This window comes from Actinomadura sp. WMMA1423 (genome assembly GCF_006547145.1).
GTDB lineage: Bacteria > Actinomycetota > Actinomycetes > Streptosporangiales > Streptosporangiaceae > Spirillospora.
The window spans coordinates 942,384-1,000,054 of the sequence record NZ_CP041244.1 but is presented as its reverse complement, the minus strand read 5'-3'; the positions used below and the strand labels follow the sequence as shown (position 1 = coordinate 1,000,054).

Sequence of the window (57,671 nt, the reverse complement as noted above, 5' to 3'; positions counted from 1 at the left end):
GCGCCGGGAGCTCGGCATGACGGGGCGGCAGACGGTCCTGTTCGTCGACGAGGTGCACCGCTTCAACAAGGCCCAGCAGGACGCCCTGCTCCCCGCGGTGGAGAACCGCTGGGTGTCCTTCATCGGCGCCACCACCGAGAACCCGTTCTTCTCCGTCATCAGCCCGCTGCTGTCGCGCTCCCTGCTGCTCACCCTGGAGCCGCTCGGTGAGGACGACCTGCGCGAGGTGATCCACCGCGCCCTCGCCGACGAGCGGGGCCTGAACGGCGCGGTCGCCCTCGATCCCGCCGCCGAGGACCACCTCGTCCGGCTGGCCGGCGGCGACGCCCGCCGCACCCTCACCTACCTGGAGGCCGCCGCCCTCGTCGCCGAGGACGGCGCCGTGATCGACGTCGACGTGCTGGAGAAGGCCGTCGACCGGGCCGCCGTCCGCTACGACCGCGAGGGCGACCAGCACTACGACGTCATCAGCGCGTTCATCAAGAGCATCCGCGGCAGCGACGTCGACGCGGCGCTGCACTACCTGGCCCGCATGATCGAGGCGGGCGAGGACGCCCGGTTCATCGCCCGGCGGCTGATCGTGCACGCCAGCGAGGACGTCGGCATGGCCGACCCGACCGCGCTGCAGACCGCGGTCGCCGCCGCGCAGGCGGTGGAGTTCGTCGGCCTGCCCGAGGCCCGCATCAACCTGGCCCAGGCGGTGATCCACCTCTCCCTGGCGCCGAAGTCCAACGCGGTGATCACGGCGGTGGACGGGGCGCTCGGCGACGTGCGCAAGGGGCTCGCCGGACCCGTCCCCGGGCACCTGCGCGACGCGCACTACAAGGGAGCCGCGAAGATCGGGCACGGGCAGGGCTACAAGTACGCCCACGACCACCCCGGCGGCGTGGTCCGGCAGCAGTACGCGCCCGACGCCGTGGACGGGCGGGAGTACTATCGCCCGACCAGGCACGGCGCGGAGGCGAGGTTCACCGAGGTGCTCGCACGGATCCGCTCCGTGCTGCGCGGTACCGCCGACCGGCGATGACCGGTCCTCCCCGGCCGGTGCTCCCGCCATGCGGCCTGGTGGACCGGTAAGGTCTGTCAGGCCATGCCCGGCCCCGTGCCGACCCCACGCGAACGGAAAGCCCTGATGCTCACTGGTGGACAGCTAGCAGCCCTCATCGTGGCCGTGTTCTGGGCGGTGCTGGTCTCGTTCATCGCGCTCACCCTGCTGAAGCTCTCCCGGCTGCTCGGCGAGGCCAGCGAGCTCGTCCACGACATCGGCGACCAGGCCGGCCCGCTGATGGACGACATGGCCCGGACGGTGAAGCGCGCGAACGAGCAGCTCGGCCGCACCGACGTCATCACCCGGCAGGTCGCCGGCGTCACCCAGAACGTCTCGGCCGTCACCACCGTGATGACCTCGGTGGTCGGCGGCCCGCTGGTGAAGGCGGCCGCCTTCTCCTACGGCGTCCGCAAGGCCCTCGGCGGCCGCGACGGCGAGGGGCGCGCCGAGTCCGGCCGCCCGGAACTGCAGGCCCGCTCCTCGGGCAGGGGACGCAGATGAGGCGGCTGTTCTGGCTCTCGGTCGGCGCGGGGGCCGGCGTCTACGCCACGCACCGCGTCAAGCGGCGCGTGGAGCGGTTCGCGCGCGCCCTGTCGCCCGAGAGCGTCGCGGCGCGCGCGGTGTCGACCGGGCAGGGCGCCGGCGAGCGGTTGAGGCTTTTCGCCTCCGACGTCCGTACCGAGATGCGGGCCCGCGAGGAGGAGCTGCGCGAGGCCGTCCGCATGGACCAGGCTCCGCCGGACGGCGGGGGACCGCCGTCCCGCCGCGTGCTCAAGGCGAGATACACGATCATCGAGAACGACAAGGATGGCCACTGATATGGAGTCGGCAGAGGTCGCACGCCGCTTCCTCGGATTCTTCGAGGAGCGCGGGCACACGGTGGTGCCCTCGGCCAGCCTGGTCGCCGAGGACCCGACCCTGCTGCTGGTCAACGCCGGCATGGTCCCGTTCAAGCCGTACTTCCTCGGCCAGCGCACCCCGCCCTCCCAGCGGATGACGAGCGCCCAGAAATGCGTGCGCACCCCCGACATCGAGGAGGTCGGGAAGACCACCCGGCACGCCACCTTCTTCCAGATGCTGGGCAACTTCTCCATCGGCGACTACTTCAAGGAGCAGGCGATCCCGTTCGCCTGGGAGCTGCTGACCCGGCCGCGGGCCGACGGCGGCTTCGGGTTCCCCGAGGACAAGCTGTGGGTCACCGTCTTCCACGACGACGACGAGGCCCTGAACATCTGGCACGACAAGGTCGGCGTCCCCCTCGAGCGCATCCAGCGGCGCGGCATGGAGGACAACTTCTGGTCGATGGGCGTCCCCGGCCCGTGCGGCCCCTGCTCGGAGATCTACTACGACCGCGGCCCCGAGTACGGCCGCGAGGGCGGCCCGGTCGCCGACGAGGACCGCTACCTCGAGGTCTGGAACCTCGTCTTCATGCAGTTCGAGCGGGGCCCCGGCGAGAGCAAGACCGACTTCCCGATCCTCGGCGACCTGCCCGCCAAGAACATCGACACCGGCATGGGCCTGGAGCGCATGGCGGCGATCCTGCAGGGCGTCGACAACATCTACGAGACCGACACCCTCTGGCGGGTCCTCGACCGCGCCGCCGGGCTGACCGGCACCGCCTACGGCCGCGACCACCGCGCCGACGTGTCGCTGCGCGTCGTCGCCGACCACGTCCGCAGCGGGACGATGATGGTCGCCGACGGCATCCGCCCCGGCAACGAGGGCCGCGGCTACGTGCTGCGCCGCATCCTGCGCCGCTCCATCCGCAACCTGCGCCTGCTCGGCGGGCAGGACGCCGGGCTCATGCACGAGCTGACCGCGGTCGCGATCGGGGCGATGGGCGAGCAGTACCCCGAGCTGGTGCGCACCGCCGCGAACATCCACACCGTCATCGACGCCGAGGAGGACTCCTTCCTCCAGACGCTGCGCACCGGGACCGCGATCTTCGACACCGCCGTCGGCGAGACCAAGCGCTCGGGCGGCGCGACCTTGGCGGGCGAGCAGGCGTTCAAGCTGCACGACACCTACGGCTTCCCGATCGACCTCACCCTGGAGATGGCCTCCGAGCAGGGCCTCCAGGTCGACGAGGAGGGCTTCCGCCGGCTCATGAGGGAGCAGCGGGAACGCGCCAAGAAGGACGCCCGCGAGAAGAAGACCGGCAACCTCGACGTCTCCGTCCTGGACGAGCTGCTCACCGGCGCCGGCGGCAGGGTCGACTTCACCGGCTACGGCAGCCTCGCCGGCGACGCCCGCCTCGTCGGGCTGCTGGTGGGCGGCGCCAACGCGCCCGCCGCCGGGGAGGGCACCGAGGTCGAGGTCGTCCTCGACCGCACCCCGTTCTACGCCGAGGGCGGCGGCCAGCTCGCCGACCACGGCCTGATCCGGCTCGGCAACGGCGCCGTCATCGAGGTGACCGACGTCCAGGCGCCCCTCGCCGGGCTCATCGTGCACCGCGGCCGGGTCCGCAGCGGCGAGGCGCAGGCCGGCGACACCGCCTACGCCGAGGTCGACGTGGAGCGGCGACGGGCGATCTCCCGCTCGCACACCGCGACCCACATGGTGCACGCCGGGTTCCGCCGCGCGCTCGGCGAGTCCGCCGCGCAGGCGGGTTCGGAGAACTCGCCCGGCCGGTTCCGGTTCGACTTCACCGCCTCCGGCGCCGTCCCCGTGAGCGTGCTGCGCGACGTCGAGGACGAGGTCAACGAGGTCCTGGTCGGCGACCTGGACGTGCGCGCCTTCCACACCTCGATCGACGAGGCCCGCGCGATGGGCGCGCTCGCGCTGTTCGGCGAGAAGTACGGCGACGAGGTCCGCGTCGTGGAGGTCGGCGACTACTCCCGCGAGCTGTGCGGCGGTACCCACGTCGCCCGCAGCGGGCAGCTCGGCCTGGTCAAGGTGCTGGGAGAGTCGTCCATCGGCGCCGGCGTCCGCCGCGTCGAGGCGCTCGTCGGCATCGACGCGTTCCGGTTCCTGGCCCGCGAGAGCGTCCTGGTGGCGCAGCTCGCCGAGCAGATGAAGACCCGCAAGGAGGAGCTGCCCGAACGCGTCTCCGGCGTGGTCTCCCGCCTGCGGGACGCGGAGAAGGAGCTGGAGAAGCTGCGCTCGCAGCAGGTCCTCGCGATCGCCGGTTCCCTCGCCGAGAGCGCCAGGGACGTGGGCGGCACCGCGTTCGTGGGGCACCGCGCCCCCGACGGCACCGGCGCCGACGACCTGCGGAAGCTGGCCGTCGACATCCGCGGCCGGCTCACGGCGCGTCCCGCGGTCGTGATGGTCGTCGGCGTGCCGAAGGACCGTCCCGTCGTGGTCGTCGCCGTCACCCAGGGCGCGCGCGACCGCGGCCTCAAGGCCGGCGCGCTCGTCGGCCTGGCCGCCAAGGCGCTCGGCGGAGGCGGCGGCGGCAAGGACGACCTCGCCCAGGGAGGCGGGGCCAACCCCGCCGCCGTCGGCGACGCCCTCGCCGCCGTCGAGCAGGCGGTAGGGGCCGCGTGAGCCCGGGGACGACGGGGCAGGAGATGCGAGCCTCGCCGCCCAGCGGAGGCGAGGCCATGAGGCCCGTGAGGGAGCCGGTGCCAGGTCGGGCCCCGAGCCGCCTGACGGAGGCGAGGCCATGAGGCAGGGCGTTCGGCTCGGGGTCGATGTCGGGAGCGTGCGGGTGGGCGTCGCCCGTTGCGATCCCGGCGGGATCCTCGCGTCTCCTCTGGAGACGGTGAAGAGCGGCAAGGGAGACGTCGACCGGCTCGTCGACCTGGTCGCCGAGCACGAGGCGATCGAGGTGGTCGTGGGGCTGCCCACCTCGCTGTCGGGGCGGGAGGGGCCGGCGGCCCAGTCGGCGCGCAGGTTCGCGGCGCGGCTCGCCGACCGCCTGCCCCCGCGGACGGTCCGGCTGCACGACGAGCGGCTCACCACCGTCACCGCCGAGAGCGGCCTGCGGGCCGGGGGAGTGCACGGCCAGGCCCGCCGCAAGGTGGTCGACCAGGCCGCCGCGGCGGTGCTGCTCCAGGCGGCGCTCGACGCGGAACGGTTGACCGGGCGCCCCCCAGGGGAGATCGTCGGGGAGAGCTCATGAACGACTTGGACCTCTTCTCCGACCCGTACGGCGACGGCCCCCGGGCCGAGGAGCCGCGGGGCAGGCGCGACCAGCGGCGCCGGCGCAAGCGCCAGAAGCGCCGCAGACGCAGCGGGCGCGCCGCGGCGCTGTTCGCGATGGCGTTCCTCGTGGCGGTGTTCGGCACCGGCGGCGTCCTCGGGTACGCGTGGCTCGACGACAAGCAGCATCCGCCGGACTACGGGGGCGCCGGCTCGGGCAAGGTCACCGTCCAGATCAGCGACGGCGCGACGGGCTCGGTGATCGGCGCGACGCTGGAGCGGCACAGGGTCGTCAAGAGCTCCCGGGCGTTCGTGAAGGTCTACAACAAGGAGACCCGCGCCTCCAGCATCCAGCCGGGCTTCTACCAGATGCGGCTGCGGATGTCGTCCGCGGCGGCGATGGCGCTGCTGCTGGACCCGAAGTCGCGGGCCGGGAACCAGATCACGATCCCCGAGGGCCGGCGGGCCATCGAGGTCTTCGAGCTGCTCGCGAAGAAGACCGGCATCTCCGTCAAGGAGTTCCAGGCGGTCGCGAGGCGGCCGAAGAAGCTCGGGCTGCCCTCCTACGCGCGGGGCAAGGTCGAGGGGTACCTGTACCCGGGCCGATACGACCTCGACCCGAACGGCTCCGCGGAGCAGATCCTCAAGGAGATGGTGGCGCGGTTCAACCGGGAGGCCGAGTCCGTCGACCTCGTCGGCAAGGCCCGCGAGGCGAAGATGAACCCGGCGACCGTCATCACGCTGGCCAGCCTGGTGCAGGCGGAGGGCGGCAAGCCCAGCGACCTGCCGAAGATCTCCCGGGTGATCTACAACCGGGTGGCGCGCGGGATGCCGCTCCAGTTCGACACGACCGTCCTCTACGCGCTCAACAGGCGCACCCTGACGGTGACCAACGACGACCTCAAGGTCGACTCGCCCTACAACACCTACCTGCACAGGGGCCTGCCGCCCGGTCCGATCGCCAATCCGGGGCCGGACGCGATCGAGGCGGCGGTCTCGCCGGAGGACGGGACGTGGCTGTACTTCATCGCCACCGACCCGACGAGCAAGGTCACCAAGTTCGCCACGACGGAGCCGGAGCGGCAGGCGATCGAGAAGGAGTTCCGGGCCTGGCAGAAGGCGCACCCGGGCCAATGACGGGCACGACGGGGCACCGCGCCGCGGTGCTGGGGTCGCCGATCGCGCATTCGCTGTCGCCGGTGCTGCACCGGGCGGCGTACGCGGCGATGGGGCTGGACGACTGGTCCTACGAGGCGGTCGAGTGCGGCGAGGACGCCCTGGCCCCGCTGCTGGACGGGCTCGGGCCCGAATGGGCGGGCCTGTCGCTGACCATGCCGCTCAAGCGCGTCGCGCTCGGCCTCGTGGACACGGTGTCGGACCTCGCGGTGAAGGTCGGCGGCGCGAACACGATCGTCCTGCGGGACGGGCGGCGGCACGGCGACAACACCGACGTGTACGGCATCGAGACCGCGCTCGCCGAGGCGGGGCTGAAGGCCCCTTCCACGGCGCTGGTCCTGGGCGGCGGCGCGACGGCCGCGTCCGCGCTGGCCGCGCTCGCCGGGCTCGGCACGAGCGAGGCCGTCCTCGCGGTGCGCACCCCGGAGCGCGCCGCCGGCGCGGCCGAGGTGGGGGAGCGGTTCGGGGTCGCCGTCCGGGTCGTGACACTCGACGCGGCGCCGGCGCATCTTCCGTCGGACCTCGTGGTGTCGACGCTCCCCGGACGGGCCGCCGACATGTTCGCCGGGCCGGTCGCCGAGTCCGGCGCGGCGCTGTTCGACGTCGTCTACGCGCCGTGGCCCACGGCGCTCGCGGCGGCCGTCGAGAGGGCCGGCGGCACGGTCGTCGGCGGTTTCGGGATGCTCCTGCACCAGGCCGCCAGGCAGGTGGCCCTGATGACCGGCCGCGACGACGTGCCGGTGGAGGCGATGCGCGCCGCGGGCGAGGAGGAGCTCGCCCGCCGCGCCTGACCCGCCCTACGGCGGGGCGCGCTGCGCGCGGCGCCGCTTCACCGACTCGTCGACGCTGGTGAGGACGATCGGCAGGATGACGCTCAGCCAGAAGTCCTTCCACCCCCACAGGCCCGCGGCGACGCCGAGCGCGCTGCCGGAGCACACCAGGCTCAGCAGGAACGCCGCCCAGTGCCGCTGGGCCAGCGCGACCGGGTCGACCAGGCGGCGGTGCGGGAGCAGGTCGGCCAGCGCGCGCTCCCGGGCGTGGGCGCGCTGCACGACCATCGCGTCCGGCAGCCAGTGCAGGACGTCAGCGCTCCCGGCGAGCGGGGTCCGCGAGAGCGCGACCAGCGTCTCCAGCCGCCACCACAGCGTCCACAGCGACGTGCGCCCGCTGCCCGGGTAGCCGTTCCAGCGCGGGTCGGCGACCTCCCCGCGCACCAGCGTCCGGAACGCGCGCGCGACGGTCGCGCCGTGCGGGCCGCGCGGGTCGCGCAGCAGCGCGGCGAGCGCGATCGGCAGCCCGTAGTGCCAGAGGGCGAGCCGCCACACCGGCTCCGGCCCGCGGTCGGGCCCGGCGCACGGCGAGACGCCGTAGGTCTCGATCCACGTGTGGTCGTCGTCCGGGTCGAGGTGCTCCACCAGCCAGTCGTAGGCGTCCAGGAGCCGCTCGGTCCGCAGGTCCGGGCGCGCCTCGGACAGCGTCACCAGCGCGAAGGCGGTGTGCGTGACCGTGGGCAGGGACGTCTGCGTCGGCCCCCAGGCGGGACGGTGCGCGGTGCGGTCCGCCGTCAGCCACTCGACGCCGCGGTCGACGGCCGGGTCGTAGGGGTTGAGCTGGCTGAGGGCGCGGAGCGCGAGGCACGTCAGCCACACCCGGGACGGGCAGCCGCGCAGCGAGCCCCACCCGCCGTCGGGGTTCTGGTTGTGCAGCAGCCACCGGTAGGCGCGCCCCAGGTCGGGGGCGTCGTCGCGCAGGTCGCAGCGGGCGCGGGCGAGGAAGCGCGCGATCCAGCCGGTCGCCTCGACCACCGGCATGCCGAGGCTGGTCTTGGTGGCCCAGCCGCCGTCGCGCAGCGGGTCGTCGGAGCGGGTCTGCCGCGCGGCGAGGAGCGCCAGGCCGTCGTCGAAGTACTCGAACGCGCGCCCCGCCTCGGCGAACGCCATCAGCCCGAGCGCGGTGGCGGTGGTGCCGGGTTCCGGGCGCGCGAGCTCGTGGTACCAGCCGCCGCCCGCGCCGAGCGCGGGCGCGTAGGTGTCGCGCAGGACGTCCAGCGACTCGTTCAGACGGGCTTCGAGGACCGCCATGTCGATGGCGGGGACGGCCCCGCCGCGCGCGGCGGCCGAGCGGGCGGCGCGGGATGCGCGCGGTGCCGGGGAGGGGAGCGGGGACATCTGGTTCACGGTTCGGCCTTCTGCTCTTGTTGTTCCCGGCGGGCCGGGATTTGTACCTCGCGGTTCCGTGTCTGTGCCCGCGCCGCGGCGGGCGGCGCCGCGCGGCACCGGGCACGCTGGAGGGAGACCGCTCCCCGCGTTCCGCGATGCTGGAGGTGGCTTGGCCGAGCCGACCGTCCGGGACGAGCCCGGGCACGACTGCGTCCTCTGCCCACCGCTGCGGTTCCGCTTCAACGCCATGGCCGGGCTGCCCGGCGAGTCGGGCGTCATCGGCGGCGACCGCGACTTCTTCCTGGTCCCCGACGTCGCGCCGCTCGCCGAGGGGCACCTCCTGCTGGTGACGCGCGAGCACCACCAGTGCGCCGGGGACTTCCCCAGGGAGATGTGGGAACGCGCATGGCGGTGGCGCGACCGTGTCGCCCGCCTCTACCGGGAGGCGTACGGAGCAGACGACCTGCTGCTGTTCGAGCACGGGCCCGCGAGCCCCCAGGGCGGCGGTGCGTGCATCGACCACGCGCACTGGCACCTCCTCCCAGGATCACCGGGCGTGCGGGCCGTCGTGGAAGGGCAGGGGCGCCCCGGCGCCCCTGCCGATCACGAGACCCTCCGGGCCCACTACCGCGCGGGACGCTCGTACCTGCTGATCGAGGAGGGCGGCGCCGCCACCGTCCACCCGGGCGACGGGGTGCGGAGCCAGTTCCTGCGCTGGGCCGTGGCGGCCGCCGGCGCGGAGCGGCCCTGGCGCTGGCAGGAGACCTTCGGGCTGCCCGGCAGCAGGCGGCGTTTCCTGCGGACGCTGCGCGCGATGCGGACGGCGGCGGCCGCCCTGCCGGACTCCGGTCAGCCGCCCGACAGCCACCAGTAGAGCTCGCAGGCGGTCAGCCGGTCCCCGAACCCCGCGCGCCGCATACCGGCGGTGTAGCCGGTGGAGTACCCGGTCGGCGGCCGCCCCCGCCGGTGGGCGAGCACGCGCTCCAGGGACGTGGGGCCGAACCGCAGCAGCCACAGGGGGTCGCCGGGAACCGCGCGGTCGAGCACCGGTGTCAGGTCCCGCGGTTCGCCGCCGCCGTCCGGCGGCGGATGACCGAGCAGGCGCGCGAGGGTGTGCGCCTCGGAGACGACCAGGTCCGCCCGCTCCAGGACCGGGAGCACACGGGACGCGGGGAGCCGTGCGTCGATGTCGTGGGGGACGACGTCGAACGCCACCCGGGTCCCCGCCGCCCGCGCCGTGCGCACGGCCTCGTGGAGCGCCTCCCGGGAGTCGGCGGCCAGCAGCGAGTAGCCGTCCACGGCCAGGACGTCGGCGGCCTCGATGCCGGCCGCCGCGGCGCGCACGTCCGCCGCGGTGAGCCGCCGGGCGGGCGGCTCGTCCTGGACGACCAGCAGCCGGACGCCGGGCCCGCCGCCGCCCTGGTCGTCGCGCAGCATCACCGACACGCCGTTCGGGACGCCGGGCTCGACGACCAGGCGGTCGGCCGCGCCGATCCGGCGCAGCTCGCGGCGGATCGCCCCGGTGTGGTCATCGTCGCCCACCTTGGCCAGCACGTCGACCCGGCGGAAGTAGCCCACCGCGCAGCGGGCGAGGTTCACGGCGGTGCCCGCGGCCATCAGGCGCGCGGGGGCGTAGCAGAGCCGGTCGGCACCGAGGTCGGCGAAACGGACGCCCGGCAGTGACGCGCGCACCTCCATCCCCGCGTCCCCGACGACGAAGAGCGCGAAGCGGCGCTGGGCGGCGCCGTCGAGTCCCGGCCGTTCGAGGGGCGATCGCGGCGGCGCCATGCCCCGGTTCAGCCGGCGGGGAGGAGGAAGGCCCGCATGACCGGGCGCAGGCTCGGAATGAGCTCGTAGCCGCCGACCTCGCGCAGCGGCACCCAGGCGCACCGGTCCAGATGGTCGCCGGCGTCCTGGTTCTCGAGCGTGGCGTCCAGGGTCACGGGCCGGCAGCGGCGCGCCGCCGCCACCACCCGGATCTGCCCGCCGGGCGTGCCGCGGTCGGGCATGAACCACTGCCACAGGTGGAACGGCGGCCCCGGGTCGACCTTGAGGCCGACCTCCTCCCAGACCTCGCGGCGGACGTGGTCGTCGAGATCGAGGTCGGCGGCCTCCTCCAGCCGGCCGCCGGGCACCTCCCAGCGGCCCGGGTGGAACGGGTCGGAGGCGGCCTTGCGCACCAGCAGCAGCCGCCCACCGGCCACGATGAAGGCCTTCTGCGCGAACTGGAGCCGCACCGGCGGCACGGCGGTGAGGGGGCCGGCCGCGCCGGCGTCGACCGAGGGCATCGCGGGGAACCTCCCTGCTGCCGGCCCCGCCGGGGGCCGTCTCGCGACCACCGTAACAAGCGGCGGCCGCGGCGCCGAGACGCCCGCCGGGCCAGAACACCCTCACTTCGCGGCGGGGAACGCGGTGCCGCGGGAATCGCGGCGCGTCGCGGCCTGTTGTACCGGGTGGCGTACCCCGTCCCGGCGCTCGCGCCGTCGAGGGCCGCGCGGGTATCCGGCCTGGCGCACCGAGTCCCACCGGGTGGTATTCTTGGTGGCCGACCGGCCCTGTGCGCGCGACCATGCGGTGGCGCGTGCCGGGCGCTCAAGCGGAGGCCACCTCCCACCTGACCGGCCGAAGGCCGGTGGGTATCGGTCCGGCGAGCGGGCGTTCGGCCCGTCCCGCCGTCGTTCCCGGGCGGCACCGCCGTTCCCGGGAGACCGAAGGTGGCCCCGTGCGTGAGTCGTACGGGGCTTTTCTCGTGGAAGCCTCGGGGTACGACCGGTCCAACGAACTTGAGAACGGCCCCAAGGAGGTCCCATCAGCGCCGAACCGCGTATCAACGACCGCATTCGCGTGCCCGAGGTCCGGCTCGTCGGCCCGAACGGCGAACAGGTGGGCATCGTGCCCATCGCCAAGGCCCTTGAACTCGCGCGTGAGTCGGACCTCGACCTCGTCGAGGTGGCGCCCACCGCGCGTCCGCCCGTCGCGAAGCTCATGGACTACGGCAAGTTCAAGTACGAGTCCGCGATGAAGGCGCGTGAAGCGCGGAAGAACCAGGCGCACACGGTCATCAAGGAGATCAAGCTCCGCCCGAAGATCGACCCGCACGACTACGAGACCAAGAAGGGTCACGTGGTGCGGTTCCTGAAGGCCGGGGACAAGGTGAAGGTCACGATCATGTTCCGTGGTCGTGAGCAGTCCCGCCCCGAGCTCGGTTTCCGGCTGCTGCAGCGGCTCGCCGACGACGTCGAGGAGCTCGGCTTCGTCGAGTCGCGGCCGAAGCAGGACGGCAGAAACATGATCATGGTGCTCGGTCCGCACAAGAAGAAGACGGCCCGCGGGCAGGAGTCGGAGACCACCGTCTGACGGCCGTTCCGGGACCCGCCTCGCGGCGGCCCCGATCGCGACCTCGCGGCTGAGCGAAGTCGCGGCGTACGTACATTGAAGCCTGACCTGGCGCGTCCACGGATCGCCGTGCGATGCGCCGATCAGGCGCGCCTCCATGCCCCTCGGCACGGAGGCCGGGAAAGAGGGAGACGACGGCGACCATGCCGAAGACCAAGACCCACAGCGGTGCCAAGAAGCGCTTCAAGCTGACCGGCTCCGGCAAGGTGATGCGCCGCCGCGCCAACAAGAACCACCTGCTCGAGCACAAGCCGACCAAGCGGACGCGCCGGCTGTCCGGCCCGGCCGTGGTGGCCGACGCCGACGCCAAGAACATCAAGAAGCTGCTGCGCAAGTAGCACTCGACCAGGAACATCGCCGACCGGCCGAGGCCAGCACGGGCCCCGGCCCCCACGAAGGAGTCAGCACGTGGCACGCGTGAAGCGGGCGGTCAACGCCGCCAAGAAGCGTCGGGTCGTCCTGGAGCGGTCGAGCGGCTACCGCGGTCAGCGTTCGCGCCTGTACCGCAAGGCCAAGGAGCAGCAGCTCCACTCGATGACCTACGCGTTCAGGGACCGCAAGGACCGCAAGGGCCAGTTCCGCCGGCTGTGGATCCAGCGGATCAACGCCGCGGCCCGCGCCAACGGGATCACCTACAACCGGTTCATCCAGGGCCTGAAGGCCGCCGAGGTCGAGGTCGACCGGCGCATGCTCGCCGAGCTGGCCGTGAACGACGCCCCGGCGTTCGCCGCCCTGGTCAAGGTCGCCAAGGACGCGCTCCCGGCCGAGGGTACGGAGGCGGCCTGAGCCGGGCGACCGGCACACGGGCGATCACAGCGACATGGCGGGCCGCGAGCTGACCTCTCTCCGATCACCGCGGGTGAAGGCCGCTCGGCGGCTCGCCAAACGCGCCTTCCGGCGCCGCGAGAACCGGTTCCTCGCCGAGGGGCCGCAGGCGGTGCGGGAGGCGCTGGAGATCCCCGGCGGGCTCGCCGAGCTGTTCACCACGGCCGAGGCGGAGGCCCGCCACCCCGAGCTGGTGCTCGCCGCCGAGCGCGCGGGCGCGCCGGTGCTGCGCGTCAGCGGCGAGATCATGGCCGAGCTGGCCCAGACCGTCACCCCGCAGGGGCTCCTGGCGGTCTGCGAGTTCGTCGACGTCCCGCTGGGCGGGGCGCTGGAGGCCGGTCCCCGGCTGGTGACCGTGCTCGCGCACGTCCGCGACCCTGGGAACGCGGGAACCGTCCTGCGCACCGCCGACGCCGCGGGCTCGGAGGCGGTCGTGTTCACCGACGCGTCCGTCGACCCCTACAACGGCAAGTGCGTCCGGGCCTCGGCGGGCAGCCTGTTCCATCTGCCGGTCGTCGTCGGGCCCCGGTTCGACGCGCTGATCCCGGAGCTGAAGGGCGCCGGGCTCACCGTCCTCGCCGCCGACGGCGCGGGCGACCGCACCCTCGACGAGGCGATCGACGAGGGGACGCTCGCGCGCCCCACCGCCTGGGTCTTCGGGAACGAGGCGTGGGGGCTGCCCGACGAGATCCTCCGGCACGTGGACGAGGTGGTCCGCGTGCCCATCTACGGGCGTGCCGAGAGCCTGAACCTGGCGACGGCGGCGGCCGTATGCCTCTATGCGTCGGCCCGCGCGCAGCGCGGCGCCCGGGAAGCGGCTCCGGGCGGCAGGTGAGGCGGGGCCGCGCGAGGCGGTCGCGGTCGCGGGCGATCGATGCATTCCGTGATCGAATGGCCGCATGCGGTCGCGATAGGTGCCGCCTCGCGACCGGTGAGCTGGGAAGATGGTCTTCGCGTGGACGCGGGGCAGGGGGGCCTGCCGCCGCGCGGGACTCGTTCGCGGGTAGGAGCGGGAACCGCGACCGGCGAGGGATCACGCCGTCGCGATGCCGCGCCTAACGTGTTGATCAGTGGGTTGACCAGGGCGGCGACGAGGCCGCACAGAGTGGGGGCGAGCGTGATGACCGAGGAGACCAGGCGGGCCGCGAGAGCGGGCCGGCGGCCCCCGGAGGTGCGGTGCGGAGCCGGTGCGCTCCGGTCGCCGTCCGCCCAGGGCGCCCCGAGCGTGCACGCCGCCGACGGGCTGCGCATCGAGACCTCGCGGGTGCGGGCCGACACGGCCGTGGTCGCGGTGGCGGGGGAGATCGACCTGCGCACCGCCGGGCCGCTGCGCGACCTGCTCGTCGAGACGCACGGCCGGCTGCCGGGGGCGCGGCCGCGCCGCCTGGTGGCCGACTTCGCCGGCGTGCCGTTCTGCGACGCGGCCGGGCTCGGCGCCCTGGTCGCCGCGCGCAACCAGATCTCCGCCGCCGGCGGCGAGATCGCCCTCGCCGGGGTGCGGCCGGCGCAGCTGCGGCTGCTGAAGATCACCGGCCTGCACCGGCTGTTCGCGATCCACCGGGACGTCGAGACCGCCCTGTCGTGCCATGACTCGCCCACGAGGTCCGGATGAGTCGCGGATGTCCTGATCGGGCCCTTGGCGGAACGCGGCGATACCCCCCACCGGGGCTACACATGCCTTGCCGTGCGGCGGTTTCCGGGTCCCGTTAGGGGTCCGACTCGGGCTAGAGTCTCTATCCGACAGGCCGCGTTCTCACCGGTGTTCTGGAGGCCGCTGTGGGCGGAGAGGAATCCCCTCTCGTGGCCGCGCGCGGACCCGAGACGGGGTCCGGGCCGGGCCTCGAGGGGGGCGGCCCGGACGACCTGCCCGACGGGCTGATGGTCGCCGGCCGGGACGCCCGCGTCCTGGTGTTCAACGCCGCCGCCGCGCGGATCACCGGCGTCCCCGCCGGGTCCGCCCTGGGCCGCGACTTCCGCGACGTCCTGCCCCTGCACGACGCCGAGGGCCGCGACTGGTGGAAGTGCCTGGCCCCCTACGACGGCCTGTCCACCCGCACCCGGCACCCCGAGCGCGTGCTGTTCCTCCCCGGCGGCACCGAGGTCCTCGTGACCGCCGCGTACCGGCGCGACGCCGAACGGCGTGTGGAACGGTTCACCGTGTGCCTGCGCGACGCCCTGCACCGCGCCCGGCAGGAGCGCGACCGCGCCGACCTCGTCTCCACCGTCGCTCACGAGCTGCGCTCCCCGCTGACGAGCGTCAAGGGGTTCACCGCGACGCTGCTGGCCAAGTGGCACCGCTTCAACGACGACCAGAAGCGGGTGATGCTGGAGACCGTCAACGCCGACGCCGACCGCGTCACCCGGCTGATCACCGAGCTGCTCGACGTGTCCCGCATCGAGGCGGGCCGGCTGGAGATGCGCCGCCAGGTCGTCGACCTCCCCGAGGAGGTCCGCAAGGTCATCGCGGGCCGGGTCGCGGCGGGGGAGCCGGAGGACCGCTTCCGCTTCGAGGCGCGCGGCGAGCTGCCCGAGATGTGGCTTGATCCCGACAAAGTGGACCAAATCCTGGGCAATCTCGTCGAAAACGCGGTGCGCCACGGGGCGGGTACTGTCACCATTGTGGTGGAGCCGGACGCGCATAAGGAGGGGGCCGCCGTGTCGGTGCGCGACGAGGGCGAGGGCATCCCGCCCGAGGCCGCCCAGCGCGTCTTCCGGCAGTTCTGGCGCGGCCCCGGCGGCAGCCGCCGCGGCGGCACCGGGCTCGGGCTCTACATCGTCAAGGGGCTGGTCGAGGCGCACGGCGGCGTGATCACCGTGCGGCGGGCGCCCGGCGGCGGCGCCGAGTTCCGATTTACCGTGCCCGCAGGGGCCCCCGACTACGCCGGCTGACCGCGGCCCACATCCGCGGCACGGCACGGGACCCCTGGGCGGGCCAGCGCGTCACGCGCACGCTTTCCGGATGTCCACCGCCCGCGCACTAGACTGCGGGCGTCCCACGCCGACCGGAGTCGATCACACCACCATGTCTGCACCCAACAAGTCCTATGACCCCGTCGAGGTGTCCGCGCTGCAGCCCGAGGAGCTGGAGCGGGCCCGCGCCGAGGCGCTCGCGGCGATCGCCGCGGCCGCCGACCTCGACGCCCTGAAGCAGGTCCGGCTGGCGCACGCCGGCGACCGCTCACCGCTGGCCCTCGCCAACCGCGAGATCGGCGCGCTGCCGCCCGCTGCGCGGGCCGAGGCCGGCAAGCGCATCGGCGCCGCCCGGGGCGCGGTCGGCCAGGCGCTCAAGGCGCGCCAGGCCGAGCTGGAGGAGGAGCGCGACCGCCGCGTCCTCGTCGAGGAGACCGTCGACGTCACGCTCCCGTGGGACCGCGCCCCGCGCGGCGCCAGGCACCCGCTGACCACGATGCAGGAGCGGATGGCCGACGTCTTCGTCTCGATGGGCTTCGAGGTCTCCGACGGGCCCGAGGCCGAGGCGGAGTGGTTCAACTTCGACGCCCTCAACTTCCTGCCCGACCACCCGGCCCGCACGATGCAGGACACCTTCTTCGTCGAGTCGGAGGACTCCGGGCTGGTGATGCGCACGCACACCTCGCCGATGCAGATCAGGTCGCTGCTGTCGCGGCCGCTGCCGGTGTACGTGGTGGCGCCCGGCCGCACGTTCCGCACCGACGAGCTGGACGCCACGCACAGCCCGGTGTTCCACCAGCTCGAAGGCCTCGCCGTCGACGAGGGCCTGACGATGGCCGACCTGCGCGGGGGCATCGACGCGTTCGTCACCGGGATGTTCGGCGAGGGGCTGAGGACGCGGTTCAGGCCCTCGTTCTTCCCGTTCACCGAGCCGTCCGCCGAGGTGGACATGCAGTGCTTCGTGTGCCGGGGCGCGTCCGCGGAGCCGGGCGCCGAGCCCTGCCGCACCTGCAGCTCGGAGGGCTGGATCGAGCTCGGCGGCTGCGGCATGGTCAACCCGCGGGTGCTGGTGGCCTGCGGGGTCGACCCGGACCGCTACAGCGGCTGGGCGTTCGGGCTGGGCGTCGAGCGGACGCTGATGTTCCGGCACGGCGTGGAGGACATGTACGACATGGTGGAGGGCGACGTCCGGTTCACCCTCCCGTTCGGGACGGAGATCTGATGCGGGCCCCGCTTTCCTGGCTGCGCGAGTACGTCGAGCTCCCGGCCGGCGTGACCGGCCGCGCGCTGGCGGCCGAGCTGATCGCGGCGGGCCTGGAGGTCGAGACGGTCGAGCAGGCCGGCGCCGACATCACCGGCCCGCTCGTGGTCGGAGAGGTCCTGGCCATCGAGGAGCTGACCGACTTCAAGAAGCCGATCCGCCACTGCCAGGTGCACGTCGGTGACGCGAACGGTACGGGGGAGCCGCAGAGCATCATCTGCGGCGCCACCAACTTCGCCGTCGGCGACCGCGTCGTGGTCATCCTGCCGGGCGGAGTGCTGCCCGGCGGGTTCGAGATCGGCGCCCGCAAGACCTACGGGCGGATGTCCGAGGGCATGATCTGCTCGGTGACCGAGCTCGGGATCGGCGACGACCACAGCGGCATCCTCGTCCTGCCGCCGGACGCCCCGGTCGGCGCCGACGCGGTCGAGCTGCTCGGCCTGCGCGACGAGGTGCTCGACATCGCCGTCACGCCCGACCGCGGCTACGCCCTGTCGATCCGCGGCATCGCCCGCGAGGCCGCCACCGCCTACGGAGTGCCGTTCAGGGACCCGGCCGACGTCGAACTTCCCGTCGGCGACGGGGACGGCCAGGAGTCCTATCCGGCGAGCATCGGCGATCCGACCGCCTGCGACCGGTTCGTCCTGCGCGAGGTGAGCGGCTTCGACCCGGGCGCGCGGACCCCGATGTGGATGCAGGTGCGCCTGCACCGCGCGGGGATGCGGCCGGTGTCGCTGGCGGTCGACATCACCAACTACCTGATGCTGGAGCTCGGGCAGCCGCTGCACGTGTTCGACCGGGGCGCGCTCACCGGCCCGATCGTCGTGCGGCGGGCCGGGCCCGGCGAGCGGCTGGAGACGCTCGACCACGTCCAGCGGACCCTCGACCCCGACGACATCCTCATCACCGACGGGTCGGGGCCGATCTCGATGGCCGGGACGATGGGCGGGCTCGCCACCGAGATCGGCGACCTGTCGAGCGACATGGTCGTCGAGGCCGCGCACTTCGACGCCATGGGCGTCGCCCGGATGGGCCGCCGGCACCGCCTGCACAGCGAGGCGTCCCACCGGTTCGAGCGCGGCGTCGACCGCGAGCTGCCGCTGTACGCCTCCTACCGGGCGGTGCGGATGCTCGCCGAGCTGGGCGGCGCGAAGATCGAGCCCGGTGTGACCCACGCCGAGGCGCCGGCCGAGCGGGTCTCGGTCACGATGCCCGCCGGGCACCCCGACCGGGTGGCGGGCGTGACCTACGGCAGGGACGCGGTGGTCCGGCGCCTGGAGCAGGTCGGCTGCGCGGTGGCCGGAGACGAGGTGCTGACGGTGACGCCCCCGTCCTGGCGTCCCGACCTGACCGCGCCCAACGACCTCGCCGAAGAGGTCATCCGGCTGGAGGGGTACGAGGACATCCCGGCCCGGGCGCCGCGCCCGGCGGCGGGCAAGGGCCTCACCGTCGAGCAGCGGCTGCGCCGCCGGGTGGGCCGCGCGCTCGCCGGCGCCGGGTACGTGGAGGCGCTGGCCTTCCCGTTCGTCGCCGAGAAGGACCTGGAGGGCCTCCAGCTTCCGGCCGACGACGCCCGCCGGCGGGCGCTGCGCCTGGCGAACCCGATGTCGGAGGAGGAGCCGCTGCTGCGCACCACGCTGCTCCCGGGCCTGTTCAAGGTCCTGGCGCTCAACGTGGGGCGGGGCTTCGGCGACACCGCGCTGTTCGAGATCGGGGTGGTGTTCCGGCCGCGTCCGGACGCCCCGGAGCGCGCGCCTCGCCTCGCGGTCGACCGCGGGCCGACGGCCGAGGAGGTCGCCGCGCTGGAGGCGGCGCTGCCGGACCAGCCGCACCGGGTGGCGGTGGTGCTGTCCGGCGACCGCGAGCCGTCGGGCTGGTGGGGCGGGGGCCGTCCGGCGCTGTGGGCGGACGCGATCGAGGCGGCCCGCACGGTGGCCCGCGAAGTCGGCGTCGAGCTGACGGTGCGGGCCGACCAGCACGCGCCCTGGCATCCCGGCCGGTGCGCCGCGCTGTATGCGGGCGACACCCTCGTCGGGCACGCGGGCGAGCTTCACCCGCGCGTCACGAAGGCGTACGGACTGCCCGCGCGGTCGTGCGCGATGGAGCTGGAGCTGCGCCGCCTGGGCGAGCCGGTGACCGTGAGCGCGCCGCACGTGTCGTCGTACCCGGTCGCGATGCAGGACGTCGCGCTCGTCGTGGACTCCGGGACCCCCGCCGCGGAGGTCGAGTCGGCGTTGCGCGACGGCGCCGGGGAGCTGCTGGAGGCGATCCGGCTGTTCGACGTCTACACCGGCGAGCAGGTGGGCGAGGGCCGCAAGTCGCTGGCGTACTCCCTGCGGTTCCGCGCGCCGGACCGGACGCTCACGGCCGAGGAGGCGTCGCAGGCCCGCGACTCCGCCGTCGCCGCCGCGTCCGAGCGGACCGGAGCCGTCCTCCGGGGCGCCTGACGGACCACGGGGCGTGCCCCGGACCCCGTGCGGGGTCCGGGGCACGCCCTCGTCTCAGCGCGGACGGCGGCTCCAGGCGCGTCGGCCCGCGTGGAGACGGCTGCGCCCTTCTTTAACGCTACTTGTGTTGCGATAAGTCGTCGGGTATCGTCGACGGCGTCACATCGCCGCCCGGTTGGGGAGTCCATTGAGGATCTGAGGTCCGACACCGCGCAGTGGCCGCTCTCCGGCCCGCGCACGTGACCTCAGTGCGGACTCTTACCCGCCGGGCCTTCTCATGCCCGCCGGCGCGTCGCGCGATCCGCGGTGTCTCCATGCGTCCCGCAATTCTTCTGACCAACCATGGAGGCCGCCCATGTCATTCGCCATCGTGTGCTCGGACCTGTCGTTCGCGTGGGAGGACGGCACCGTCGTGCTGGACGGGCTGGACGCCGCGTTCGGCACCGGCCGGACGGGCCTGATCGGCGTCAACGGCTCAGGCAAGTCCACCCTGCTGAAGATCATCGCCGGTGAGCTGCGCCCCGGCTCCGGCACCGTGAGCGTCGACGGGGAGATCGGCTACCTGCCGCAGAACCTCGTCCTCGACGACGCCGCCGCGGTCTCGGACCTGCTCGGCATCACCGCGACCCGCGCGGCGCTGCACGCCATCGAGCGCGGCGAGGCCACCGAGGAGAACTTCGCCGCGGTCGGGGACGACTGGGACGTCGAGGAGCGCGCCCGCGCCGAGCTCGACCGGCTCGGCCTCGGCCACCTCGACCTGGACCGGACGGTCCCGACGCTTTCGGGCGGCGAGGCCGTGATGGTCGGGCTGGCGGCGCGGTTCCTCGCCCGGCCCGACGTCCTGCTGCTCGACGAGCCGACCAACAACCTCGACCTGGACGCGCGCCACCGCCTGTACGAGGCGGTCGAGTCCTGGACGGGCGTGCTCGTCGTCGTCAGCCACGACCGGGAGCTGCTCGACCGCGTCGACGAGATCGCCGACCTGCGCGAGGGCGCCGTCCGGTCCTTCGGCGGCAACCTCTCGGCCTACGAGGACCTGCTCGCCGTCGAACGGGAGGCGGCGGAGCGGACGGTCAGATCGGCCGAGACCGACCTGCGCCGCCAGAAGCGCGAACTGGAGGAGGCCCACGTCAAGCTGGCCCGGCGCAAGCGCTACGGCAACAAGATGCAGGAGAACAAGCGCGAGCCGAAGATCGTGATGGGGGCGCGCAAGCGGCAGGCCCAGGTCTCGGCGGGCAAGCACCGCATCATGCACGAGGAGCGGCTCGCGGACGCCCGCACGAGGCTCACCGAGGCGGAGGAGGCCGTCCGCGAGGACGCCGGGATCCGCATCGAGCTGCCCGCCACCCGCGTCCCGGCCGGGCGGACGGTGCTGACCGTGACGGGCCTCGGCGCCCCCGAGCCGGAGCCCGGCACGCTGGACGAGCTGATCGTCCGGGGACCGGAGCGGATCGCGCTGGTCGGGCCGAACGGCTCCGGCAAGACCACGTTGCTGCGGGCCCTCGTGGGCGACCGCGTCCCCGAGGGGACGGCCGTGAAGATCGGGGTGGACGGCGTCAGGTACCTGCCGCAGCGGCTCGACGTCCTGGACGAGGCTCTCAGCGTCGTCGAGAACGTCCGCCTGCAGGCGCCGTCGGCGCCGCCGGCGCGGATCCGGGCGGGGCTGGCGCGGTTCCTGTTCCGCGGCGCGCGGGCCGACCAGCCGGCCGGGACGCTGTCGGGCGGCGAGCGGTTCCGCGCCGTGCTGGCGTCGCTGCTGCTCGCCGAGCCCGCCCCGCAGCTGCTCCTGCTGGACGAGCCGACGAACAACCTCGACATGGCCAGCGCCGCGCAGCTCGGCCAGGCGCTCGCCGCCTACGAGGGCGCGCTGGTCGTGGTCAGCCACGACGTGCCGTTCCTGCGCACGCTCGGCATCACCCGCTGGCTGCGCATGGACCGGGCGTCGGGCCTCACCGAGGCCGAGCCGATGTAGCACGTGCGGCGGCCCCCGCGCGGACCGGTCCGCGCGGGGGCCGCCGAGGGCCGGTCAGGTCAGCACGCGCTTGGTGAAGGTGCGGGTCGCCCCCCATGTCAGCAGGGCCGTCCCGCCGACGATGGCGAGCATGAACGCCCACACCGGCATGTGCGGGATCTCCGGCGTGAGCGCGCTGCGCAGGCCCTCGCTCACGTACACCAGGGGGTTGAACAGGCTGAGGATCTGCAGCCAGCGGATGTTGTCGAGCGCCGACCAGGGGTAGTAGACGCACCCGAGCATGGTCATCGGCAGCAGCACCATCGCGAACAGCACCTGGACCTTCTGCGGGTTCATCAGGGTGCCGAGCAGCAGCCCGCCGGACGCCGACATCAGCGCCCCGACCACCATCACCGCGATCAGTACCGGCCAGTCGTCCACGTGCACCTCGGGGGACTGGCCCTCAGCGTGGATGAACAGCACCGCGGGGAACACCAGCAGCCCGCCGATCAGGCCCTGGACCGCCGCCGCGACGATCTTCTGCACGGCCAGCAGCGGCACCGGCACCGGCGCCAGCGCGCGGTCGGTGATCGACTTCTGCCAGTTCAGCTCCATCATCAGCGGGAAGATCACCGCCATCATCGCCTGCATGATGATCGACGAGCCGACGAGCCCGGGCAGCAGGATGGTGGAGAACGTGGGCCCGCCGGGCCCGCCCGCCATGGCGCCGCCCCCGAGCTTCGGCAGCACATAGGCGAACACGAACACGAACATGACCGGCTGCACCAGCACCCGGACGAAGGTCGACAGGAAGTTCTTGCGCATGACGAGCGCCTCGCGCGCCATCATCGCGGCGAACGTGCGGGGCACCGTGGCCCGCGCCGGCGGCGGTGGCGCCAGGACGGCGGGGGCGGAAGTCGCGGTCACTCGCGGTAGTCCCTTCCGGTGAGGGTGAGGAAGACGGTCTCCAGGCTCGGGCGCAGCTGCGTGGCGTCGGTGACGCCCACTCCGGCGGCCGAGCCGATCGTGACGAGCTCGCCGAGGATGCCGTCGGGCTCGGCGGCGAAGACGCGCACCTGGCCGCCGTTGACCTCGACCTTGCTGATGCCCTCGCGGTCGCCGAGGGCCTTGATCCCGTCCGGGGCGGGGGCGTCGTAGGCCACGGTGATGACGGTGTCGGCGCCGGCGCTGGACTTCAGCTGGTCGACCGTGCCGCTGGCGAGGACCTTGCCGTGGTCGACGACCGCGACCCGGTCGCACAGCGCCTCGGCCTCCTCCATGTAGTGGGTGGTGAGGACGATCGTCTGCCCGGCCGCCTGCAGCCCCCGCAGCACCTCCCAGAGGTTGGTGCGGGTCTGCGGGTCGAGCCCGGCGGTCGGCTCGTCCAGGAACAGCACCTCGGGGCCGTGCACGAGGGCGCGGCAGATCATCACGCGCTTGGCCTGCCCGCCGGAGATCTCGAACGGGTTGCCGCCGCGCTGCTCGGTCAGCCCGAACAGCTCCAGCAGTTCGCCCGCGCGCTTGCGGGCGTCGCGCGCGCCGAGCCCGAAGTACCGGCCGCGGAACTCCAGGTTCTCGGCGACGGTGAGCTCGTTGTCGAGGGTGTTGTTCTGCGAGACCACGCCGATGCGGCGCTTGATCTCGACGGCGTCCCGGACCACGTCCAGGCCGGACACCTGGGCGCTGCCGCCGGTCGGGACGACGAGCGTGGTGAGCATGCCGATGGTGGTCGACTTGCCCGCGCCGTTCGGGCCGAGCAGGCCGAAGAACTCGCCGCGCGGGACGTCGAGGTCGATGCCCTGGACGGCGGGCACCGCGGGGCGCGGCCCGGAGGCGGGATAGGTCTTCTTCAGGCCGATCGTGCGAACGGCGGCTTCGGGGGGACTGGTCACGCGCCGTCTCCCTTCGCTTCCTCGTCGGGGGAGTAGTTCTCGAGCTTGCTGATCAGGTTGAGCAGGAACCGGCGGACGGCCGGCTCGTCGGCCTCGTCGACGACGTCGTAGAGGCGCTGGAGGTCCCGGCCGATGGGAGCGGACTTCTCGGCCAGCAGCTGCCTGCCCGAGTCGGTGATGCGCAGCATCACACCGCGCCGGTCCCGGTAGGAGCGCTCGCGCCGCACGTGGCCGTTGCGTTCCAGGGTGTCGACGACCGAGGTGATCGTGGCGGGGGTGACCAGCAGCCGCCTGGCCGCCTCGCCGGGGCGCATGCCGTCCTCGACGATGAGCTGGCGGAGCAGGAAGTAGCCCGCCGGGCTGATCCCGTGCCGTTCGATGATGCGCCACACGAGGGGGCCCGACAGGCGGGTCGCCGCGCCGAAGAGCCGTCCGATGGGCCACTCCTCGACGGGGCCGAGCGCCGCCTTCAGGTCGTCGATGCCCTGGTTCTCCATGGGGACGATGTTAGGCCCCTGAAGTTTAGATGGCAAATCTTTAGGCATCTAACTACCTACTGTGGCACTTGTCTCAGCCGTGTGAAAGACGTAACCCGGCATTGAATAGGAATCCAGCCTCATGCATACTCTTGCTTACCGTTACCGAAGGGCAGAGTGGACATGGGAATCCGGACGGCGGTCGCGGGGGCCAGCGGCTACGCGGGCGGCGAGGTGCTGCGCATCCTCGCGGGGCATCCAGAGTTCGAGATCGGCGCGCTGACGGCGGGCTCCAACGCGGGCACCGAGCTCGGCGCGCACCAGCCGCACCTGCGATCCCTGGCCGGACGCGTCCTGGAGGAGACCACCCCCGGCACGCTCTCCGGCCACGACGTGGTGTTCCTGGCGCTGCCGCACGGCCGGTCCGGACCGCTCGCCGAGCAGCTCGGCGAGGACGTCCTGGTCGTCGACTGCGGCGCGGACCACCGGCTCGCCGACCCCGCGGACTGGGAGCGGTTCTACGGCACGCCCCACGCGGGCACCTGGCCCTACGGCCTGCCCGAACTGCCCGGCCGGCGGGAGGCGCTGCGCTCGGCCGGGCGCGTCGCCGTGCCGGGCTGCTACCCGACGGCCGTCTCGCTCGCGATGTTCCCGGCGCTCGCCGCCGGCCTCGCCGAACCCGACGTCGTCGTGGTCGCGGCGTCGGGGACCTCCGGCGCCGGCCGGGCCCTCAAACCCCATCTGCTGGGCAGCGAGGTGATGGGGTCGGTCTCGGCCTACGCCGTCGGCGGCACGCATAGGCATACGCCCGAGATGATCCAGAACCTCAGCGCGGCGGCGGGGGAGCCGGTCTCGGTCTCCTTCACCCCGACGCTCGCGCCGATGAGCCGCGGCATCCTCGCCACCTGCTCGGCGAAGGCGCGCCCCGGCGTCACCGCCGCCTCGCTGCGCGCCGCCTACGAGCGGGCCTACGCGGGCGAACCGTTCCTCGGGCTGCTGCCGGAGGGGCAGTGGCCCGCCACCTCCATGACCCTCGGCGCGAACACCGTCCTCGTCCAGGTCGGGCTGGACGAGGCGGCCGGCCGCGTCGTCGTGGTCGCCGCCGTCGACAACCTCACCAAGGGCACCGCGGGCGGCGCGGTGCAGAGCGCCAACCTCGCCCTCGGCCTCCCGGAAGAACTCGGGCTGACCACGATCGGAGTGTCCCCTTGAGCGTCACCGCCCCCCGGGGTTTCCGCGCCGCCGGCGTCGTCGCCGGGCTGAAGGACAGCGGCAGCCGCGACCTGGCCCTCGTGGTCAACGACGGGCCGTCCCGCGCGGCCGCCGGCGTCTTCACCCGCAACCGCGTGCGGGCCGCGCCCGTCCTGTGGTCCGAGCAGGTCCTCAAGGGGGCCCGGGTCCGCGCCGTCGTGCTGAACGCGGGCGGCGCCAACGCCTGCACCGGCGCCCCCGGCTTCCAGGACACCCACGCCACCGCCGAGAAGGCCGCCGCGCTGCTGGAGGACTCGGCGGGCGAGATCGCGGTGTGCTCCACCGGGCTGATCGGCGAGCGGCTGCCGATGGACCTGCTGCTGCCCGGCGTCGAGAAGGCCGCCGCCGAGCTGTCGCGCGGCGACGGCGGGCTCGCCGCCGCCGACGCGATCCGCACCACCGACACCGTCGCGAAGATCTCCTTCCGGCAGGGCGCCGGCGGCTACATGATCGGCGCGATGGCGAAGGGCGCGGGCATGCTCGCCCCGTCCCTGGCCACCATGCTCTGCGTCGTGACCACCGACGCCGACCTGCCCGCGGAGGCGCTCGACCGGGCGCTGCGCGCGGCCACCGGCGTCACGCTCGACCGGCTCGACTCCGACGGGTGCATGTCCACCAACGACACCGTGCTGCTGCTGGCGTCGGGCGCCGCCGAGGTGGTCCCGGACGAGGAGGAGTTCACCGCGCTGCTCACCGAGGTGTGCGGCGACCTCACCCGGCAGCTGCTCGTGGACGCCGAGGGCGCGTCCAAGGCGATCGCGATCGAGGTCGTCGGTGCCGCGTCGGAGGACGAGGCGGTCGCGGTCGGGCGCTCCGTCGCCCGCAACAACCTGCTCAAATGCGCGATCCACGGCGAGGACCCCAACTGGGGCCGGGTGCTGTCGGCCGTCGGCACCACCGACGCCGTGTTCGAGCCCGACCACCTCAACGTCGCGATCAACGGCGTGTGGGTGTGCCGGAACGGATCGGTCGGCGACGACCGCGACAAGGTCGACCTGCGCCCCCGCGAGGTGACGATCACCGTCGACCTGTCGGCGGGCCCGCACAGCGCCACCGTCTGGACGACCGACCTCACGGCCGACTACGTCCACGAGAACTCGGCGTACTCCACATGAGCGCGGTCACCCCGGGCGCCGAGATGCGCAAGAACCGGCTGGGCGTCATGAGCAAGGCCGAGACGCTGATCAAGGCGCTGCCGTGGCTGGAGCGCTTCCACGGCACCACCGTCGTGATCAAGTACGGCGGGCACGCGATGACCGACGAGGGGCTGCGCCACTCCTTCGCCGAGGACGTGGTGTTCCTGCGCTACGCCGGGCTGAGGCCCGTGATCGTGCACGGCGGGGGCCCGCAGATCAACGCGGCGCTGGCCCGCAACGGCATCGACTCGACCTTCACCGCCGGGCTGCGGGTCACCACCCCGGAGGCCATGGAGGTCGTCCGGATGGTGCTGACCGGGCAGGTCCAGCGCGACGTCGTCGGGCTGATCAACCGGCACGGCCCGTTCGCGCTCGGCATGTCCGGCGAGGACGCGCACCTGTTCACCGCCGAGCGCAAGCAGGCGGTCGTGGACGGCGCGCCCGTCGACATCGGCCAGGTCGGCGAGATCGTCGAGGTGCAGGTCGGGGCCGTGCGGGCGCTGCTGGACGACGGCCGCATCCCGGTGATCTCCAGCATCGCGCGCGGCGACGACGGCGAGGTCTACAACGTCAACGCCGACACCGCCGCCGCCGCGCTGGCGGTGGCGCTGGACGCGGCGAAGCTCGTCGTCCTCACCGACGTCGAGGGCCTCTACGCCGACTGGCCGGACAGCGACGACGTCATCGACCGGCTCACCACCGACGAACTCGCCGTCCTGCTGCCGGACCTTTCGGCGGGGATGGTCCCCAAGATGGAGGCCTGCCTCGCGGCCGTGCGCGGCGGCGTCCCGCAGGCCCACGTCCTGGACGGCCGGGTCCTGCACTCGCTGCTGCTGGAGATCTTCACCGACGAAGGGATCGGAACGATGGTGCTGCCCAGCGTCCCGGGCGCGGCCGTGGTCGAGGAGACGGCGTGAGCGGCCTCAGGGAGCGGTTCGAGGCGGCGTTCATGCCGAACTACGGCGTCCCGCCCGTGGCGCTCGCGCGCGGCGAGGGCTGCCGGGTCTGGGACACGGCCGGCCGCGAGTACCTCGACCTCATCGCGGGGATCGCGGTCAGCTCGCTCGGGCACGGCCACCCGGCCCTGGTCGAGGCGGTGTCGTCCCAGGTCGCGACCATCGCGCACACCTCCAACCTGTTCCTGAACGAGCCGGAGGTGCTGCTCGCCGAGCGGCTGCGCGAGCTGCTGGGCGGCGACGGCAGGGTGTTCCTGGCCAACAGCGGCACCGAGGCGAACGAGTGCGCGCTCAAGCTCGCCCTCAAGTACGGGAAGGCGAACGGGCGTTCGTACGTCGTCGCGGCCGAGAACGGCTTCCACGGCCGGACGCTCGGCGCCCTGAGCCTGACGGGCAAGGCCGCGATCCGGGAGCCGTTCGGGCCGTTCGCCATCGACGTCCGCTTCGTCCCGTACGGGAACGCGGACGCGCTCAAGGCCGCGGTGGGCGAGGACTGCGCGGCCGTGTTCCTGGAGCCCACCCAGGGCGAGGCCGGGGTCGTGCCCCCGCCGGACGGCTACTTCGCCGCCGTCCGCCAGATCTGCGACGCGGCGGGCGCGCTGTTCGTCGCCGACGAGATCCAGTCCGCGATCGGCCGCACCGGCACGTGGTTCGCGTTCGAGCACGAGAACGCGAAACCCGACGTCCTGACCCTCGCCAAGGGCCTCGGCGGCGGCCTGCCGATCGGGGCGTGCGTCGCGTTCGGCCCGCACGGCGACCTGTTCGCCAAGGGGGACCACGGCAGCACGTTCGGCGGCAACCCGGTCGCCGCGGCGGCGGCCCTCGCCGTCCTCACCACCATCGAGAAGGACGGCCTGCTCGACCGCGCCGCCTCCGTGGGGGCCTCCCTCGCCGCCGGACTCGCCGCCGTCGACCACCCGCTGCTCGCGGGCGTGCGGGGCCGCGGGCTGTGGCTGGCGGCCGCGCTGACCGGGCCGCACGCGCCCGCCGTGGAGGCCGCCGCCCGCGACGCGGGGTTCCTGGTCAACGCCCTCCAGCCGGACGCGGTGCGCCTCGCGCCGCCGCTGATCCTCACCGCCGAGCAGGCCGACTCGTTCGCGGGGGCGTTCCCCGATATCCTCGACGTCGCCGCCACCGAGCAGGAGAAATGACCGTGACCAGGCACTTTCTTCGCGACGACGACCTCAGCCCCGCCGAGCAGGCCGAGGTCCTCGAGCTCGCCGCGCGGGTGAAGCGGGACCGCTTCGGCCACCGGCCGCTGGAGGGGCCGCGCTCGGTGGCCGTGCTGTTCGACAAGCCGTCCACGCGGACCCGGCTGTCGTTCACCGTCGGCATCGCCGAACTCGGCGGCAACCCCCTGGTGATGGACGCGGGGACGAGCCAGCTCGGCCGCGGCGAGACCATCGCCGACACCGCCCGCGTCCTGGAACGCCAGGTCAGCGCCATCGTGTGGCGGACGGCCGGGCAGGAGCGCATCGAGGAGATGGCCGCCGGCACCGCCGTCCCGGTCGTCAACGCCCTCACCGACGAGTTCCACCCCTGCCAGATCCTCGCCGACCTGCAGACCGTCCGGGAGGCCAAGGGCCGCCTCGCCGGCACCACCCTCGCCTACTTCGGCGACGGCGCCAACAACATGGCGCACTCCTACCTGCTCGGCTGCGCCACCGCGGGGATGCACGTCCGGATCGGCGCGCCCGCCTCCCTGCCGCCCGACCCCGAGGTCGTGGCGCGCGCCGAGGAGATCGCGGCCGCGACCGGCGGCTCCGTGGCGGTCACCGCCGACGCCGCCGAGGCCGCCGCGGGAGCCGACGCCCTCGCCACTGACACGTGGGTGTCGATGGGCCAGACCGGCAAGGACACCTCGCTCTACGAGCCGTACTCGGTGACCGAGGGCCTGCTGGCCCTCGCCGGCCCAGAGGCGATCGTCCTGCACTGCCTGCCCGCCTACCGCGGCAAGGAGATCGCCGCCTCGGTCATCGACGGCCCGCGGAGCCGGGTGTGGGACGAGGCGGAGAACCGGCTGCACGCCCAGAAGGCGCTCCTCGTGTGGCTCCTGGAGCGCTCCCGGTGACCACCCCCATGACCAAGGCCGCGCGGCACGCCCGGGTGATCGAGCTGCTGACCCGCCACCCCGTCCACTCGCAGGGCGAGCTCGCGAAGCTCCTCGGCGACGAGGGGGTCGAGGTCACCCAGGCCACCCTGTCGCGCGACCTGGTCGAGATCGGCGCGGTGAAGCTGCGCGCCGACGACGGCAGCCTGATCTACGCCGTCCCCGGCGAGGGCGGCGAGCGGATCCGCCGCGCCCGCACCGGCGCCGCCGAGACCTTCACCGGACGGCTCTCGCGGCTCGCCGCCGAGCTGCTGGTGTCGGCCGAGGCGTCGGCGAACCTGGTCATGGTGCGGACCCCGCCGGGCGCGGCCCAGTACCTGGCCTCGGCGATCGACCACGCCGAGTGGCAGTCCGTCCTCGGCACCGTCGCGGGCGACGACTCGATCCTCGTCATCGCCCGCGACCCGGAGGGCGGGGAGGAGCTCGCCCGGGCGCTGCTGCGGCTGACGGGGACGCGCGAGCGACGAACCCAGGGGCCGCCGGGCGGCCCCGTCCAAGGCCCGTCCTGACCCGCGGGACGAGGCGGATTCGCCGTACGCTGTTGCCCACGCCGGGACCGCGGCGTCCGGCGGGTGCGGCCGTTCCGCGCCCGCGCGGGACGGCGTGGTGAGATGGCAGTTGACCGAACGACCAGTGGTGGGAAGAAGAGGATTCTCCGTGACCAAGGCACCGACGCGGCTGTGGGGCGGCCGGTTCGAAGGCGGCCCGTCGGACGCGCTCGCGCGGCTCTCGGTGAGCGTCCAGTTCGACTGGCGGCTCGCCCCCTACGACCTGATGGGATCGCGCGCGCACGCCCGCGTCCTCAACCGGGCGGGCCTGCTCACCGACGACGAGCTCGAGCGCATGATCGGTGCCCTGGACGACCTGGAGGAGGCGTGCCGGGGCGGTGAGTTCCGGCCCACGGTCGCCGACGAGGACGTCCACACCGCCCTGGAGCGCGGCCTGCTGGAGCGCCTCGGCGCCCTCGGCGGCAAGCTGCGCGCCGGCCGCAGCCGCAACGACCAGGTCGCCACCGACCTGCGCCTCTACCTGCGCGACCACGTCCGGCAGATCGTGTCGCGGCTGGTCGAGCTGGAGACGGCGCTGATCGCGCAGGCCGAGCACAACCTCGGCGTCGCCGCCCCCGGCATGACGCACCTGCAGCACGCCCAGCCCGTGCTGTTCTCCCACCAGCTCCTCGCGCACGTCCAGCCGCTCACCCGCGACATCGACCGGCTGCGCGACTGGGACCGCCGCGCCGCCGTCTCCCCGCTAGGCTCCGGCGCCCTCGCCGGCTCCTCCCTGCCGCTCGACCCGCAGGCCACCGCCGCCGAGCTCGGCTTCGACGCCGCCGCGCCCAACTCCATGGACGCCGTCGCCGACCGCGACTTCGTCGCCGAGTTCCTCTTCGCGGCCGCCCTGATCGGCGTGCACCTCTCCCGCCTCGGCGAGGAGGTCTGCCTGTGGGCCTCGCAGGAGTTCCGCTGGATCGAGATGGACGACACCTACGCCACCGGGTCGTCGATCATGCCGCAGAAGAAGAACCCCGACGTCGCCGAGCTGGCGCGCGGCAAGGCCGGCCGCCTCATCGGGCACCTCGTCGGCCTGCTGACGACCCTGAAGGGCCTCCCGCTCACCTACAACCGCGACCTCCAGGAGGACAAGGAGGGCGCGTTCGACGCCGTCGAGACGCTGCTGCTCGTGCTGCCCGCCATGTCCGGGCTCATCGCCACCATGCGGGTCAACACCGAGCGGCTGGAGTCCCTCGCCCCGGACGGCTTCGCCCTCGCCACCGACCTCGCCGAGCTGCTCGTCCGCCGCGGCGTGGCGTTCCGCGACGCCCACGAGGTCGTCGGGCACCTCGTCGTCTGGTGCCAGGTCAACGACAAGGACTTCGACGACCTCACCGACGAGGAGCTCGGCAAGGTGTCGCCGCACCTGACGCCCGACGTGCGCGAGGTGCTGAACGTGCAGGGCGCCCTCGCGTCCCGCAAGGCCTACGGGGGCACCGCGCCCGACCGCGTCCGCGAGCAGATCGGCGCCCTGCGCACGCTCGTCAACGGCCACGCCGACTGGGCCGCGGGCTCGGACTCCTGACCCGGAGACGGGGGCGGCCGCTCTGGTGCGGACCGCCCCCTAGGCTGGTCGATCGGTGAGGCTTTCCCTAGACCACGGTGAGGCGATGGACGCGGCGGTGCTGCCCAGGGAGTTCTTCGACGGCCCGGTGGAGGAGGTCGCGCCCGCGCTGCTCGGGCACGTCATCAGCCACCGCACCCCGGAGGGGGAGGTGGCCGCCCGGCTCACGGAGGTCGAGGCGTACGCGGGCCCGCTGGACCCGGCGTCCCACGCCTACAGGGGCCGGACCCCGCGCAACGAGGTCATGTTCGGGCCGCCCGGGCACGTCTACGTCTACTTCACCTACGGCATGCATTTCTGCATGAACCTCGTGTGCGGACCGGACGGGACGTCCATGGCGGTGCTGCTCCGCGCCGGGGAGATCATCGCGGGGGAGGACCTCGCCCGGGAGCGGCGTCCCCGCTCGACCGTCCGCGACCTGGCCCGCGGCCCGGCCCGGCTCTGCCAGGCCCTCGGCGTGGTCCGCGAGCAGAACGGCCTCGACGTGTGTACGCCGGGCGGGGAGATGACGGTCCTGCGGGGCGAGCCCGCCGACCCGGACCTGATCCGCAGTGGACCCCGCACCGGCGTCAACGGCGCCAAGGAGGTCCCGTGGCGGTTCTGGATCGACGGCGACCCGACCGTCTCGCCCTACCGCCCGCACGTCCCGCGGCAGCGCGGGAAGGTCGCCGCGGACGGCTGACGCGCCGGGCCGCGCGGGTCGGCCGGTAGCCGCCCCACCGCGGCGGACGTTGAATATCGTTGGCGTGACGGCCGCCCGCCGATGCAGGCTGGTGGCACACCGAAAGCAAACCGGAACGCAAGGCAAGCCGGAGACGAGGGAGACCGTGACCGACATCCTGGACGATCTCGCGTGGCGCGGCCTGATCGCGCAGTCCACCGACCTGGACGAACTGCGGGCCCTGCTCGCCGCGGGACCGGTCACCCTCTATTGCGGCTTCGACCCGACGGCGCCCTCGCTGCATCTCGGCAACCTGATCCAGATCCTGACGCTGCGCCGCTTCCAGAAGGCCGGGCACCGGCCGATCGGGCTGGTCGGCGGGGCCACGGGACTGATCGGCGACCCGAGCGGAAAGAGCGCCGAACGGGTCCTGAACTCGGAGGAGACCGTCGCCGGCTGGGTCGAGCGGGTCCGCGGCCAGGTGTCGAAGTTCCTCGACTTCGACGAGGGCCCGACCGCCGCGACCATGGTGAGCAACCTCGACTGGACCGGCCCCATGTCGGCCATCGAGTTCCTGCGCGACATCGGCAAGCACTTCCCGGTCAACCGGATGCTCGCCCGCGAGACCGTCAGGGCCAGACTCGACTCCACCGGGATGAGCTACACCGAGTTCAGCTACGTCCTGCTCCAGTCCATGGACTTCCTCGAGCTGTACCGGCGCCACGGATGCCGGTTGCAGACCGGCGGCAGCGACCAGTGGGGCAACCTCACCGCGGGCGTCGACCTGATCCGCCGGGTCGAGGGGGGAAGCGCGCACGCGCTGACCACGCCGCTGCTGACCAAGGCGGACGGCTCCAAGTTCGGCAAGACCGCGGGCGGTGAGACCTACTGGCTCGATCCCGAGCTGACGTCGCCGTACGCGTTCTACCAGTTCTGGATCAACGCCGACGACCGGGACGTGGAGAAGTTCCTGAAGTTCTTCAGCTTCCGTCCGCGCGAGGAGATCGAGGACCTGGCCAAGCAGGGCGCCGACCGTCCGGCCGCCCGCGCCCCGCAGCGGGCGCTCGCCGAGGAGATGACCACCCTCGTGCACGGGGCGGACGAGACCGCCCGGGTCATCGCGGCCTCTCGTGCCCTGTTCGGACAGGGGTCCCTGGAGGAACTCGACGAGCGGACACTGCGGGCCGCCCTCTCCGAGGTGCCCCGCACGGAGGTACCACCGGGGGAGCTGCCCTCCGTGGTGGACCTCCTGGCGGCGTCCGGCCTGTGCAAGAGCAAGTCGGAGGCCCGCCGTGCCGTCGCCCAGGGCGGTGCCTACCTCAACAACTCCAAGGTCGAGTCGGAGGAGGCCGTGCCGGCGTCCGCCGACCTGCTCCACGGCCGCTTCCTCGTCCTGCGGCGCGGCAAGCGCAACGTGGGAGGCGTCGAGGTGACCGCCTCCTGAGCTTCCTTCAGACCGCCCGTCCGGAACCCCTCCGGGCGGGCGGTCGCCATGAGAGGGGCAAACTTCAGTAGATACACGTCACAGTGGGGTTACGACAGCCCGCGAACGGGCATGGTTCGAAGACTGAAAACAGTAGATGACCTGGGGATTCACGCTCCACCTGGGCCGATTTGACGGTCCTGTCGGCGGGACCTAATGTTCTACACGCCCCACGGGGGAGCGGGACGCCGACAGGCGGCCGGCCCCGAAGGGGAAACCTCAACAGCCCGGACGGGGTGAGCTACGCCTTGCCCAAAATGGACTTATGGGGTCGAACCGCCCGAAGTTGAATAAACCAGGACGGATCGGGTACAATCGAATGGTTGCCCCGGAGCCGGGGCCCGCGGGAGCGGGGTTCGGCGCGGTGGGTGTCCGTTTCTTGAGAACTCAACAGCGTGTTAAAAGCCAGTGCCTTTATCGGCTCGGCCGGTTTTCTGGTCGGGTCGCCCCGTGCCGCTCCATTCGTGGGGTGGTGGGGATTTCTTTGAGGCAATGCCGCCCCTCTTGGGGGGTGGTGATGCTGGGATTGTTTCCGAGGTTTGGCGGGTCGGGGTTCGCCCCCTGGTCTGTCGTTTGGACCTTAATGGAGAGTTTGATCCTGGCTCAGGACGAACGCTGGCGGCGTGCTTAACACATGCAAGTCGAGCGGAAAGGCCCCTTCGGGGGTACTCGAGCGGCGAACGGGTGAGTAACACGTGAGCAACCTGCCCCTGACTCTGGGATAAGCCCGGGAAACTGGGTCTAATACCGGATATGACCACTGGTCGCATGGCGTGGTGGTGGAAAGTTTTTCGGTTGGGGATGGGCTCGCGGCCTATCAGCTTGTTGGTGGGGTGATGGCCTACCAAGGCGACGACGGGTAACCGGCCTGAGAGGGCGACCGGTCACACTGGGACTGAGACACGGCCCAGACTCCTACGGGAGGCAGCAGTGGGGAATATTGCGCAATGGGCGGAAGCCTGACGCAGCGACGCCGCGTGAGGGATGACGGCCTTCGGGTTGTAAACCTCTTTCAGCAGGGACGAAGCTAACGTGACGGTACCTGCAGAAGAAGCGCCGGCTAACTACGTGCCAGCAGCCGCGGTAATACGTAGGGCGCAAGCGTTGTCCGGAATTATTGGGCGTAAAGAGCTCGTAGGCGGTTTGTCGCGTCTGTCGTGAAAGCCCACGGCTTAACCGTGGGTCTGCGGTGGATACGGGCAGACTAGAGGCAGGTAGGGGAGAATGGAATTCCCGGTGTAGCGGTGAAATGCGCAGATATCGGGAGGAACACCGGTGGCGAAGGCGGTTCTCTGGGCCTGTACTGACGCTGAGGAGCGAAAGCGTGGGGAGCGAACAGGATTAGATACCCTGGTAGTCCACGCCGTAAACGTTGGGCGCTAGGTGTGGGGTCCTTCCACGGATTCCGCGCCGCAGCTAACGCATTAAGCGCCCCGCCTGGGGAGTACGGCCGCAAGGCTAAAACTCAAAGGAATTGACGGGGGCCCGCACAAGCGGCGGAGCATGTTGCTTAATTCGACGCAACGCGAAGAACCTTACCAAGGCTTGACATCGCCGGAAAACCATCAGAGATGGTGGGTCCTTTTTGGGCCGGTGACAGGTGGTGCATGGCTGTCGTCAGCTCGTGTCGTGAGATGTTGGGTTAAGTCCCGCAACGAGCGCAACCCTCGTTCCATGTTGCCAGCACTTCGGGTGGGGACTCATGGGAGACCGCCGGGGTCAACTCGGAGGAAGGTGGGGATGACGTCAAGTCATCATGCCCCTTATGTCTTGGGCTGCAAACATGCTACAATGGCCGGTACAGAGGGCTGCGATACCGTGAGGTGGAGCGAATCCCTTAAAGCCGGTCTCAGTTCGGATCGAAGTCTGCAACTCGACTTCGTGAAGTCGGAGTCGCTAGTAATCGCAGATCAGCAACGCTGCGGTGAATACGTTCCCGGGCCTTGTACACACCGCCCGTCACGTCACGAAAGTCGGCAACACCCGAAGCCCGTGGCCCAACCACCTTGTGTGGGGGGAGCGGTCGAAGGTGGGGCCGGCGATTGGGACGAAGTCGTAACAAGGTAGCCGTACCGGAAGGTGCGGCTGGATCACCTCCTTTCTAAGGAGCACCAACTGGCCAGGTCGCCTCTCCGTGAGGGATCTGGTCGGTGGCCACCGTTGGCAGCGAATGTCTGTCAGGTGGCTGCTCATAGATGTGGAGCACTGGTTACTCAGCTCACCGCTCGTGTGAGCCGGCAAGTACCGCCCCGGGGCAACCCAGGGGAGTGGGAACGGCGGTTTCAGGCGGGTGGTGGGTTGGACACGCTGTTGAGTCCTGAGGGAACGGGCGCAAGCCCAGGTGACCTCGGACTGCGGGACCGTTGGCCACACTTCTCCGTTATGGGTCGTGTGGCCTCGGTGGGCCCGGTTGTTTTTTGAGAACTGCACAGTGGACGCGAGCATCTCTGGTGAACGATGAGAGCCGCCTGGTGGGGAGTCTTTCGGGGTTTCCTGTCGGGTTGTTTTTGTTGTTTATCTGCGATTTGTTTTGATCGTTTTGTGTGTTCAAGTTTTTAAGGGCATACGGTGGATGCCTTGGCATCAGGAGCCGATGAAGGACGTGGGAGCCTGCGATATGCCTCGGGGAGTCGGCAACCAGACTTTGATCCGGGGATTTCCGAATGGGGAAACCTGGCACTCGTCATGGGGTGTCGCCGCCTGCTGAATGTATAGGCAGGTTGGTGGGAACGCGGGGAAGTGAAACATCTCAGTACCCGCAGGAAGAGAAAACAATAGTGATTCCGTGAGTAGTGGTGAGCGAAAGCGGAGGAGCCTAAACCGTGCGCGTGTGATAGCCGGCAGGCGTTGCGTGTGCGGGGTTGTGGGACCACCCTGGTTCAGCTGCCGTTGGACCGAGGAGTTATAAACCGCTGGGATAGTCGAATGGTTTGGGATGGCCGACCGTAGACGGTGAGAGTCCGGTAGACGAAATTTCAGTGGCTTCTGGGTGTGTTCCCGAGTAGCACGGGGCCCGTGAAATCCCGTGTGAATCTGCCACGACCACGTGGTAAGGCTGAATACTTCCTGATGACCGATAGCGGACCAGTACCGTGAGGGAAAGGTGAAAAGTGCCCCGGTGAGGGGTCGTGAAATAGTACCTGAAACCGTGTGCCTACAAGCCGTCAGAGCCTCCTCAGCAAGGGACTTGTTCTTTGTTGTTGGTGATGGCGTGCCTTTTGAAGAATGAGCCTGCGAGTTATGGTGTGTGGCGAGGTTAACCGGTGGCGGGTAGCCGTAGCGAAAGCGAGTCTGAATAGGGCGTTTTTAGTCGCATGCTGTAGACCCGAAGCGGAGTGATCTAGCCATGGGCAGGGTGAAGCGCCGGTAAGACGGTGTGGAGGCCCGAACCCACCAGGGTTGAAAACCTGGGGGATGACCTGTGGTTAGGGGTGAAAGGCCAATCAAACTCCGTGATAGCTGGTTCTCCCCGAAATGCATTTAGGTGCAGCGTCGCGTGTTTCTTGCCGGAGGTAGAGCTACTGGATGGCTGATGGGCCCTACCAGGTTACTGACGTCAGCCAAACTCCGAATGCCGGTAAGTGAGAGCGTGGCAGTGAGACTGCGGGGGATAAGCTTCGTAGTCGAGAGGGAAACAGCCCAGATCATCGGCTAAGGCCCCTAAGCGTGTGCTAAGTGGGAAAGGATGTGGAGTTGCTGTGACAACCAGGAGGTTGGCTTAGAAGCAGCCACCCTTGAAAGAGTGCGTAATAGCTCACTGGTCAAGTGATTCCGCGCCGACAATGTAGCGGGGCTCAAGCACACCGCCGAAGCCGTGGCATTGACATCCTTTCGGGGGTGTTGATGGGTAGGGGAGCGTCCTGTAACCGGTGAAGCCTTCGAGTGATCGTGGGGTGGAGGTTGCGGGAGTGAGAATGCAGGCATGAGTAGCGAATCACACGTGAGAAACGTGTGCGCCGGATGACCAAGGGTTCCTGGGGCAGGCTAATCCGCCCAGGGTAAGTCGGGACCTAAGGCGAGGCCGACAGGCGTAGTCGATGGACAACGGGTTGATATTCCCGTACCCGCTGGTATGCGCCAACGCTGAACCCTCTGATGCTAACCACCCGAACCGTGGTTCGGGCCTTCGGGCCTGTTTCACGGGGAGCGTGGGGCCCGAGGGGGTAGTAGGTGAGTGATGGGGTGACGCAGGAGGGTAGCTCAGCCCGGGCGGTGGTTGTCCCGGGGTAAGGCTGTAGGGAGAGAGATAGGTAAATCCGTCTCTCACGTATCCTGAGAGCTGATGCCGAGCCGTTTTAGGTGAAGTGAGTGATCCCATGCTGCCGAGAAAAGCCTCTAGCGAGTGTACCGGCGGCCCGTACCCCAAACCGACTCAGGTGGTCAGGTAGAGAATACCAAGGCGATCGGGTGAACTGTGGTTAAGGAACTCGGCAAATTGCCCCCGTAACTTTGGGAGAAGGGGGACCTTGCCTGGTGATGGCATTTTCTGTCTGAGCTGGGTGGGGTCGCAGAGGCCAGGGGGAAGCGACTGTTTACTAAAAACACAGGTCCGTGCGAAGTCGTAAGACGCTGTATACGGACTGACGCCTGCCCGGTGCCGGAACGTTAAGAGGACCGGTTAGAGGGACTTGTTCCTTCGAAGCTGAGAATCTAAGCGCCGGTAAACGGCGGTGGTAACTATAACCATCCTAAGGTAGCGAAATTCCTTGTCGGGTAAGTTCCGACCTGCACGAATGGCGTAACGACTTCCCCGCTGTCTCAACCACAGGCCCGGCGAAATTGCAGTACGAGTAAAGATGCTCGTTTCGCGCAGCAGGACGGAAAGACCCCGGGACCTTCACTACAGCTTGGCATTGGCGCTTGGAGCGTCTTGTGTAGGATAGGTGGGAGACTGTGAAGCCCAGACGCCAGTTTGGGTGGAGTCATTGGTGAAATACCACTCTGGTCGTTTTGAGCGTCTAACCCGCACCCGTGTATCCGGGTGGGGGACAGTGCCTGGTGGGTAGTTTAACTGGGGCGGTTGCCTCCCAAAATGTAACGGAGGCGCCCAAAGGTTCCCTCAGCCTGGTTGGCAATCAGGTGGCGAGTGCAAGGGCACAAGGGAGCTTGACTGTGAGACGGACGTGTCGAGCAGGTGCGAAAGCAGGGCCTAGTGATCCGGCACCTACGTGTGGAAGTGGTGTCGCTCAACGGCTAAAAGGTACCCCGGGGATAACAGGCTGATCTTCCCCAAGAGTCCATATCGACGGGATGGTTTGGCACCTCGATGTCGGCTCGTCGCATCCTGGGGCTGGAGTAGGTCCCAAGGGTTGGGCTGTTCGCCCATTAAAGCGGCACGCGAGCTGGGTTTAGAACGTCGCGAGACAGTTCGGTCCCTATCCGCTGTGCGCGTAGGAGAATTGTGAGGGTCTGTCCCTAGTACGAGAGGACCGGGACGGACGAACCTCTGGTGTGCCAGTTGTCCCGCCAGGGGCACGGCTGGTTGGCTACGTTCGGTCGGGATAACCGCTGAAAGCATCTAAGCGGGAAGCCTTCCTCGAGATGAGTTCTCCCACCCCTTTGTGGGTGTAAGGCTCCCGGTAGACGACCGGGTTGATAGGCCGGAGATGGAAGCGCGGTAACGTGTGGAGTCGACCGGTACTAATAGGCCGAGTGGCTTGAACACACTGAACGTTCAAAGCATGTCGCTGCGAGAGATGGTTCGCGTCCCTGTGTGGTTCCCAGAAAACAACCTGGGCACCGCAGTCACTTGATAAGTGGATACCGAGTCGAAGGCTCGGACGTTGATTTGCCCGCCCCGTCGGGGTGGTGCGTTGAGGCGTTCGGTGGTTTTGGCGAAGGGGAAACACCCGGTCCCATCCCGAACCCGGAAGTTAAGCCCTTCAGCGCCGATGGTACTGCATGGGGGACCGTGTGGGAGAGTAGGACGCCGCCGGACACATATTGGGAAAGGCCCCGCCGTAACCGGCGGGGCCTTTCTCGTTTCGCCGCTCATCCCTCCGCGCGATCCAGTGAGCTGCCGACCCGCTTTCTGAAACAGATACCTGGGACCCGGACCCGGACCCGGGCCTGTGAGAGGTTCGCTGGCGAGTCCAGCCGGGGCGTGCTGGACGGCGGGTGTCCTAGGGTCGGTTCATGCCGTCGCTTTCGCCGCGCCTTGCCGAAATCGTGGATGCGTTGCCGCTCGCGCCCGGAATGCGGGTACTGGAGATCGGGTGCGGGCCGGGTGCGGCCGCGCGCGCCGTCGCCGCCCGGCTCGACGGCGGGCACATCGTCGCGATCGACCGGTCGGCCAGAGCGGTCGCCCAGGCCGAGGCGGCCTCGGCCGAAGAGATCGCGGCAGGGCGGATGAGCGTACGCCGTGCCGCCATCGAAGATTTCACGCTGGACGCCGGTGAGGCCCCCTTCGACCTGGTCTTCGCCGTCAGGGTGGGCGCGCTCGACGGACGCCATCCGGAGGCCGGCCGCCGAGCGTTGCAGCGCATCGGCGCGGTGCTCGCGCCCGGGGGCCGCCTCTTGATCGACGGAGGCGACCCCCTGCGGGAGATCACCCTCTGAGCAAGAGGCGAGGTGGGGGTCAGCGGCCGAGGGCCCCGTCGAGCGTCTCGGCCCACTGGTGGAGCAGACGGGATCGGCGCGCCGAGTCGTCGGTGAGGAGATCGGCCAGGCCGAGCCCGCGGACCAGGTCGAGGGTAGCTTGCACCGTCTCCCGGACGCCGGGGCGCGACTCGTCCGCGCCGAGGGCCTCCACCGTGAGGCGGTGCGCCTCGCGCCCGACCCGCGCTTCCAGGGGGACGACCTGGGCGCGGAGTTGCTCGTCGGAACTGGCCGCGACCCAGAGTTGGAGCGCGGCGCGGAAGAGCGGGGTGGTGTACATCTCGCCGAGCAGGGTGACGACGTCCAGCGTGGAAGGTCGGCGGTCGGCGAGCGCGTCCAGGCGCTCGCGCATCTGCGCCATCCGCACGTCCGAGCCGTACTCGACCGCGGCCGTCACCAGCTCCTCGCGGGTACGGAAGTGGTGCTGGGCGGCGCCCCGGGAGACCCCCGCGCGCTCGGCGACCACCGCCACCGTCGTGCCCGCCCAGCCCACCGAGGCGAGGCAGTCGATGGCGGCCTCCAGAAGGCGCTGCCGCGTGGCGCGGCTGCGCTCCTGCTGCGGTTCGCGGGGGAGTGCCTGGGCGGTCATGGAGTCCTCGGGGTCGGCGGACCTCCAGTGAACCAAACGATCAGGCGAAGAAACAATCATGCACGATTGATTTTTTAGGGACGGGCTGGCAGGGTTCAGGCCATGAGCCAACCGTTGCGGGTCGGTAACGCCTCGGGCTTCTACGGCGACCGCTTCTCCGCGGTGCGGGAGATGCTGGAGGGCGGGCCGCTGGACGTCCTCACCGGCGACTACCTCGCCGAGCTGACGATGCTGATCCTCGGACGCGGCAGGATGAAGGACCCGGACGCCGGGTACGCCACGACGTTCCTGCGGCAGATGGAGGAGTCCCTCGGGCTCGCCGTCGAGCGCGGCACGACGATCGTCGCGAACGCCGGCGGGCTCAACCCGCGGGGGCTCGCCGACCGGTTGCGCGAGCTGGCCTCCCGGCTGGGGATCGACGTGCGGATCGCCCATGTGGAGGGCGACGACCTGCTGCCGCGCGCGAAGGAGCTCGGCCTGGCGGACGCCCGCTACGGGCAGCCGCTCACGGCCAACGCCTATCTGGGCGCCTGGGGGATCGTCGAGTGCCTCAAATCCGGCGCGGACGTCGTGGTGACCGGCCGCGTCACCGATGCCTCCCTGGTCGCGGGCCCGGCCGCCGCCCGCTTCGGCTGGGCGCGGGACGACTGGGACGCGCTCGCCGGCGCGACGGTCGCCGGGCATGTCCTGGAGTGCGGCGCGCAGACGACCGGCGGCAACTACGCCTTCTTCCAAGAAATCTACAACGTAAAGGCGCCGGGCTTTCCGATCGCCGAGATCCACCCCGACGGCTCCTGCGTGATCACCAAGCACGACGAGACGGGCGGCGCGGTGACGGTCGAGACCGTCACCGCCCAGCTCCTGTACGAGATCGGCGGGCCCTCCTACGCGGGCCCGGACGTGACGACGCGGTTCGACTCGATCGCCCTGGCGCAGGACGGGCCCGACCGGGTGCGCATCAGCGGTGTCCAGGGCGTCCCGCCGCCGCCGTCCACCAAGGTGTGCCTGAACCACCTGGGCGGTCACCGCAATGAGATGACCTTCGTCCTCACCGGCCTGGACATCGACGCCAAGGCCGAGCTCGCGAGGGCCCAGATGGAGGAGGCCTTCGCGGAGGCGCGGCCGGCCCGCGTGGAGTGGACGCTCATCGGCGCCCCCGCGCCGGACCCGGCGACGCAGGGCGAGGCGACGGCCCTGCTCCGCTGCGCCGTCCTGGACCCGGATCCGGAGAAGGTCGGCCGCGCGTTCAGCGGCGCCGTCGTGGAGCTCGCGCTCGCCGGCTACCCGGGCTTCACGATGACCTCTCCGCCCGGCAAGAGCGCGCCTTACGGGGTCTATACGCCCGCTTACGTCCCGAACGACGTGGTCGAGCATGTCGCGGTGACGCATGAGGGCGATCGCGTCGCGGTCCCGGCGGCTCCCGCCGTGCGCGACCTGGAGGCCCCCGCCGAACCGCCGCCCGCGGAGGACGTCCCGACGGGCGCGACCGTTCGGGCGCCGCTCGGCCGGGTCGCCGGGGCGCGGAGCGGGGACAAGGGCGGCGACGCCAACATCGGCGTGTGGGCCCGGACCGACGCGCAGTGGCGCTGGCTCGAGCCGTTCCTGACCACCGAAAGGCTCCGCGCGCTGCTGCCGGAGACCCGCGAGCACACCGTCCGCCGGCACGCGCTGCCCAACCTCCGCGCGGTGAACTTCGTCGTCGAAGGGCTGCTGCAGGAGGGCGTGTCCGCCTCGACCCGGTTCGACCCGCAGGGCAAGGCCCTGGGGGAGTGGCTGCGGTCCCGCCTCGTCGACATCCCGGAGGCAGTCCTGTGACCCTGAAGAGCACCCTGGACGCGCGGAGCCCGGAGTACCGGGAGCGCCGCGCGGCCATGCTGGAGAAGCTGGCGGCCCTCGACGCCGAACACGCCAAGGCGCTGGAGGGCGGCGGCGAGAAGTACGTCGCCCGGCACCGCGAGCGGGGCAAGCTGCTGGCCCGCGAGCGCATCGAGCTGCTCCTGGACCCCGACTCGCCGTTCCTGGAGCTGAGTCCCCTCGCCGCGTGGGGCAGCGACTTCCCGGTCGGCGCGAGCGTCGTCACGGGGATCGGCGTCGTCGAGGGCGTCGAGTGCATGATCGTGGCGAACGACCCGACGGTGCGGGGCGGGTCCAGCAACCCGTGGACGGTGAAGAAGAGCTTCCGGGCGTCCGACATCGCGCTGGAGAACCGGCTCCCCGTCATCAACCTGGTCGAGTCGGGCGGCGCGGACCTGCCGACGCAGAAGGAGATCTTCATTCCGGGGGGCCGCATGTTCCGCGACCTCACCCGGCTCTCGGCCGCGGGCATCCCCACCATCGCGCTCGTGTTCGGGAACTCCACGGCGGGCGGCGCCTACATCCCGGGCATGTGCGACTACGTCGTCATGGTCAAGGAGCGCGCGAAGGTGTTCCTCGGCGGGCCGCCGCTGGTGAAGATGGCGACCGGTGAGGAGGCCGGCGACGAGGAGCTCGGCGGCGCCGAGATGCACGCGCGCACCTCCGGCCTCGCCGACTACATGGCGGTGGACGAGGCGGACGCGCTGCGCCTCGGCCGCCGGATCGTCGGGAACCTCAACCACCGCAAGCTCGCCCCCGCGCCCGGCCCGGTCGAGGAGCCCCTGTACGACGCCGAGGAGCTGGCCGGGATCGTCCCCGAGGACCTGAAGATCCCCTTCGACCCGCGCGAGGTCATCGCGCGCGTCGCCGACGGGTCGCGGTTCGAGGAGTTCAAGCCCCTCTACGGGACGAGCCTGGTCACGGGCTGGACGCGCGTCCACGGCTACCCGATCGGGGTCCTCGCCAACGCCCAGGGCGTCCTGTTCGGGGACGAGGCGCAGAAGGCGGCGCAGTTCATCCAGCTCGCCAACCAGAGCGACACCCCGCTGCTGTTCCTGCACAACACGACCGGCTACATGGTCGGCAGGGAGTACGAGCAGGCCGGGATCATCAAGCACGGCGCCCTGATGATCAACGCGGTGGCCAACAGCAGGGTCCCGCACATCACGATCGTGATGGGCGCCTCGTACGGGGCGGGCAACTACGGCATGTGCGGCCGCGCGTACGACCCCCGCTTCCTGTTCAGCTGGCCGAGCGCCAAGTCGGCGGTGATGGGGCCGCAACAGCTCGCCGGCGTCCTGTCGATCGTGGCGCGGCAGGCGGCGCAGGCGCGCGGGCAGGCCTACGACGAGGACCAGGACCGCGCGATGCGGGAGATGGTCGAGGCGCAGATCGAGGCCGAGTCGCTGCCGTTCTTCCTGTCCGGGCGGCTCTACGACGACGGGGTGATCGACCCGCGCGACACCCGGACCGTCCTCGGCCTGTGCCTGTCCGTCGTCCACAACGCGCCCGTGCGCGGAGCCGAGGGCTTCGGCGTCTTCCGGATGTGAGTCGAACAATGATCAACAGAGTGCTGGTCGCCAACCGCGGCGAGATCGCCCGCCGCGTCCTGCGGGCCTGCCGGGACCTCGGCATCGGGACGGTCGCCGTCCACTCCGACCCCGACGCGGCCGCGCCGCACGTCCGGGAGGCCGACACGGCCGGGCGGCTGCCCGGTGCGTCCCCGGCGGAGACGTACCTGTCGGCGGAGCGGCTCCTCGACGTGGCGAGGCGCGCCGGGGCCGACGCCGTCCACCCGGGCTACGGGTTCCTGTCGGAGAACGCGGACTTCGCGCGGGCCGTCACCGAGGCCGGCCTGACCTGGATCGGCCCGCCGCCCGAGGCGATCGCCGCGATGGGTTCAAAGATCGAGGCCAAGAAGCTGATGGCCGCGGCGGACGTCCCCGTGCTCCCCGAGCTCGACCCCGCGCAGGTCACCGAGGCGGATCTCCCCCTGCTGGTCAAAGCGTCCGCGGGCGGCGGCGGACGCGGCATGCGCGTCGTCCGGGCGCCGGAGGAACTGCGCGACGCCGTCGCGGGCGCGCGGCGGGAGGCCGAGTCCGCGTTCGGCGACCCGACCGTGTTCTGCGAGCCGCTGCTGGAGAACGCCCGGCACATCGAGGTGCAGGTCCTCGCCGACGCGCACGGGACCGTCTGGACGCTCGGCGAGCGCGAGTGCTCCGTCCAGCGCCGCCACCAGAAGATCGTAGAGGAGGCGCCGTCCCCGGCCGTCGCGCCCGAGTCGCGCGCGCGGCTGTGCGAGGCGGCGGCGAGCGCGGCCCGCGCCATCGGGTACGTCGGCGCCGGCACGGTCGAGTTCATGCTCGCGCGCGACGGCCGCTTCTACTTCCTGGAGGTCAACACCCGCCTCCAGGTCGAGCACCCCGTCACCGAGTGCGTGTACGGGGTGGACCTCGTCCGGCTGCAGATCGAGGTCGCCGAGGGCGCCCGCCTGCCGGAGGCGCCGCCGGAGCCGCGCGGCCACGCCATCGAGGTGCGCCTGTACGCCGAGGACCCCGCGCAGGACTGGCGGCCCGCCAGCGGCACGCTGCACACCTTCGAGGTTCCGGGCGTGGACGCCGAGTTCGCCGTGCCAGCCGGGCACGGGCTGCGGCTCGACAGCGGCGTGGAGAGCGGTTCCGAGGTCGGCGTCCACTACGACCCCATGCTCGCCAAGGTGATCGCGTGGGCGCCGTCCCGGTCCGCGGCCGCGCGCAGGCTGGCCGCCGCGCTGCGCCGCGCCCGCGTCCACGGCCTGACCACCAACCGCGACCTGCTCGTCCGGGTCCTGGAGGAGCCCGCCTTCCTGGACGGCGACACCGACACCGGCTACCTCGACCGCGTCGGCCTCGACACCCTGGCCGCGCCGCTCGCGGACGAGGCGGCGGTCCGGGTCTGCGCGCTGGCCGCGGCCCTCGCCCGGGCCGCCGCGGACCGGGCGGGCGCCCGCGTGCTCGGCGGCCTCCCGTCGGGCTGGCGCAACGTGCGCTCCCAGCCGCAGCGCAGGGTGTTCCAGGGACCCGGCGGCCCGGTGGAGGTGGACTACCGGCTGGACAGGAACGGTCTGACCTCCGAGCTGTGCCCCGGCACGGCGCTGCTCTCCGCCGCGCCGGAACGGGTCGTCCTCGACCACGGCGGCCTCCGCGAGACCTTCACCGTGACCACGGCCGGGGACTCGGTGCACGTCGACTCCCGCCTCGGCTCCGTGACGCTCGCCGCCGTCCCGCGCTTCGCCGACCCGAGCGGCCAGATCGCCCCGGGCTCCCTGCTGGCCCCCATGCCCGGCACCGTCGTCCGCGTCGAGGCAGGGCCCGGCGCGAGCGTAGCCGAAGGGCAGACCCTCGTCGTCCTGGAGGCGATGAAGATGGAGCACCGCATCGCCGCGCCGTCCGCCGGGACGGTCGCCGAAATGAACGTCGCCGCGGGGCAGCAGGTCGAGTCCGGCGCCGTCCTCGCCGTCATCGAAGGGACCCCCGAATGAGCTTCGTCGAGACCGAGGAGCGTCAGGCGCTGCGCGCGGCCGTGGCGGAACTCGGCGCCAAGTACGGCTCGTCCTACTACGTGGAGAAGGCCAAGTCCGGCCAGAAGACCGACGAGCTGTGGGCCGAGGCCGGGCGGCTCGGCTACCTCGGGGTCAACGTGCCGGAGGAGTACGGCGGCGGAGGCGGCGGCATCGGCGACCTCGCCGCCGTGTGCGAGGAGCTCGCCGCCGCGGGCTGCCCGCTGCTGCTCATGGTCGTGTCCCCGGCGATCTGCGCGACGATCATCGCCAGGTCCGGCACCGGCGACCAGAAGGCGCACTGGCTGCCGCGCTTCGCCGACGGCTCGGTGAAGATGGCGTTCGCGATCACCGAGCCGGACGCCGGATCCAACTCGCACCGCATCACCACCACGGCGCGCCGCGACGGCGACGGATGGGTGCTGAACGGGCAGAAGACGTTCATCTCCGGCGTGGACGAGTCGGACGCCGTGCTGTTCGTCTCCCGCACGCAGGACCAGAAGGGCAACCTGCGGCCCTCGCTGTTCATCGTCCCGACCGGCACGCCCGGTTTCTCCTGGACCCCGATCGACATGGAGATCGTGTCGCCGGAGAAGCAGTTCATCTGCCACCTCGACGACGTCCGGCTGCCCTACGAGGCGCTCGTCGGCGACGAGGACGGCGGCCTGCTCCAGCTGTTCGCCGGCCTCAACCCCGAGCGCATCATGGCCGCCGCGATGGGCGCCGGGATCGGCCGCCTCGCGCTCGGCAGGGCCACCGGCTACGCCAGGTCGCGGCAGGTGTTCCGGACGCCGATCGGCGCGCACCAGGGCCTGGCGCACCCGCTCGCCGCCGCGAAGATCGAGCTGGAGCTGGCCCGGCTGATGGGGCACAAGGCCGCCTGGCTCTACGACGAGGGCGACGACGCGGGCGCCGGCGAGGCCGCGAACATGGCCAAGTACGCCACCGCCGAGGCCGCGATCCACTGCGTCGACCAGGCCATCCAGACCCACGGCGGCAACGGCCTCACCACCGAGTACGGCGTCGGGATGCTGGCCGGGGTCGTCCGGCTCATGCGCATCGCCCCGGTCAGCCGCGAGATGATCCTCAACTACGTCGCGCAGCACTCCCTGGGGCTGCCGAAGTCCTACTGACATTGCGGTGGCGACGCCCGGACCGGGCGGCCTAGACTCCTGGCGTTCCCCGCTTTGAGCCAACAGAAGACCGCGACCCGAGGGACTCCCGTGTACGGTCCGCCGCCCGTCCCGCTGCCCGCCGCCGAGCCCCTGCCGCCCGCCCCGCCCCCCGCCGCGGCCCCGCGGGGCCGCCGCCTGGCGGCCTGGGGGATCGACGCCGGCGTCCTCCTCGGCGCCGCGATCCTCCTCGGCATGATGACGTGGGGACGGCTGAACGGGCTGCTCGGCGACGGGCTCTGGGGCGACGCGCTGTCGGCGGGCGGCGGGCTCCTGCTGACCGGCGGCGACGTCCAGCAGGCCGCCGAGGACTTCGGCACCGGCATCTGGAACACGGCCGTGAGCGCGGTCGAGCAGGCGCTGCTGCTGCTCGTCCTGGTCGAGTTCCTGCACCAGTTCGCGGGTCAGGCCCTCGCCGGCCGGACCCTCGGCAAGGCCGTCCTCGACCTGCGAGTGGAGAAGGCCGGCTCCGCCGAGTCGGTCAAGTCGGCCAAGGCCAGGGCGCTGCGCCGTTCGCTGGCGACCACGGCGGGCGGCACCGGCCTGTACTGCACCGCGTGGATCCTCCTCCTGCACGGCCTCTTCTTCCTCTCCCTGGTGATGTGGCTGGCGGCCGTCGCGTTCTTCCTGGCCAACAGTGCGCCGACCCTCGTCGGCGCCCGCCGCCGCGGCCTCGCCGACCTGCTGGCGGGGACGGTCCTGGTGCGAGCGGACGGCTACCGGCGCGCCGCCGAGGCCGCGCGGCAGGGCGCGGTCATCGCCTGGGACGGCACGCAGGCGGCGGGCCAGATCGCGGGCCAGGCCGTGCGTGAGAACGCGGCCCGCCTCGCCCAGGCCGAGTCGATGCAGCGGGCACTGCGGTCCGAGCGCGCCCGGCAGGTGCAGGATCTGGGCCGGCGCTCCGCCGCCCGCGTGCAGGGCGCGATGCAGGGCGAACGGGCGCAGCAGGTCGGCGACGCCGGCAAGCGCGTCGGCGGTCGGCTCAAGAACGCCTACCAGGAGCGCCGCGACGCGCGGCGCCGACCGCTGCCCCCGCAGCCGGAGCAGCCCGCCCTCCCGCCGCCCGCGCCGCACTACGACCCCTACGCCCAGCCGGGCCAGTACGCCCAGCCGGGCCAGTACGTGGAGCCGGGCCAGTACGTGGAGCCGGGCCAGTACGTGGAGCCGGGCCAGTACGTGGAGCCGGGCCAGTACATGGAGCCAGGCCAGTACATGGAGCCAGGCCAGTACGGTCAGCCGGGCCAGCCCGGTCCGTACCCTCAGCCGGGCCGGCCCGGGTACGCCCAGCCCGGCCCGTATGAGCCTCCCCAGCAGCACATGCCGCCGCAGCAGTGACCCTCCGAGCGCCGGGTTGACGCCCGGGCCGCCCAAGTCCCGCCGAATCCCCTACTCTCCGCCTTTGCTCACTGTTAGTAGTCATTACGTTACGCAGAGCATGCAGCGGGAAGTATCGCCACGCAAGCACCTGATACCAGATCGAAGGGGATCATCATGAAGCGGTTTCTTGCGGTTCTGGCTCTCGCCGCCGGGGCGACGCTGGCCGGCATCACCGGCATGACCGCCTCGGCGTCGGCCGCCACCGGTCCGGAGGCCGCGGCGCCGGACGCCATCGTGTCGGCCGCCATGGCGTCCGCCGACACCGCGAACGAGTCCGCGCGGAAGCACGGCCGCCACCACCACCACTGCGGCGACCACAACGTCAACATCAACAAGAACGTCAACATCAACATCAACGACTGACGCGGCGGCCTCCCCGCCCGGCGGTCGACGCTTCCGGCGGGCGGGGGCCATCTGGCGGAGACCGCACGGTCTCCGCCAGAACGTCATCCGACCAGCGCGTCCAGTTGCGACTCCAGCGACCGGGGCGCGCCGAGGCGGTTGTCCACGGCCGTGTGGGGGACCGGAGGCGGCGTTCCGGGCAGCATCCGGGCCACGAAGGCGTCGAACGCCGCCAGCTTGCCGGCGTCACGGGGCGAGCCTCGCTCCTCCAGCCGGCTCCGGAGGGTCTCGGCGTCCGTCCGTATCCAGACCAGGTGCACCGGCGGCCCGCCCAGGGACGCGCCCCACTCGCTCCAGCGCGCCGGGTCCCGGATCTGGCCGGTGAACGGACCGCTCAGCAGCACCGGGCAGCCGTGCGACCGGATCTCGCGCGCGGTGGCGGTCATCCCCGCGTACTCGTGCGGCTTGACGTGCGCGTCGTACCAGGCCCCCTCGCGCTCGCCGGGATCGCGCGAGGACGCCGCGAGCGTCGCCTCCACGAACGGACCGAACATCGTGTCCTTGTCCAGCAGTGCCGGCACGGGCCGCAGCCGCCGCAGCAGCAGGTCCGAGACGGTGGTCTTGCCCGAGCCGGGCGGCCCCGCCACGACCCAGGCCGGGGCGGGCGTCACGCCGACAGGCGCATGCGGCGGGTCGCCAGCCGCTCGATGCGCTCCTCGTCGACCTCGTGGCCGAGCCCCGGCTGCGTGAGCGGCACCCCGACGACGCCGCCGGACGAGCGCACCGGCGGCGTCACGAACACCGGGCCCCCGGCAGGGTCGGACACGTCGCTCGGCAGCGTGCAGCCCGGCAGGGCCGCGAGCGCGACCGCGGCCGCCTGCCCGATGCCGAACGCGCCGCAGCCGCTGCACCACACGTCCCAGCCCGCCGCGTACGCGAGGTCGTGGGCGCTGCGGGCCGCGGTCAGCCCGCCGAGCCGGTCGAGCCGCAGGTGCAGGGCGCGGCCCGCCTCCAGCGTGAGCGCCGCGTCCAGCGTCTCCAGGTCGCCCACGTCCGGGGCGACGGCGCTGCTCACCCGCAACTGGAGCCGGGCGTGCGCGGCCAGCTCGGCGGCCGGGAACGGGCGCTCGATCGCCGCCAGGCCGTAGGCGTCCAGCGCCTCCAGCACCGCCAGATGCTCCGGCGACTCGGTGTAGGCGTGGCCGGCGTCGGCGACGAGGGCCAGCGCCGGGTACGCCTGCCGGATCGCGCGGACGGGCTCCACGTCCCAGCCGGGCCGGACGTCGAGCGTGACGCGGGTGTGGCCCGCTCCAACGGCCTGGTTGACGCGGGTCGTGACCGTGTCGAGCGCCGGCTCGGGGGAGATCCGCGCGCCCGTCACGATCGAGGTGCGGGTCCCGCCGAGGGCGTGCGAGAGCGGCAGCCCCCGCGTCCGGCACCACAGGTCCCAGCAGGCGGTGTCCACGGCCGCCGCGGCCTCGCGCGCGCCGAGGTCGGCGGCGGCGGACACGTCCTCGGGACGGTCCCAGTCGAGCCCGATGAGGGCCGGGCCCATGCGCGTCTCGATGTCCGCCCACGCCGCGCCGGGGTCCGCGGCCCCGGCCGGGACGGCCATCTCACCCCAGCCGACGGCGTCGCCGCCGGAGAGGCGGACGAGGACGCTCTCCGGCCGCCGCCCGCGCGGCATCCTCACGCGGAAGGCGTCGCAGCCGTGGATCCGAGGCACCGCACCAGCCCTTCGAAGTAGGGGTCCTTCCTCAATGATCCCCCCTCCCCGGACCAGGAAGGACAAACCACGCGGGGCAGGACCGCCGCGGCCGGACCGGCACGGGCCCCGGGACGGGCACGGGCGGCGGACCGGGCCGGCCGGTCAGGGGCAGCTGCTCTCCAGCGACACGGGCTTGGAACTCGGCTTGGCCGACTCGCCGCCGTCCGGTTCGCCCGGCGACTCGCTCGGCGACGCGCTGGGCGAGGCGGTGGGCGAGCCGCTCGGCTTGGCGCCGACCTGCCGCGGGGCGCTGCTGACGGCGTCGGCCGCCAGCGCGCGGATCTTGTGGAAGTCCGGGTTCCCGGTGTAGATCAGCGGCGGGACGAACTGCAGGCTCCTGATCTCCGCGCCGTTCTTGACCCGGTTCGACAGCTTCATCAGGGCGGGCAGCAGCTCCTGCGGGATGTCGGTCGACAGCGTCCGCTTGGCCGCCGCGGCGAGCTTGTCGAAGCTGGTGAGCACCGTCTGCGGGTCGGCCTGCTCGGCGATCGCCCGCATGAGGCACTTCTGCCGGCTCATCCGGACGTAGTCGCTGCTGTTGGTGCGGGACCGCCCGTACCAGAGGGCCTCCTTGCCCTTCAGCGTCCGGTACCCGGGCTGAAGGACGCCGCCCTGCAGCCCGTACGGGATCGGCTCGGTGATCTTGAGCTTGACGCCGCCCATGGCGTCGACGATGTCGGCGAAGCCGAACATGTCGACGAGGATGTAGTAGTCGACGTGCAGGCCGAGGACGCCGGCGACGGTGGCCTTCAGCAGTTCGGGCCCGCGGCGCTTCTTGGCGACGCCGGGCACCACGTCGGGGTGGTTCTCGGCGTACTCGTAGACCTCGTTCAGCAGACCCGGGTTCTGCGGGCCGTCGCCGGTGAAGCCGTAGGGGAACCGGTCGCGGGCCGGGCCGGGCGGCATCGGGAACTTCTCCAGGTTGCGCGGCAGGCTCAGCAGCACCGTGTCGCCCGTCTTGGTGTCGACGCTGGCCAGCGTCACGCTGTCGGTGCGCACGCCGGTGCGGTCGGCGGCGGAGTCCCCGCCGAGCAGCAGGATGTTGACGCGGGCCTGCCCGTTGAAGGGGTCCTCGGTGTCGACGGGCTTGCCGTTCTCGCTGCCGGTCCGGAAGATGCTGGTCAGCGCGTCGCGGTACACGTAGGTGCTGTGCGCCGACCACGCCACCGGCACCGCGACGGCGAAGCACATCACCGCGACGGCCCCGGCGCCGAGCGTCCGGGCGCTCGCCGCGAGCCGCGCCGGGCGCAGCAGGAGGTAGGAGCGGACGACGACGAGGATCCACAGCACGCCGAGCGAGACGATCGTGGCGGAGGCCCGCTGCAGCACCGCGGGCTGGACGGCGTAGTGGACCAGGTCGGAGCGGTAGACCGTGGCGGCGCCCGCCAGCGCGGCGAGGATGGCAAGGTACAGGGCGAGCAGGAGCCCGCCGGCGACCCGGCGTCCCGTGACGAAGTGCGCGACACCCCAGACCAGGGCGGACGCGAGCGTCAGCGCCAGCGCGCGGGGAAGGCCCCCGGCGCCGCCGGAGGTACCCTCATCGTCCCTGTTCCGGGCACGCCCACTCGGCGACCGACCCATGTACGCTCCGATTCCCACCCACGGTGAATTAAGCCTCGGCTCACATTATTGACGCGTCGAACCGGGCAAAGGTTGCGTAAGAGTCGATCGCATGCGAGCGGATGCGGCCTTTGTTGCAGATGGTCAGGATAGTGAATCCGACGCCGTTCGGGGAGCCGGACGGATGATCACTGCCCGGGAGCGCCCTTTACCAGCTGCTGGACAGCGGCTTGCCCTCGGCGTAGCCGGACGGGCTCTGGATCCCGATCGTGGCGCGCTCGTGGAACTCCTCCAGGGTCCGGGCGCCCGCGTAGGTGCACGAGCTGCGCAGCCCCGCCACGATCGAGTCGATCAGGTCCTCCACCCCGGGCCGCTGCGGGTCCAGGAACATCCGGGAGGTGGAGATGCCCTCCTCGAACAGCGCCTTGCGGGCCCGGTCGAAGGGGGAGTCGTCGGCGGTGCGCAGGCGCACCGCCCGGGCGGACGCCATCCCGAAGCTCTCCTTGTACAGCCGTCCGTCGGCGGCCCGCTGCAGGTCGCCCGGCGACTCGTAGGTACCGGCGAACCACGAGCCGACCATGACGTTCGCCGCGCCGGCCGCGAGCGCCAGCGCGACGTCGCGCGGGTGCCGGACGCCGCCGTCCGCCCACACGTGCCGGCCGAGCCGGCGCGCCTCGGCGGCGCACTCCAGCACCGCCGAGAACTGCGGGCGGCCGACGCCGGTCATCATCCGGGTGGTGCACATCGCGCCGGGGCCCACGCCGACCTTGACGATGTCGGCGCCCGCCTCGATCAGCTCGCGGGTGCCCTCGGCGGTCACCACGTTCCCGGCGGCGACCGGGACGGCGGGGTCCAGCCCCCGGACCGCGGCGAGCGCGCTGATCATCTTGTCCTGGTGGCCGTGCGCGGTGTCGACAACGAGCAGGTCGGCGCCCGCCTCCAGCAGCGCCTTGGCCTTGCCGGCGACGTCGCCGTTCACGCCGACCGCCGCGGCGACGCGCAGCCGGCCCCCGGCGTCCACGGCCGGGCGGTAGAGCGTGGCCCGCAGCGCGCCGGTGCGGGTGAGGACGCCGGCGAGGCGGCCCTCGGCGTCCACCACGGGGGCGAGGCGGTGGCCGCGCTCGTGCAGCCGGTTGAACGCCTCCCGCGGGTCGACGCCGGCGGGCAGCGTGACCAGGTCGCGGGACATGATGTCGCGGAGTTGGGCGAACCGGTCGACGCCCATGCAGTCGGCCTCGGTGACGACGCCCACCGGGCGGTCGTCCTCGACGACGATCACGGCGTTGTGCGCCCGCTTGGGCAGCAGCGCGAGCGCGTCCCCGGCCGTGCTGGAGGGGTCCAGCCGGATCGCGGTGTCCACGACCAGGTCGCGGCCCTTGACCCAGGAGATGACCTCGGAGACCACCTCGACCGGGATGTCCTGCGGGAGCACCGCCACGCCGCCGCGCCGGGCGACGGTCTCGGCCATCCTGCGGCCGGACACGGCCGTCATGTTGGCCACCACCAGCGGGACGGTCGTCCCGCTGCCGTCCGAGGTCGCCAGGTCGACCTCCAGGCGCGACCCGACCGAGGAGCGGCGGGGGACCATGAAGACGTCGTTGTAGGTGAGGTCGTGAGCGGAACGCTCACCGTTCAGCAGGTGCACGGCTGTACTACACACCAATCGCGTTCGCAGTGGCTGGGCCACCGTACATTCTCAGCCATACCCGGCGATGCTCCCGCCAGGAACCTCCGTGCGGGGCCGGTGGCCGCTCCCTATGCCGCAGGCAAAGCCGTGACCAGGGGTGATGACACTGTGTCCCCCGGGGGTGTCGAGTGTCGTCTGCGGTCCCCCTCCCGCCTTCTTCCAGGCATAACGGAAGTGAGTCCGTACGCCTGGTGGAAAACGGTGCAACGTGAGGCTTGGCTCTCTGTAAAGTTACCTCTTGACGTAACTGTGCCCCCGATGCACTTTTCTTACATGTGCCTCGCGCGGACGGCCGATCCGCCGTAGGGGGTGGGTCAGCAGAACACCGGGAGAAGCGCATGCAGGTCACGCACGTGGACGCGGTCGGCCATGCCCGCCCGCGCCGCGGGCCGTCCCAGCCTGGCGGCGATCACCGGAGCGGGCACGGGCGGCCGGCGCGTCCACCGCCACATCGCCGGACGCGCCGCGTGCGGCGCGGGCCCGGCAGCGTTGCGCTTTTGAACGGGTTTGTGCGGCATCCGAAACGTCGCCGCCCGGAACCGGTCACCGACGCTTCGACGGCTGCCGGGGCGGGCGAACACGAGCAAGATCAATATTTGACGTCATACCGTCTCGAAATGGAATGATCTTGCAGTTGCTGGCGAAACGATTCATCAGATGTCGAGGAGGAGAGCCGTGCTGGATGCGGTCGACGCCGTGCTCGTCCGCGAGCTCCAGCGGGATGGCCGGGCGACGTTCCAGGCGCTGGCCGATCGCGTCGGGCTTTCCCGCACGGCTGTGCGGGCACGGGTGCAGCACCTTCTCGAAACGCAGGTCGTCCGCGTCGTCGGCATCGTGCACGCCGCCGTCGTCGGCGCCGAGGCGATCGGGCACGTGTCGGTCACCGTGGAGGGGGCGGCCAGGGAGGTGGCCGAGAGCGTCGCCGAGCGCGCCGCGGTCAGCTTCGCCGCGCTGACGGCGGGCCCGTACGACCTGGTCGCGCAGGTGCGCACCCGCGACGACGCCGCGCTCGCCGCCGAGGTGGACCACATCAGGTCCGTCGCCGGCGTGCGCGCGGCCGAGGTGTTCCGGTCGGTGGCCACCGTGCGCGACACGCACGCGGTGGTGCGCGAGCTCGGCGAGGTCACCCTCGACGACATCGACTGGCGGCTGCTGCACGAGCTGCAGCGCGACGGGCGCGCCCCCTACACCCGGCTCGCGCACGTGATCGGGCTTTCGCAGGCCGCCACCCGGGCCCGGGTGGTCAGGCTCATGCGCACGGGCGTCATCCAGGTGACGGGCCTTGCCGACCCGCTGGCGCTCGGCGCCGCCGAGCTCGGCGGGTTCGGGCTGGTGGTGACGGGCGGGCTGCGCAAGGTCGCCGAGGCGGTCGCCGCCCAGGACGGCGTTCGCTACCTGGCGACCGGCTTCGGCCGCTACGACATCGTCGGGCAGGTGGAGGCGGCCTCCCGTGCCGAGCTGGTGGCCGTGTTCGACGCCATCCGGTCGGTGTCGGGGGTGACGGTGCGGGAGTCCTGGCACCACCTCGACGTGGTGAAGGAGTCCTACGCCGTCCAGCTGCCCGAGCAGCCCCTCAACGGGGCGGTCTGACCGGGTACCGGCGCCTCGGCCACGGCGCGACCGTGGCCGAGGCAGCGTCCCGCCCCGCTAGTCGCGGCTGAGCGCGACCTCCTCCAGGTCGAGTTCCCACATGACGCTGGTCAGGACCTCGTCGTCGATGCGGCGCTCGTCCCGCATCCGTACGAAGACCTGGCGCTCGGCCATCAGCATCTCCCGCCGCAGGCGCCGGTACGTCGCCGTCGGCACCTCCTCGCCCTCCGGGCCCGTCCCGCCCCCGAGCCGCTCCCAGGCGCGCAGCTGCCGGTGCTCGGCGAGCCGGCGGAGCCGCTCCACCACCGAGGGGTCGAGCCGCTCCGCGGCGTTCAGCTCCTCCAGGCGCTCCAGCGAGGCCTGCGCGGCCGCCTGCTGCGCGCCCGCCAGGGCGACGGTGTCGGCGTAGCGCTCCCGGTCCCCGCCGATTCGGAGCAGGCGGATCAGCGCGGGGAACGTCAGGCCCTGCACCAGCAGCGTCCCGAGGACGGTCGTGAACGTCAGGAACAGGATCAGGTCGCGTCCCGGGAACGGGCCGCCGCCCGAGATCATGAACGGGACCGCGAAGGCGGCGGCGAGCGAGACCACCCCTCTCATGCCCGCCCACGAGATCACCACGAGGCCGCGCCAGCCCACGTTCGGCAGCTCGCGCTCCCGCCGCGACAGCAGCCGCGGGATCTGCGAGGCGGGGAACACCCAGGCGAACCGGGCCGCGACCGTGACGGCGAACACCGCGACCGCCCACCAGGTCAGCTCCTGCCAGCTCCGCCCCGACAGCGCGTTGACGACCGGGGGGAGCTGGAGGCCGATGAGCAGGAAGACCACGGATTCGAGGACGAAGACCAGGACCTTCCAGAAGGAGTGCCCGATCAGCCGGGTCACCGCCGTGGACTGGGTCTCGCGGTTGCCGAGGTACAGCCCGCTGACCACCACGGCGATCACCCCGGAGGCGTGCACGCTCTCGGCGATGAGGTAGGCGGCGAACGGGGCCACCAGCGCGACGCCGTTCTCGACCAGCGGGTCGTTCAGCCGGGTCCGCAGCCAGTGCAGCGGCGGCCCGAGCAGCAGCCCGACCGCCGCGCCCACGACGGCGGCGAACAGGAACCGCCCGACGCCCTCCGCGAGCGTGAACCCGGCTCCCATCGCGGCGATCAGCGCCACCCTGAATGCGGTGAGCGCCGTCGCGTCGTTGAACAGGCTCTCGCCCACCAGGACGGTCACCGTCCGCCGGGGCAGGCCGAGGCGCTGGGCGATGCTCACCGCCGCGACCGCGTCCGGCGGCGCCACGATCGCGCCGAGCACGAACGCCGCCGCCAGCGGCAGGTCGGGGACGAGCAGGGACGCCGCGTATCCCACGGCGAACGTCGTGAAGAGCACCAGCCCCACCGAGAGCAGGCCGATCGACCAGACGTTCTCGCGCAGGTTCGTGAACGAGCTGTTCCAGGCCGCGGAGAACAGCAGCGGCGGCAGGAACACGAACAGAACGAACTCCGGGTCCAGTTCGAACTCCGGAACGCCCGGGACGAAGGAGAGGCCGAGGCCCGCGATCACCAGGACCAGCGGGGCCGACAGCCCGATCCGCCGGGCCGCCGCGGCCACCATCAGTGCGCTGACCGGTACGGCCAGCAGCCAGAGCGCGTGCGTGGTATCCACCCGCCGAATCATGGCATGACCAGGCCCCGGTCGGCGCGGGGCGGAAGGCCCCGGCGGGCGGGGCGGGAGCCGGGTCAGCGAGCGGGGTGGTCGCGGGGCGTCTCCTTGGCGAAGGTCAGGAAGTCGCGTGCGGCGGGAGGGAGCCTGCGGTGCGCGTGCACGAGCCCGATCATGCGGGTGAGCGGCGGCATGAACGAGCGGACCGTCACCCCGTCGGTGTCGTCGATCTGGTTGCGGTACCAGAGTAAGGAGCCCCGGCCGGCGCGGACCCAGCCGAGCCAGGCGCCGCGCTCGTCGGACTCCACCGCGGCGACCGGCCGCGCGCCGATCCGCCGCAGCATCGTGTCGATCTCGGCGCGGCGGGCGCTGCCGCGGGCGGGCAGGACGAGCCGCATGCCGTCCAGCGCGGCGGGCGGCACGGGCTCGCGGACCTTCAGCGCCTGCGGGGAGATCAGCACCACCTCGCGCTGCTCGAACGGGTGGGCGGTCATGTCGCCGGGGACGGGCAGGTCGGTCAGCGCCAGGTCGGCGCGGCCCGCCCGCAGGGCCGCCGCGATCTGGTCGCGGTCCCCGCAGCGGACCACCCGGACGCGCACGGCCGGCTG

The 57,671-nt window shown here is 72.0% G+C and carries 48 protein-coding genes and 3 rRNA genes (2 of these 51 cut by a window edge); 37 read left to right on the top strand and 14 right to left on the bottom strand.

The window, feature by feature from the left end:
- The 7 genes from FKD65_RS04985 to FKD65_RS04955 form a co-directional block, all read left to right on the top strand.
- A protein-coding gene (locus tag FKD65_RS04985; protein ID WP_240810288.1) for a replication-associated recombination protein A crosses the window boundary here: on the top strand, positions 1 to 1,027 show its 3' portion. It extends 236 nt beyond the left edge of the window; the window shows 1,027 of its 1,263 coding nt (coding positions 237-1,263); the start codon falls outside the window, past its left edge; the stop codon is at positions 1,025 to 1,027.
- 105 nt (positions 1,028 to 1,132) lie between these two features.
- Positions 1,133 to 1,549 carry a DUF948 domain-containing protein gene (locus FKD65_RS04980; protein ID WP_141576362.1) on the top strand — a complete coding sequence of 139 codons (417 nt, stop codon included), beginning with the start codon at positions 1,133 to 1,135 and terminating at the stop codon, positions 1,547 to 1,549.
- Positions 1,546 to 1,866 (top strand): hypothetical protein, encoded by a 321-nt coding sequence (locus FKD65_RS04975; RefSeq protein WP_141576361.1) that lies wholly within the window; start codon positions 1,546 to 1,548, stop codon positions 1,864 to 1,866. Before FKD65_RS04980 ends, FKD65_RS04975 begins: the two co-directional genes overlap by 4 nt.
- A 1-nt stretch (position 1,867) precedes the next feature.
- Positions 1,868 to 4,537, top strand: coding sequence for an alanine--tRNA ligase (gene alaS, locus FKD65_RS04970; protein WP_141576360.1), 2,670 nt, complete (start codon positions 1,868 to 1,870; stop codon positions 4,535 to 4,537).
- A gap of 118 nt (positions 4,538 to 4,655) precedes the next feature.
- On the top strand, positions 4,656 to 5,114 hold the full coding sequence (gene ruvX / locus FKD65_RS04965) for a Holliday junction resolvase RuvX (protein WP_141576359.1): 459 nt from the start codon (positions 4,656 to 4,658) through the stop codon (positions 5,112 to 5,114).
- The gene (gene mltG / locus FKD65_RS04960; RefSeq protein WP_141576358.1) at positions 5,111 to 6,271 is read left to right on the top strand and encodes an endolytic transglycosylase MltG; all 1,161 of its coding nucleotides are present in this window, start codon (positions 5,111 to 5,113) and stop codon (positions 6,269 to 6,271) included. Before ruvX ends, mltG begins: the two co-directional genes overlap by 4 nt.
- Positions 6,268 to 7,101, top strand: a complete 834-nt coding sequence (locus tag FKD65_RS04955; protein WP_141576357.1) for a shikimate dehydrogenase — start codon at positions 6,268 to 6,270, stop codon at positions 7,099 to 7,101. The genes mltG and FKD65_RS04955 overlap by 4 nt, the downstream gene beginning before the upstream one ends.
- A gap of 6 nt (positions 7,102 to 7,107) precedes the next feature.
- Here the strand turns inward: FKD65_RS04955 and FKD65_RS04950 are convergent, their stop codons facing one another.
- Complete coding sequence (locus FKD65_RS04950) at positions 7,108 to 8,487, bottom strand: prenyltransferase/squalene oxidase repeat-containing protein (RefSeq protein ID WP_168220951.1); 1,380 nt, start codon at positions 8,485 to 8,487, stop codon at positions 7,108 to 7,110.
- A 151-nt stretch (positions 8,488 to 8,638) separates the two neighbouring features.
- Between FKD65_RS04950 and FKD65_RS04945 the strand changes: the two genes are divergently transcribed.
- On the top strand, positions 8,639 to 9,343 hold the full coding sequence (locus FKD65_RS04945) for an HIT family protein (RefSeq protein ID WP_168220950.1): 705 nt from the start codon (positions 8,639 to 8,641) through the stop codon (positions 9,341 to 9,343).
- Here the strand turns inward: FKD65_RS04945 and FKD65_RS04940 are convergent.
- A complete protein-coding gene (locus FKD65_RS04940) occupies positions 9,319 to 10,257 on the bottom strand; it encodes a PfkB family carbohydrate kinase (RefSeq protein ID WP_141576354.1) in 939 nt (312 codons plus the stop codon). The genes FKD65_RS04945 and FKD65_RS04940 overlap by 25 nt on opposite strands.
- Before the next feature lie 8 nt (positions 10,258 to 10,265).
- Positions 10,266 to 10,757: an NUDIX domain-containing protein gene (locus FKD65_RS04935; protein ID WP_141576353.1), complete on the bottom strand. Its 492-nt coding sequence runs from the start codon at positions 10,755 to 10,757 to the stop codon at positions 10,266 to 10,268.
- 520 nt (positions 10,758 to 11,277) lie between these two features.
- Here FKD65_RS04935 and infC point away from each other — a divergent pair.
- The 9 genes from infC to FKD65_RS04890 all read left to right on the top strand — a co-directional run bounded on the left by infC (position 11,278) and on the right by FKD65_RS04890 (position 21,280).
- Entirely contained in the window at positions 11,278 to 11,826 is a 549-nt protein-coding gene (gene infC / locus FKD65_RS04930; protein ID WP_089316320.1) for a translation initiation factor IF-3, read from the top strand.
- Positions 11,827 to 12,008: 182 nt separating this feature from the next.
- The gene (gene rpmI / locus FKD65_RS04925) at positions 12,009 to 12,203 is read left to right on the top strand and encodes a 50S ribosomal protein L35 (protein WP_067468638.1); all 195 of its coding nucleotides are present in this window, start codon (positions 12,009 to 12,011) and stop codon (positions 12,201 to 12,203) included.
- 70 nt (positions 12,204 to 12,273) lie between these two features.
- A complete protein-coding gene (rplT, locus tag FKD65_RS04920; protein WP_141576352.1) occupies positions 12,274 to 12,651 on the top strand; it encodes a 50S ribosomal protein L20 in 378 nt (125 codons plus the stop codon).
- A 34-nt stretch (positions 12,652 to 12,685) separates the two neighbouring features.
- Entirely contained in the window at positions 12,686 to 13,525 is an 840-nt protein-coding gene (locus FKD65_RS04915; RefSeq protein WP_141576351.1) for an RNA methyltransferase, read from the top strand.
- A 285-nt stretch (positions 13,526 to 13,810) separates the two neighbouring features.
- Positions 13,811 to 14,302 (top strand): STAS domain-containing protein, encoded by a 492-nt coding sequence (locus FKD65_RS04910; protein ID WP_141576350.1) that lies wholly within the window; start codon positions 13,811 to 13,813, stop codon positions 14,300 to 14,302.
- A 188-nt stretch (positions 14,303 to 14,490) separates the two neighbouring features.
- Positions 14,491 to 15,579: an ATP-binding protein gene (locus FKD65_RS04905; RefSeq protein ID WP_302931587.1), complete on the top strand. Its 1,089-nt coding sequence runs from the start codon at positions 14,491 to 14,493 to the stop codon at positions 15,577 to 15,579.
- A 133-nt stretch (positions 15,580 to 15,712) separates the two neighbouring features.
- Positions 15,713 to 16,822, top strand: a complete 1,110-nt coding sequence (gene pheS, locus FKD65_RS04900; RefSeq protein WP_141576348.1) for a phenylalanine--tRNA ligase subunit alpha — start codon at positions 15,713 to 15,715, stop codon at positions 16,820 to 16,822.
- Positions 16,822 to 19,308, top strand: a complete 2,487-nt coding sequence (pheT, locus tag FKD65_RS04895; RefSeq protein WP_141576347.1) for a phenylalanine--tRNA ligase subunit beta — start codon at positions 16,822 to 16,824, stop codon at positions 19,306 to 19,308. Before pheS ends, pheT begins: the two co-directional genes overlap by 1 nt.
- A gap of 355 nt (positions 19,309 to 19,663) precedes the next feature.
- Positions 19,664 to 21,280: an ABC-F family ATP-binding cassette domain-containing protein gene (locus FKD65_RS04890; RefSeq protein WP_141576346.1), complete on the top strand. Its 1,617-nt coding sequence runs from the start codon at positions 19,664 to 19,666 to the stop codon at positions 21,278 to 21,280.
- 54 nt (positions 21,281 to 21,334) lie between these two features.
- On the opposite strand, the gene FKD65_RS04885 is transcribed toward FKD65_RS04890, so the two are convergent.
- Genes FKD65_RS04885 through FKD65_RS04875 form a run of 3 tightly spaced genes read right to left on the bottom strand, consistent with a single transcriptional unit; the run spans position 21,335 to position 23,648 of the window.
- Positions 21,335 to 22,186 carry an ABC transporter permease gene (locus FKD65_RS04885; protein WP_240809969.1) on the bottom strand — a complete coding sequence of 284 codons (852 nt, stop codon included), beginning with the start codon at positions 22,184 to 22,186 and terminating at the stop codon, positions 21,335 to 21,337.
- Complete coding sequence (locus tag FKD65_RS04880; RefSeq protein WP_141576345.1) at positions 22,183 to 23,151, bottom strand: ATP-binding cassette domain-containing protein; 969 nt, start codon at positions 23,149 to 23,151, stop codon at positions 22,183 to 22,185. Before FKD65_RS04880 ends, FKD65_RS04885 begins: the two co-directional genes overlap by 4 nt.
- Positions 23,148 to 23,648, bottom strand: coding sequence for a MarR family winged helix-turn-helix transcriptional regulator (locus FKD65_RS04875; protein WP_141576344.1), 501 nt, complete (start codon positions 23,646 to 23,648; stop codon positions 23,148 to 23,150). The genes FKD65_RS04880 and FKD65_RS04875 overlap by 4 nt, the downstream gene beginning before the upstream one ends.
- 162 nt (positions 23,649 to 23,810) lie before the next feature.
- On the opposite strand from FKD65_RS04875, the gene argC reads away from it, so the two are divergent.
- The 13 genes from argC to FKD65_RS04810 all read left to right on the top strand — a co-directional run bounded on the left by argC (position 23,811) and on the right by FKD65_RS04810 (position 39,897).
- The gene (argC, locus tag FKD65_RS04870) at positions 23,811 to 24,839 is read left to right on the top strand and encodes an N-acetyl-gamma-glutamyl-phosphate reductase (protein ID WP_141576343.1); all 1,029 of its coding nucleotides are present in this window, start codon (positions 23,811 to 23,813) and stop codon (positions 24,837 to 24,839) included.
- Positions 24,836 to 25,993, top strand: coding sequence for a bifunctional glutamate N-acetyltransferase/amino-acid acetyltransferase ArgJ (gene argJ / locus FKD65_RS04865; protein ID WP_141576342.1), 1,158 nt, complete (start codon positions 24,836 to 24,838; stop codon positions 25,991 to 25,993). The genes argC and argJ overlap by 4 nt, the downstream gene beginning before the upstream one ends.
- A 23-nt stretch (positions 25,994 to 26,016) precedes the next feature.
- Positions 26,017 to 26,931, top strand: coding sequence for an acetylglutamate kinase (gene argB, locus FKD65_RS04860; RefSeq protein WP_141586376.1), 915 nt, complete (start codon positions 26,017 to 26,019; stop codon positions 26,929 to 26,931).
- Positions 26,928 to 28,121: an acetylornithine transaminase gene (locus tag FKD65_RS04855; protein ID WP_302931586.1), complete on the top strand. Its 1,194-nt coding sequence runs from the start codon at positions 26,928 to 26,930 to the stop codon at positions 28,119 to 28,121. Before argB ends, FKD65_RS04855 begins: the two co-directional genes overlap by 4 nt.
- Positions 28,122 to 28,123: 2 nt before the next feature.
- Positions 28,124 to 29,041 carry an ornithine carbamoyltransferase gene (gene argF / locus FKD65_RS04850; protein WP_141586369.1) on the top strand — a complete coding sequence of 306 codons (918 nt, stop codon included), beginning with the start codon at positions 28,124 to 28,126 and terminating at the stop codon, positions 29,039 to 29,041.
- Positions 29,042 to 29,049: 8 nt separating this feature from the next.
- Positions 29,050 to 29,589: an arginine repressor gene (locus tag FKD65_RS04845; protein ID WP_141586372.1), complete on the top strand. Its 540-nt coding sequence runs from the start codon at positions 29,050 to 29,052 to the stop codon at positions 29,587 to 29,589.
- A gap of 148 nt (positions 29,590 to 29,737) precedes the next feature.
- Positions 29,738 to 31,156: an argininosuccinate lyase gene (argH, locus tag FKD65_RS04840; RefSeq protein WP_141576341.1), complete on the top strand. Its 1,419-nt coding sequence runs from the start codon at positions 29,738 to 29,740 to the stop codon at positions 31,154 to 31,156.
- An 85-nt stretch (positions 31,157 to 31,241) separates the two neighbouring features.
- On the top strand, positions 31,242 to 31,877 hold the full coding sequence (locus tag FKD65_RS04835; protein WP_141586367.1) for a DNA-3-methyladenine glycosylase: 636 nt from the start codon (positions 31,242 to 31,244) through the stop codon (positions 31,875 to 31,877).
- A 145-nt stretch (positions 31,878 to 32,022) separates the two neighbouring features.
- The gene (gene tyrS, locus FKD65_RS04830; RefSeq protein WP_141576340.1) at positions 32,023 to 33,300 is read left to right on the top strand and encodes a tyrosine--tRNA ligase; all 1,278 of its coding nucleotides are present in this window, start codon (positions 32,023 to 32,025) and stop codon (positions 33,298 to 33,300) included.
- A 619-nt stretch (positions 33,301 to 33,919) separates the two neighbouring features.
- Positions 33,920 to 35,440, top strand: a 16S ribosomal RNA gene (locus FKD65_RS04825).
- A 444-nt stretch (positions 35,441 to 35,884) separates the two neighbouring features.
- Positions 35,885 to 39,004, top strand: a 23S ribosomal RNA gene (locus FKD65_RS04820).
- 156 nt (positions 39,005 to 39,160) lie between these two features.
- A 5S ribosomal RNA gene (gene rrf / locus FKD65_RS04815) occupies positions 39,161 to 39,277 on the top strand.
- Together the 16S, 23S and 5S rRNA genes form the textbook arrangement of a ribosomal RNA operon.
- A 197-nt stretch (positions 39,278 to 39,474) precedes the next feature.
- A complete protein-coding gene (locus FKD65_RS04810) occupies positions 39,475 to 39,897 on the top strand; it encodes a cyclopropane-fatty-acyl-phospholipid synthase family protein (RefSeq protein ID WP_141576339.1) in 423 nt (140 codons plus the stop codon).
- A 19-nt stretch (positions 39,898 to 39,916) separates the two neighbouring features.
- Here the strand turns inward: FKD65_RS04810 and FKD65_RS04805 are convergent, their stop codons facing one another.
- The gene (locus tag FKD65_RS04805) at positions 39,917 to 40,525 is read right to left on the bottom strand and encodes a TetR/AcrR family transcriptional regulator (RefSeq protein WP_141576338.1); all 609 of its coding nucleotides are present in this window, start codon (positions 40,523 to 40,525) and stop codon (positions 39,917 to 39,919) included.
- A gap of 102 nt (positions 40,526 to 40,627) precedes the next feature.
- Here FKD65_RS04805 and FKD65_RS04800 point away from each other — a divergent pair, with 102 nt between their 5' ends.
- The 6 genes from FKD65_RS04800 to FKD65_RS04775 all read left to right on the top strand — a co-directional run bounded on the left by FKD65_RS04800 (position 40,628) and on the right by FKD65_RS04775 (position 48,829).
- A complete protein-coding gene (locus tag FKD65_RS04800) occupies positions 40,628 to 42,340 on the top strand; it encodes an acyclic terpene utilization AtuA family protein (protein WP_141576337.1) in 1,713 nt (570 codons plus the stop codon).
- A gap of 56 nt (positions 42,341 to 42,396) precedes the next feature.
- A complete protein-coding gene (locus FKD65_RS04795; RefSeq protein ID WP_240810287.1) occupies positions 42,397 to 43,929 on the top strand; it encodes an acyl-CoA carboxylase subunit beta in 1,533 nt (510 codons plus the stop codon).
- A gap of 8 nt (positions 43,930 to 43,937) precedes the next feature.
- Complete coding sequence (locus FKD65_RS04790; RefSeq protein WP_141576336.1) at positions 43,938 to 45,899, top strand: biotin carboxylase N-terminal domain-containing protein; 1,962 nt, start codon at positions 43,938 to 43,940, stop codon at positions 45,897 to 45,899.
- Positions 45,896 to 47,050, top strand: a complete 1,155-nt coding sequence (locus FKD65_RS04785) for an acyl-CoA dehydrogenase family protein (RefSeq protein ID WP_141576335.1) — start codon at positions 45,896 to 45,898, stop codon at positions 47,048 to 47,050. Before FKD65_RS04790 ends, FKD65_RS04785 begins: the two co-directional genes overlap by 4 nt.
- A gap of 90 nt (positions 47,051 to 47,140) precedes the next feature.
- Positions 47,141 to 48,424, top strand: a complete 1,284-nt coding sequence (locus FKD65_RS04780; RefSeq protein ID WP_141576334.1) for an RDD family protein — start codon at positions 47,141 to 47,143, stop codon at positions 48,422 to 48,424.
- Between the two features lie 156 nt (positions 48,425 to 48,580).
- The gene (locus tag FKD65_RS04775; RefSeq protein ID WP_141576333.1) at positions 48,581 to 48,829 is read left to right on the top strand and encodes a hypothetical protein; all 249 of its coding nucleotides are present in this window, start codon (positions 48,581 to 48,583) and stop codon (positions 48,827 to 48,829) included.
- Positions 48,830 to 48,912: 83 nt separating this feature from the next.
- On the opposite strand, the gene FKD65_RS04770 is transcribed toward FKD65_RS04775, so the two are convergent.
- From FKD65_RS04770 to FKD65_RS04750, 5 genes are all read right to left on the bottom strand, one after another.
- The gene (locus FKD65_RS04770; protein ID WP_141576332.1) at positions 48,913 to 49,479 is read right to left on the bottom strand and encodes an AAA family ATPase; all 567 of its coding nucleotides are present in this window, start codon (positions 49,477 to 49,479) and stop codon (positions 48,913 to 48,915) included.
- The gene (locus FKD65_RS04765; RefSeq protein WP_141576331.1) at positions 49,476 to 50,534 is read right to left on the bottom strand and encodes an enolase C-terminal domain-like protein; all 1,059 of its coding nucleotides are present in this window, start codon (positions 50,532 to 50,534) and stop codon (positions 49,476 to 49,478) included. The genes FKD65_RS04770 and FKD65_RS04765 overlap by 4 nt, the downstream gene beginning before the upstream one ends.
- Before the next feature lie 144 nt (positions 50,535 to 50,678).
- Entirely contained in the window at positions 50,679 to 52,157 is a 1,479-nt protein-coding gene (locus FKD65_RS04760; protein WP_141576330.1) for an LCP family protein, read from the bottom strand.
- A gap of 187 nt (positions 52,158 to 52,344) precedes the next feature.
- Complete coding sequence (locus tag FKD65_RS04755; protein ID WP_141576329.1) at positions 52,345 to 53,781, bottom strand: GuaB1 family IMP dehydrogenase-related protein; 1,437 nt, start codon at positions 53,779 to 53,781, stop codon at positions 52,345 to 52,347.
- A gap of 356 nt (positions 53,782 to 54,137) precedes the next feature.
- The gene (locus FKD65_RS04750) at positions 54,138 to 54,410 is read right to left on the bottom strand and encodes a hypothetical protein (RefSeq protein ID WP_141576328.1); all 273 of its coding nucleotides are present in this window, start codon (positions 54,408 to 54,410) and stop codon (positions 54,138 to 54,140) included.
- 88 nt (positions 54,411 to 54,498) lie between these two features.
- Here FKD65_RS04750 and FKD65_RS04745 point away from each other — a divergent pair, with 88 nt between their 5' ends.
- Positions 54,499 to 55,413, top strand: coding sequence for an Lrp/AsnC family transcriptional regulator (locus FKD65_RS04745; RefSeq protein WP_141576327.1), 915 nt, complete (start codon positions 54,499 to 54,501; stop codon positions 55,411 to 55,413).
- A gap of 57 nt (positions 55,414 to 55,470) precedes the next feature.
- Here FKD65_RS04745 and FKD65_RS04740 read toward each other — a convergent pair whose 3' ends face one another.
- A complete protein-coding gene (locus tag FKD65_RS04740) occupies positions 55,471 to 57,066 on the bottom strand; it encodes a Na+/H+ antiporter (protein WP_240809968.1) in 1,596 nt (531 codons plus the stop codon).
- A 74-nt stretch (positions 57,067 to 57,140) separates the two neighbouring features.
- On the bottom strand, positions 57,141 to 57,671 hold the 3' portion of the coding sequence (locus FKD65_RS04735) for a LysR family transcriptional regulator (protein ID WP_141576325.1). Its footprint extends 348 nt past the window's final position; only the last 531 of its 879 coding nucleotides appear in the window; its start codon lies off the right edge, out of view — the gene reads right to left on this strand; it ends in the stop codon at positions 57,141 to 57,143.

Bases quoted from the DNA above. Each gene is read 5' to 3' on its own strand.
- FKD65_RS04980 (WP_141576362.1), top strand. From the start codon at position 1,133: ATGCTCACTGGTGGACAGCTAGCAGCCCTCATCGTGGCCGTGTTCTGG.
- FKD65_RS04975 (WP_141576361.1), top strand. From the start codon at position 1,546: ATGAGGCGGCTGTTCTGGCTCTCGGTCGGCGCGGGGGCCGGCGTCTAC.
- alaS (WP_141576360.1), top strand. From the start codon at position 1,868: ATGGAGTCGGCAGAGGTCGCACGCCGCTTCCTCGGATTCTTCGAGGAG.
- ruvX (WP_141576359.1), top strand. From the start codon at position 4,656: ATGAGGCAGGGCGTTCGGCTCGGGGTCGATGTCGGGAGCGTGCGGGTG.
- mltG (WP_141576358.1), top strand. From the start codon at position 5,111: ATGAACGACTTGGACCTCTTCTCCGACCCGTACGGCGACGGCCCCCGG.
- FKD65_RS04955 (WP_141576357.1), top strand. From the start codon at position 6,268: ATGACGGGCACGACGGGGCACCGCGCCGCGGTGCTGGGGTCGCCGATC.
- FKD65_RS04940 (WP_141576354.1), bottom strand. From the start codon at position 10,257: ATGGCGCCGCCGCGATCGCCCCTCGAACGGCCGGGACTCGACGGCGCC.
- FKD65_RS04935 (WP_141576353.1), bottom strand. From the start codon at position 10,757: ATGCCCTCGGTCGACGCCGGCGCGGCCGGCCCCCTCACCGCCGTGCCG.
- rpmI (WP_067468638.1), top strand. From the start codon at position 12,009: ATGCCGAAGACCAAGACCCACAGCGGTGCCAAGAAGCGCTTCAAGCTG.
- FKD65_RS04915 (WP_141576351.1), top strand. From the start codon at position 12,686: ATGGCGGGCCGCGAGCTGACCTCTCTCCGATCACCGCGGGTGAAGGCC.
- FKD65_RS04910 (WP_141576350.1), top strand. From the start codon at position 13,811: ATGACCGAGGAGACCAGGCGGGCCGCGAGAGCGGGCCGGCGGCCCCCG.
- pheS (WP_141576348.1), top strand. From the start codon at position 15,713: ATGTCTGCACCCAACAAGTCCTATGACCCCGTCGAGGTGTCCGCGCTG.
- pheT (WP_141576347.1), top strand. From the start codon at position 16,822: ATGCGGGCCCCGCTTTCCTGGCTGCGCGAGTACGTCGAGCTCCCGGCC.
- FKD65_RS04890 (WP_141576346.1), top strand. From the start codon at position 19,664: ATGTCATTCGCCATCGTGTGCTCGGACCTGTCGTTCGCGTGGGAGGAC.
- FKD65_RS04875 (WP_141576344.1), bottom strand. From the start codon at position 23,648: ATGGAGAACCAGGGCATCGACGACCTGAAGGCGGCGCTCGGCCCCGTC.
- argC (WP_141576343.1), top strand. From the start codon at position 23,811: ATGGGAATCCGGACGGCGGTCGCGGGGGCCAGCGGCTACGCGGGCGGC.
- argB (WP_141586376.1), top strand. From the start codon at position 26,017: ATGCGCAAGAACCGGCTGGGCGTCATGAGCAAGGCCGAGACGCTGATC.
- FKD65_RS04845 (WP_141586372.1), top strand. From the start codon at position 29,050: ATGACCAAGGCCGCGCGGCACGCCCGGGTGATCGAGCTGCTGACCCGC.
- FKD65_RS04835 (WP_141586367.1), top strand. From the start codon at position 31,242: ATGGACGCGGCGGTGCTGCCCAGGGAGTTCTTCGACGGCCCGGTGGAG.
- FKD65_RS04810 (WP_141576339.1), top strand. From the start codon at position 39,475: ATGCCGTCGCTTTCGCCGCGCCTTGCCGAAATCGTGGATGCGTTGCCG.
- FKD65_RS04805 (WP_141576338.1), bottom strand. From the start codon at position 40,525: ATGACCGCCCAGGCACTCCCCCGCGAACCGCAGCAGGAGCGCAGCCGC.
- FKD65_RS04800 (WP_141576337.1), top strand. From the start codon at position 40,628: ATGAGCCAACCGTTGCGGGTCGGTAACGCCTCGGGCTTCTACGGCGAC.
- FKD65_RS04795 (WP_240810287.1), top strand. From the start codon at position 42,397: ATGCTGGAGAAGCTGGCGGCCCTCGACGCCGAACACGCCAAGGCGCTG.
- FKD65_RS04790 (WP_141576336.1), top strand. From the start codon at position 43,938: ATGATCAACAGAGTGCTGGTCGCCAACCGCGGCGAGATCGCCCGCCGC.
- FKD65_RS04785 (WP_141576335.1), top strand. From the start codon at position 45,896: ATGAGCTTCGTCGAGACCGAGGAGCGTCAGGCGCTGCGCGCGGCCGTG.
- FKD65_RS04775 (WP_141576333.1), top strand. From the start codon at position 48,581: ATGAAGCGGTTTCTTGCGGTTCTGGCTCTCGCCGCCGGGGCGACGCTG.
- FKD65_RS04760 (WP_141576330.1), bottom strand. From the start codon at position 52,157: ATGGGTCGGTCGCCGAGTGGGCGTGCCCGGAACAGGGACGATGAGGGT.